The organism is Pseudomonas hunanensis (assembly GCF_013393325.1).
Classification (GTDB): domain Bacteria; phylum Pseudomonadota; class Gammaproteobacteria; order Pseudomonadales; family Pseudomonadaceae; genus Aquipseudomonas; species Aquipseudomonas putida_P.
This window is the reverse complement of record NZ_QJRC01000073.1, coordinates 56,527-113,364: the sequence shown is the minus strand read 5'-3', so window position 1 is coordinate 113,364 and position 56,838 is coordinate 56,527. Positions and strand designations below refer to the sequence as shown.

Here is a 56,838-nt window from a genome sequence, read left to right as displayed (position 1 = left end):
TCGCCGTGGACTACCTGGTGTATTCCAAGGAAGTGCTGGACAACATTCGCGAGTCGTACCCGCTGCCAACGCTACTGGGCAGCATCGCCGTGGTTGCCGTCCTGCTTGCCCTGATCCTGCGCAAACCTCTGGCCCAGGCCCTCGCAGCACCCGGCGCCAACCTGCGCCAGCGCCTGGGTGGCCTTGCGCTGCTGGCCGTGCTGGGCGGGCTCAGCGTGCTAGTTGTCGACCAGCAATTCCCGCGTGGCCAAGGCGGTAACGCCTATCAGCGCGAACTGGCCAGCAACGGCCCGTACCAGTTCTTCGCCGCGTTCCGCAACAACGAGCTCGACTACACCCAGTTCTACGCCAGCCTCGACGCCAACGAAGTCGGTGCGCAGATGCACCAGGAACTGGCCGAGCCCAACGCGCGGTTCAAGGCCAGCGAGCCCGAGGACATTCGTCGCCACATCAGCGCCAGCGGCGAGCCACGCAAGCCCAACATCATCCTGGTCACCATCGAGAGCTTCAGCGCCAAGTACATGGGCAGCAACGGCGACCCACGCAACCTCACGCCCAACCTGGACGCGCTGCGCCAACAGAGCCTGTACTTCAACAACTTCTACGCCACCGGCACGCGTACCGATCGCGGCCTGGAAGCCATCACCCTGTCGATCCCCCCCACGCCGGGCCGCTCGATCGTCAAGCGCATCGGCCGCGAAAGCGGCTATGGCAGCCTCGGTCAGCAACTGAAAGCGGTGGGTTATGACGCCGTATTCGTCTATGGCGGGCGCGGCTACTTCGACAACATGAACGCCTTCTTCAGCGGCAATGGCTACCGTATCGTCGACCAGAGCAGCGTCGACGAGAGCGAAATCAGCTTCAAGAACGCTTGGGGCATGGCTGACGAAGACCTGTATCGGCAGACGCTGAAGCTGGCCGATGCCGACCACGCCAGGCAGCAACCGTTCTTCCTGCAACTGATGACCACCTCCAACCACCGCCCTTACACCTACCCCGATGGCCGTATCGACATTCCGTCAGGTGAAGGCCGTGAGGGCGCGGTGAAGTACACCGACCATGCCATTGCGCAGTTCCTGCGGGAGGCCAAGGGCAAGCCATGGTTCGACAACACCCTGTTCGTGTTCGTCGCCGACCACACCGCCGGCAGCGCGGGCGTTGAAGACCTGCCGGTCAGCAATTACCAGATCCCGCTGTGGATCTATGCACCCAAGCTGATCGCCCCGCGCGAAGACGCACAACTGGCCAGCCAGATCGACCTGGCACCAACCCTCCTCGGCCTGCTGAACCTGAGCTACACCTCGACCTTCTTCGGCCGCGACCTGCTACGCGAAGAATCCCTGGCGCCGCGTGTGCTGATCGGCAACTACCAGCACCTGGGGCTCTTCGACGGCAAGGACCTGGCGATCCTCAGCCCACGCGGCGGCATGCGCGTGCACCAGGATGCCTTGGGCAACAGCCGGGAAACCGCTGTAGACAGCGACCACCCACTGGTACGACGGGCGATTGCCTACTACCAGAGTGCTGCCAACGATTTCAGCAAGGGCCTCCTGGCCTGGAAGCCGCAGGAGCAAGGTGCGGTGGCTGAACAGTAAAACCTGTGAGACGGCAACGCGGTGAATGACATCGACGTTGCCGGCCACACAACTCAGGTAGCCGGGCGAAACGCTCGCCACAACTTCCCGGCAGCCGCCACCACCGCCAGCACCACGGCACCGGCTACCACACCCGCCACACCGTTGAGCAGTGCCCCGGTCAGCGCGCCACCACGTCCTTCGCTGAAGGCCTCGATGGCATGGTGCAGCGGGGCAATGCCATGCACCAGAATCCCGCCACCGACCAGGAACATGGCCGCGGTGCCAATCACCGACAGGCTCTTCATCATGTATGGGGCAGCCTGCAAGATGCCATTGCCGACCACCTGGGCCAGCCGGGACGCCTTGGTGGTCATCCACAACCCCAGGTCATCCAGTTTGACAATGCCGCCCACCAAACCATAAACACCGATGGTCATGACAATGGCGATACCCGACAGCACGATGATCTGCTGTGTCAGCGGCGCATCCGCCACAGTACCCAAGGTGATGGCAATGATTTCAGCCGAAAGGATGAAATCGGTGCGCACCGCACCCTTGATCTTGGTTTTTTCGAAGGTGACCAGATCGACATTGGCATCGGCCATTGCCTCCTTGCGCGCCTCGTGCGCGGCTGCATCGTCTTCCTTGCTGTGCAAAAACTTGTGCGCCAGCTTCTCGAAGCCCTCGAAGCACAGGTAGGCGCCCCCCACCATCAACAAGGGCGTAACCGCCCACGGAATGAACGCACTGATCAGCAACGCCGCCGGCACCAGGATGGCCTTGTTGACGAACGACCCTTTGGCCACCGCCCACACAACCGGAATTTCGCGCTCGGCACGCACGCCGGTGACTTGCTGAGCATTCAGCGCCAGGTCGTCACCCAGCACACCCGCAGTCTTTTTTGCCGCGACTTTGGTCATCAGCGAGACGTCGTCCAGCAGCGTGGCGATATCGTCGATCAGTACCAGTAGACTGCTTCCTGCCATGTTTGCCTGTTTCCACTGAAATGAATGTGCCGGAGTCTAGCCGAAAGTCGCTGCCTTGAGCGCCCGTCAAGCCCGGTGCTACCATGCCCGATCCCTCTTAGAGGTGGCCAGACACGAGGAAGATCCCTGACCATGAGCACCATTCGCGAGCGCAACAAGGAACTGATCCTGCGCGCAGCCAGTGAAGAATTTGCCGACAAGGGCTTCGCCGCCACCAAGACCAGCGATATTGCGGCCAAGGCCGGCCTGCCCAAGCCGAACGTGTATTACTACTTCAAGTCCAAGGACAACCTCTACCGCGAGGTCCTGGAAAGCATCATCGCGCCGATCATGCAGGCCTCCACACCGTTCAATGCCGACGGTGACCCGAAAGAAGTGCTGAGCGCCTATATTCGTTCGAAGATCCGCATTTCGCGCGACCTGCCGTACGCCTCCAAGGTGTTCGCCAGCGAGATCATGCATGGCGCCCCACACCTGTCGCCGAACCAGGTGGAGCAGTTGAACGAGCAGGCCCGGCATAACATCGAGTGCATCCAGCGCTGGATCGACCGTGGGCAGATTGCCCATGTGGACGCGCATCACCTGATGTTCAGTATCTGGGCGGCGACCCAGACCTATGCCGACTTCGACTGGCAGATTTCTGCAGTGACCGGCAAGGCCAAGCTGGCAGACAGTGATTACGACGCGGCGGCCGAGACCATTATCCGCATGGTATTGAAAGGCTGTGAGCCGGAAGCAGCCTGACAGGGCCAGTGGGGCTGCCTTGCAGCCCTTCGCGACAGAAGGCCGCTCCCACAGGGACATTGCATAACCCCTATGGGAGCGGCCTTGCGTCGCGATTGGGCCGCAACGCGGCCCCCGGCTGTCTCGAGCCTTACGCCGCTACCCCGGCATCCGCCCGCAACCCCACCTCCTCGATCGCACTGATCGCGCACTGCTCGTCGATATCCGACGTATCGCCGCTGATCCCTACCGCACCCAGCACCTTGCCGTCCTGATCACGAATCAGCACGCCTCCCGGCGCTGGCACCACCGGCCGCTCCCCCATCCCGTTCAGCGCGGCAAAAAACGCCGGCCGTTGCTGTGCATCCAGCGCCAGCAACCGCGAGCCCTTGCCCAGGGCAATTGCGCCCCAGGCTTTGCCAGCGGCCACTTCAGGCCTAATCAGGCTGGCGCCATCTTCACGCTGCAGCGCCAGCAGGTGCCCGCCGGCATCCAGCACCGCCACGGTCAGTGGCGCGGCATTGATCTTGCGGCCCGCCGCCAACGCGGCATTCACCAGGCTGACAGCGACTTTCAGGTTCAAAGCGTTCATGGAAAGGTCCTCTTCTTGTTGTGAGAAGCCCTGAGGGCAGTTGAAAACCGATAGAACAAATAGAACACAACGAAAGGTATTTTTGTATACAATATTTTGAAACGATCGTATGCGATGGCGCAAACCCCCGTTTTCACAGGCGCTCTGACGAAACCCCGCTCAGCCGATGAAAACCCATTGACCTGAGCCGCCAGGCGTGAATACACTCTGTCGCAAAGCAAGTTGTATACAATTACAAAATCGATGAGGCACAAACCATGAGCAAAATGAGAGCAATCGATGCAGCCGTTCTGGTCATGCGCCGTGAAGGTGTAGATACCGCGTTCGGCATCCCAGGGGCTGCCATCAACCCGTTGTATTCGGCCCTGAAGAAAGTCGGTGGCATCGATCACGTCCTCGCTCGCCACGTCGAAGGTGCCTCGCACATGGCCGAGGGCTACACCCGTGCCAACCCAGGCAACATCGGTGTGTGCATCGGCACGTCCGGCCCTGCCGGCACCGACATGGTCACCGGCCTGTACAGCGCATCGGCCGACTCCATCCCGATTCTCTGCATCACCGGCCAAGCCCCGCGTGCACGCCTGCACAAGGAAGATTTCCAGGCCGTCGACATCACCAGCATCGTCAAGCCAGTGACCAAGTGGGCGACCACCGTTCTGGAGCCAGGCCAAGTGCCTTACGCCTTCCAGAAGGCCTTCTACGAAATGCGTACCGGCCGCCCAGGCCCGGTACTGATCGACCTGCCGTTCGACGTGCAGATGGCCGAAATCGAATTTGACATCGACGCCTACGAGCCACTGGCCATCAACAAGCCATCGGCGACCCGTGTCCAGGCCGAAAAAGCCCTGGCCCTGCTCAATGACGCCGAGCGCCCGCTGCTGGTAGCCGGTGGCGGCATCATCAACGCCGACGCCAGCGACAAACTGGTCGAGTTCGCCGAACTGACCGGCGTCCCGGTAATCCCGACCCTGATGGGCTGGGGCACCATCCCGGACGACCACGCACAAATGGTCGGTATGGTCGGCCTGCAGACGTCGCACCGCTACGGCAACGCCACCCTGCTGAAATCCGACCTGGTGTTCGGTATCGGTAACCGCTGGGCCAACCGCCACACCGGTTCGGTCGATGTCTACACCGAAGGCCGCAAGTTCGTGCACGTCGACATCGAACCCACCCAGATCGGCCGCGTGTTCACCCCAGACCTGGGTATCGTTTCCGATGCTGGCAAGGCACTGGACGTGTTCCTGGAAGTGGCCCGCGAGTGGAAAGCCGCTGGCAAGCTGAAGTGCCGCAAGGCCTGGCTCGAAGACTGCCAGGAGCGCAAGGCCACCCTGCAGCGCAAGACCCACTTCGACAACGTGCCCGTCAAGCCACAGCGCGTGTACGAAGAAATGAACCAGGTATTCGGCAAGGACACCACCTACGTCAGCACCATCGGCCTGTCGCAGATTGCCGGTGCGCAGTTCCTGCACGTGTACAAGCCACGCCACTGGATCAACTGCGGCCAGGCCGGCCCGCTGGGCTGGACCATCCCTGCCGCGCTGGGTGTTGTCAAAGCCGACCCTAAACGCAAGGTTGTCGCGCTGTCGGGTGACTACGACTTCCAGTTCATGATCGAAGAACTGGCAGTAGGCGCACAGTTCAACCTGCCGTACGTCCACGTGCTGGTGAACAACGCCTACCTGGGCCTGATCCGTCAAGCGCAGCGTGGCTTCGACATGGATTACTGTGTACAACTGGCGTTCGAGAACATCAACTCGACCGACGCCGCCACCTACGGTGTAGACCACGTTGCCGTAGTCGAAGGCCTGGGCTGCAAGGCCATCCGTGTATTCGAGCCAGCAGAAATCGCCCCTGCCCTGCTCAAGGCACAGAAAATGGCCGAAGAGTTCCGCGTACCGGTGGTGGTCGAAGTGATTCTCGAGCGTGTGACCAACATTTCCATGGGCACCGAGATCAACGCGGTCAACGAGTTCGAAGACCTGGCCCTGGTCGGCAACGACGCGCCAACCGCCATCTCGCTGCTGGACTGATCGCCTGACGCCCCCAGGTACGCCCTGGGGGCCTTCATCGCAAGGAGACAACTCATGCCTCGCTTCGCTGCCAACTTGTCCATGCTGTTCACCGAACAGGACTTCCTGGCCCGCTTCAAGGCTGCCGCCGATGCTGGTTTCAGCGGCGTCGAATACCTCTTCCCGTACGACTTCAGCGCGGCTGAAATCAAGCAGCAGCTGGAGGCCAACGGCCTGACCCAGGTGTTGTTCAACCTGCCCGCGGGTGACTGGGCCAAGGGTGAGCGCGGCATCACCTGCCACCCAGACCGCGTCGAAGAATTCCGTGCCGGTGTCGACAAGGCCATCGAGTACGCCAAGGTGCTGGGCAACACCCAGGTCAACGCCCTGGCCGGCATCCGCCCACAAGGCCCGGACTGCGCCACCGTGCGCAAGACCTTCGTCGAGAACCTGCGCTACGCCGCCGACAAGCTCAAGGCCGCCGGCATTCGCCTGGTCATGGAAATGATCAACACCCGCGACATCCCAGGCTTCTACCTGAACACCACCCAGCAGGCCCTGGAAATCCAGGCCGAAGTCGGCAGCGACAACCTGTTCCTGCAGTACGACATCTACCACATGCAGATCATGGAAGGTGACCTGGCGCGCACCATGCAAGCCAACCTGCCACTGATCAACCACATCCAGCTGGCCGACAACCCAGGGCGCAACGAGCCAGGCACCGGCGAAATCAACTACCGCTTCCTGTTCGAGCACCTGGACCGTATCGGCTACCAGGGCTGGGTGGGCGCAGAGTACAAGCCGCTGACCACCACCGAAGCGGGCCTGGGCTGGCTGAAAACCCATAACGCAATTTGAACAAGCCGGGCGCACAGCGCCTGATGTGAACAAATATAAAGAGGCACATTGTCATGGCTAAAATCGGTTTCATCGGCACCGGCATCATGGGCAAGCCCATGGCCCAAAACCTGCAAAAAGCAGGTCACAGCCTGTTCGTTTCCACCCACCACGACGCCGCGCCAGCCGAGCTGATCGCCGCCGGTGCAGTGGCCCTGGCCAACCCTAAAGAAGTGGCGCAGGAAGCCGAATTCATCATCGTCATGGTCCCCGACACCCCACAGGTCGAAAGCGTCCTGTTCGGCGAAAACGGCGTGGCTGAGGGCGTCGGCCCGAACAAGATCGTGATCGACATGAGCTCGATCTCGCCAACCGCTACCAAAGCCTTCGCCGAGAAAATCAAGGCAACCGGCGCTGCCTACCTGGACGCCCCGGTGTCCGGTGGTGAGGTCGGTGCCAAGGCCGCGACCCTCAGCATCATGGTCGGTGGCTGCCCGAAAGCCTTCGAGCGCACCCTGCCGCTGTTCGAAGCCATGGGCAAGAACATCACCCGCGTCGGTGGCAACGGTGACGGCCAGACCGCCAAGGTCGCCAACCAGATCATCGTCGCCCTGAACATCCAGGCAGTCAGCGAAGCGCTGCTGTTCGCTGCCAAGAACGGCGCGGACCCAGCCAAGGTGCGTGAAGCACTGATGGGCGGCTTTGCTTCGTCGAAAATCCTCGAAGTGCACGCCGAGCGCATGATCAAGGGCACCTTCGACCCAGGCTTCCGCATCAACCTGCACCAGAAGGACCTGAACCTGGCCCTGCAAGGCGCCAAGGAACTGGGCATCAACCTGCCCAACACCTCCAATGCCCAGCAAGTGTTCAACACCTGCCAGGCCCTGGGTGGCGGCAACTGGGACCACTCGGCGCTGATCAAAGGCCTGGAGCACATGGCCAACTTCTCGATCCGCGGCGACAAGTAACCTGAATTCGGGGGCTGCTGCGCAGCCCGATCGCGACACAAGGCCGCTCCTACAAGCGGTACGCAATCCCCTGTAGGAGCGGCCTTGTGTCGCGAAAGGGGCGCAAAGCGCCCCCAGGATTCCAGAGCAAACACCATTGAACCTGCGACCACAGGTTCAGCGGTAGCACCGAGCAACACCCGCCCCTGGTTCGGCCTGCACGGAGGCAGTTCCAGGGGCGTTTTTGATTCTGCAGAACAACAATAATTGGGAGCCTGCCATGTCGGTCGATCCGCAAAAACTTCTCCGCGAACTGTTCGACACAGCCATCGCCGCCGCCCACCCCCGTCAAGTTCTCGAACCCTACCTGCCCGCCGACCGTAGCGGCCGGGTCATCGTCATCGGCGCCGGCAAAGCCGCAGCTGCCATGGCCGAAGTGGTCGAGAAAAGCTGGCAGGGCGAAGTCTCTGGCCTGGTCGTTACCCGTTACGGCCACGGCGCCAACTGCCAAAAAATCGAAGTGGTCGAAGCCGCCCACCCGGTCCCGGATGCCGCCGGCCTGGCCGTGGCCAAGCGCGTGCTGGAACTGGTCAGCAACCTCAACGAAGACGACCGCGTCATCTTCCTGCTGTCTGGCGGGGGCTCGGCACTGCTGGCCCTGCCTGCCGAAGGCCTGACCCTGGCCGACAAGCAGCAGATCAACAAGGCGCTGCTCAAATCCGGCGCCACCATCGGCGAGATGAACTGCGTACGCAAACACCTCTCGGCGATCAAAGGCGGCCGCCTGGCCAAGGCCTGCTGGCCGGCCACGGTGTACACCTATGCCATTTCCGATGTGCCGGGCGACCTCGCCACGGTAATTGCCTCCGGCCCCACCGTGGCCGACCCGAGCACCTCGGCCGACGCCCTGGCCATTCTCAAACGCTACAACATCGAAGCGCCGAAAGCGGTCATCGACTGGCTGAACAACCCAGCCTCGGAAACCGTCAAGGCCGATGACCCAGCCCTGGCCCGCAGCCACTTCCAGCTGATCGCCAAGCCCCAGCAGTCGCTCGAAGCTGCCGCGGTCAAAGCCCGCCAGGCCGGCTTCAGCCCACTGATCCTCGGTGACCTGGAAGGTGAATCACGCGAAGTGGCCAAGGTACACGCCGGCATTGCCCGGCAAATCGTTCAACACGGCCAGCCGCTGAAGGCGCCCTGCGTGATCCTGTCGGGTGGCGAAACCACCGTAACCGTGCGCGGCAATGGCCGTGGCGGGCGCAACGCCGAGTTCCTGCTCAGCCTCACCGAAAGCCTGAAAGGCCTGCCGGGTGTGTACGCCCTGGCCGGCGACACCGACGGCATCGATGGCTCGGAAGAAAACGCCGGTGCCTTCATGACCCCGGCCAGCTACGCCCGCGCCGAAGCCCTGGGCCTGTCGGCCAGCGACGAGTTGGACAACAACAACGGCTATGGCTACTTCGCCGCGCTGGATGCGCTGATCGTCACCGAGCCGACCCGCACCAACGTCAACGACTTCCGCGCCATCCTGATCCTCGAGACTGCCCAATCATGACGCCTGATAAAAAAGTAAAGATCCTCGCCACCCTTGGCCCTGCGATCAACGGCATCGACGACATCCGCCAGCTTGTCGAAGCCGGGGTGAACATCTTCCGCCTCAACTTCAGCCACGGCGAGCATGCCGACCACGCCCTGCGCTACCAGTGGATCCGCGAAGTCGAGCAGCAACTCAACTACCCGCTGGGCATCCTCATGGACCTGCAAGGGCCAAAGCTGCGCGTGGGCCGCTTCGCTGAGGGCAAGGTACAGTTGCAACGCGGCCAGGCCCTGCGCCTGGACCTGGACAAAACCCCGGGCGACAACCGCCGGGTCAACCTGCCGCACCCCGAAATCATCGCTGCCCTCGAACCCGGCATGGACCTGCTGCTGGACGACGGCAAGCTGCGCCTGCGCGTCACCGCCAAGCACAGCGATGCCATCGACACCGAAGTGCTGAACGGTGGCGAGCTGTCCGACCGCAAAGGCGTCAACGTACCGCAAGCGGTGCTCGACCTCTCTCCGCTCACCGAAAAGGACCGCCGCGACCTGGCCTTCGGCCTGGAGTTGGGCGTGGACTGGGTGGCCCTGTCGTTCGTCCAGCGCCCTGAAGACATCGTCGAAGCGCGCCAGCTTATCGGCGACCGCGCCTACCTGATGGCCAAGATCGAAAAACCCTCGGCGGTCGAGCAACTGCAAGCCATCGCCGAACTGGCAGACGCGATCATGGTGGCCCGTGGTGACCTGGGCGTGGAAGTGCCGGCCGAAAGCGTGCCGCAGATCCAGAAGCGCATCATCGGCACTTGCCGCCAACTGGGCAAACCGGTGGTGGTGGCCACGCAGATGCTCGAATCCATGCGTTTCTCGCCAGCGCCTACCCGTGCCGAAGTCACCGACGTGGCCAATGCCGTGGCCGAAGGTGCCGACGCGGTGATGCTGTCGGCCGAGACCGCTTCGGGTGATTACCCGCTGGAAGCGGTGCAGATGATGAGCAAGATCATCCGCCAGGTGGAAAACGGCCCGGACTACCAGGCCCAGCTCGACGTTGGCCGGCCAAAAGCCGAAGCCACCGTGTCGGATGCCATCAGCTGCGCTATCCGCCGTATCAGCGGCATCCTGCCGGTGGCGGTGCTGGTCAACTACAGCGAGTCGGGCGCCTCGACCCTGCGCGCGGCGCGCGAGCGGCCACGGGCACCGATCCTCAACCTGACACCGAACCTGAACACCGCACGCCGCCTGAGCGTGGCGTGGGGCGTGCACTCGGTGGTCAACGACCGCCTGCGCCAGGTCGACGAGGTGGTGTCTACGGCGCTGGAAATTGCCCAGGCGCAAGGTATGGCCAGCCGTGGCGACACACTGCTGATCACCGCCGGTGTGCCTTTCGGCAAGCCGGGGTCGACTAACACGCTGCGGATCGAGACTTTGATCTGAGATTGCCGGGGGCGCTCTGCGCCCCTTTCGCGACACAAGGCCGCTCCTACAGGAGACCGCAATCCCTTGTAGGAGCGGCCTTGTGTCGCGATAGGAGGGCAAAGCCCTCCCAATACACCGAACCTGCGGAAAACAGAGGCCCAAAGAGGCCCACCGCCCTCCATCAACCTCACTGACTGCCCCATGTACACCAAAAATTTCGTCAACCCGTGCCCCGACTGGGCCACGGCGTTACTCAACGGCTTCAGCCAGGTGCTGCTGCTGCGCAACCCCCTGTGCGGCCTGTGCTGCCTGCTGGCCATCCTGCTGACCGCGCCCAGCCTGGTCGGCGGTGGTGCCCTGCTCGGCGCCCTGGCTGGGCTACTCACCGCCCAGGCCCGCGGTTACGACCGCGCCGATCGCCAGGCCGGGTTGTATTGCTACAACGGCGTGCTGATCGGCATCCTGATCAGCGTCGTGCTGCCCTGGTCGGCGATCCTGCCACCACTGATCATCGCCGCCGGCGGCCTGTCCAGCATCATCACCCACCAATGGCGCAAGCGCGGCGGCAAACTTTTGATCGCCTACACCGCCCCCTTCGTCCTGCTGGGCTGGGCCACGCTGCTGCTCGCCAGCCCCTCACCCAGCGGCTTCGTCGAAGCCGACCCGCTGTATGCCCTGGCGCGTGGTGTGGGCCAGATCTTCCTGCTCGATCAACCCCTGGCAGGCGCGCTGATCATCCTCGGCATGTTCATCGCCAACCCCTATGCCGCCATGTGGGCGGTAATTGGCTCGGCCATCGGTGGGGGCGTGGCGCTGCTCACCGACCAGGCGCAGGCTGCGTGGCTGGGCCTACATGGCTTCAACGCCGCGTTGGCGGCATTGGCCTTTAGCCGCCAAGGGGAGAAAATAGGGGTGACATTACTGGCTATTGGACTGGCATTGGTATTGCAGCCCCTGTACAAATTTCTGTCAATACCTGCGTTAACAGCACCTTTTGTCACTGCATGCTGGGTAATTCACGTCGGCGCGCACTTAGTTCGTCCTAATACATCGCCGAGGGCAGGAAAACTGCCAAACAACAATGTTCACCAATCAACTAAATAAACGGATGCCCTAGCCCCGCAAGCACCGCTTCTGATATTTCCTCGCTCAATCGCATTCGTTCATTTTCATCCCGTATCACTTGGACCCTATTAATTTCTGATAAATAGGGTTCTCTATTGACCCTCAATATAAGTTTGTCGATTTTTTGTTGTGAATAACCATAATACTCCGGAGTGATCTTCGGAATATCTACTAAACCTTTGCTGACCTTGGCTAACAACACCAATTGATCTGCATTCGTTGGCTCTTTTTTCAGCATGGCATCCAGCTGTGATGTTTTAAGAGTTTCCTCAACCACCGCGTTCATTCTCTTAGACGTAGTCGCAAAACTTCTGAGCGCTCGTGGTTCCGTTACCGCTACGATTTTACTAATCATCTCGTTCGGCAGCATATTCAGAGATGAGGACGTTGAACCCACTTGCGCAGCATTAGGCGCCGCCTTGAAAGCTGACTTGATTAACTCCCAAAAATGCCCCGATTTATCATGACGATTTATTGGGTCACCTTGACAATACGAGTACGTATTAGGTCCGCCCTTACCAAACGGGCTCATGCTGTCAGGACTTGAAAAGCGCATAAGCTGCGGGTTGTAAAATCGATATCCGTTACCCAACGCATAGCCATGGAAGATGCCATCACAGCGCTCGCCATTGAAACCTAAAGAGGGAGCGCGCAGCATCGGTGAGTAACCAAAAGCTGTGTATGATTGGCCACGCTTCGCCACAACATCTTCGACAGCGATTGACCCAGGTAATAATCCAGTTTTCTGGTTCATGCTCATCTCGCTGTGCTAGTCCCCTACCAGTATTCTGCCCCAAGCAGTCCGAACCGATAACTAGCAGTTTTAACAGTCCAGCCTTGCTGTCTTGGACTAAGACCCTCTAGGCTTACTGCTTCACCCTCGGAACACATACGATGCCTACCCCGCAATCGCTACGCGAACGCCTCTATATCATGGTCTTCCAGACTGACACCGTGGCTGGAAGACGCTTCGACAAAATCCTCCTGCTGATCATCCTGGCCAGCCTGGTCACGGTGATCCTCGACAGCATCGACAAAGTGCACCAAGGCTACGCCGGTCTGCTGGCCGCCATCGAATGGGGCTTTACCGCGATCTTCCTGGCCGAGTACATCACCCGCCTGTACTGCTCCCCCAAGCCCTTGCGCTACGCCTTCAGTTTCTATGGCCTGGTCGACTTGCTGGCGATCGTGCCGGGCATCATCGCCCTGTACTACAGCGACGCCCAGTACCTGCTGATCATCCGGGTTATTCGGATGCTGCGGATCTTCCGCGTACTGAAGCTCAGCCCGTACCTCAAGCAGGCCCATTACCTGATGGAGGCGCTGCGCGGCAGCAAGCAGAAGATCATCGTGTTCCTGGTGACGGTATCGACCCTGGTGACGGTGTTCGGCACGCTGATGTATGTGATCGAAGGGCCGGAGCATGGCTTTACCAGCATTCCCAAAGGCATCTATTGGGCCATCGTTACCCTGACCACCGTGGGCTTTGGCGACATCGTGCCGAAGACGCCGCTGGGGCAGGTGCTGTCATCATTGGTGATGATTACCGGTTATTCGATCATTGCCGTGCCGACCGGGATCTTCACCGCAGAACTGGCCAACGCCATGCGTGGGGAGCAACTGCAGCATGATTGCCCAACCTGCCAAAAGAAGACCCATGAGCATGGGGCGGCGTTCTGTTCCCGGTGTGGGAATGGGCTGTTTCCCAAGCACTGAGGCCCTGTACTTGCAGCGGAATAACCAAAGTGTTTTTTGTTCTTTAACCCACTTCGAGCCACCCGCTATAGTCGCTGGCAATCTGCCCCAATACTCTTCAAGAACAAGGAAGCAACGTGAAAAAACTCTTCACCGCCTCACTGCTCGCCGCAGGCCTGGCCCTGGGTAACCTCGCCCAGGCCGCCCCTACCCTGCTCAACGTTTCCTACGACGTGATGCGCGACTTCTACAAGGACTACAACCCAGCCTTCCAGAAACACTGGGAAGCCGAGCACAAAGAGAAGGTCAACGTGCAGATGTCCTTCGGCGGCTCCAGCAAGCAGGCGCGTGCGGTGATCGATGGCCTGCCGGCCGATGTCATCACCATGAACATGGCCACCGACATCAACGCCCTGGTCGACAACGGCAAGCTGGTGCCGGACAACTGGGTAACCCGCCTGCCGAACAACAGCGCACCGTTCACCTCGGCCACAGTGTTCATCGTGCGCAAGGGCAACCCAAAAGCCCTGAAAGACTGGCCCGACCTGCTTAAGGACGGCGTGCAGGTGATCGTGCCCAACCCGAAAACCTCGGGTAATGGCCGCTACACCTACCTGTCGGCCTGGGGCTACGTGCTCAAGCAAGGCGGTGATGAAAGCAAAGCCCGCGATTTCGTCGGCAAACTGTTCAAGCAGGCCCCCGTCCTGGACACTGGCGGCCGCGCCGCCACCACCACCTTCATGACCAACCAGATCGGCGACGTGCTGGTCACCTTCGAGAACGAAGCCGAAATGATCGCTCGCGAGTTCGGCCGCGACCAGTTCGAAGTGGTCTACCCAAGCGTGTCGGCAGAAGCCGAGCCGCCGGTGAGCGTGGTCGACAAGGTGGTGGCCAAGAAAGGCACCCAGGCCGTGGCCGAGGAATACCTGAAGTACCTGTGGTCGCCAGAAGCCCAGGAGATCGCCGCCAACAACTACCTGCGCCCGCGCGATGCGACGGTACTGGCCAAGTACACCGACCGCTTCCCGAAAGTGGACTTCCTGTCGGTGGAAAAAACCTTTGGTGACTGGCGCACCGTGCAGAAAACCCACTTCAATGATGGCGGGGTGTTTGACCAGATCTATAGCGGTCAGTAACTGATACAGGCAGTGCCGGCCCCTTCGCGGGCAAGCTCACGAAGGGACCGGCACAGGCCATACAACAATCGAACTTTCCATACCCTTTACCCATCAGTTCCTTGAGTAACCCTGCCCCGCTCACCCCGGCCCAAGGAGTACTCCAGTGCTGCGCTTTCTCTCTACCCTGTTGCTCGGCTGCCTGCTGAGCACCCACCTGCTTGCCGCCGACCCCACCCCCACCGAAGAACAAGCCGCCGAACCCGAACCAGTACTGCAAGGCGGGCTGCTTGGCGCCTTGGCCGACGGCCTGGACAGCGCCGCCCAGGAGCTGGACCTCGACGCCCACCTGGTGGATGCCTGGCGCTTGCGCACCGATCGCGCCGCCAAAGAGGTCGAACGCCTGGTCGACCGCCACTCGGCCAGCGACTCGCTGCAACTGGCCGGCAACTTCTTGTTGCTTACATTCACCTGGGCCGCCAGTTTCGCCGCGCTCACCAGCCTCGGGCGCTGGGTCGCAAGACGCACTTCTTGCACCCTGTGGTTGCGCGAGCGCAAACGTGCCAGCAGCCTGCTGGGCTACCTGCTGCTCTACACCCTGCCAGCGCTGGCCAGCCTGCCGCTGACGCTGTACGCCAGCCGCTTCCTCGACCCCTCGGTAGCCCGCGCGCTGGGCCTGAGCCTGGCATACGCCACCAGCAGTGGCTTGTTCTCGACCTCGATCATTCTGTGCCTGATCACCCTGTTCGATGCCGGCCACAAGCGCCCGGCCGTAGCAGTGATCAAGCGCCTGGCCCCACGGCTGCTTTTTCTGATCGGCTTCCTCGCGGCCTGGAGCGACGCCCTTACCAGCCCGCAGATTGCCCGCCAGTTGGGCGGCAACATCACCGCCAGCATTGCCGTGCTCACCGGTCTCACCGCCACCTTCATCTTCGCCAGCCTGGTCATTCGCCTGCGCCGCCCGGTGGCGCACCTGATCCGCAACCGCAGCTTGAAGGACCGTGTGCAGCACCGGGCCGTGCAGGAGACCCTGCGGATCTTTTCGGCGGTGTGGTACCTGCCAATCCTGTTGATGATTCTGGTGTCGGCGATTCACCTGGTAGGTGCCGGTGAAGAAAGCCAGAAGGCCCTGCAGAAGGCTTTGCTGACCACTGTGCTGCTGGTATCGACAGTGTTTCTCAGCACGTTGCTGCAACACTTGCTGGCCCCCCGGGAAAGCGACCCGGCGCAACGGGTACGCCCCTACAAAGAACTGCTGCGCAGCCTTGCCCATGCGCTATTGCGCATCGCCATGGCAGTGGCCTTCATCGAATTGCTGGGGCGCATCTGGGGTTTCTCGGTGATCGATTTCGCCCTGAGCAACAGCCTGGGCCAGGCGATCAGCAACTCGCTGTCGAGCATCGGCCTGATCCTGCTGGTTACCTGGCTGCTGTGGGTGGTGCTTGATACCGCTATTCAGGAAGCACTCAAGCCTGCCGTCGGCCGCCGCGCCGCACGCCAGCCAAGTACCCGGGTGCGCACCATCCTGCCGATGCTGCGTAACGCGATCAAAGTGGTCCTGATCGTTATCTGCACCATCACCACCATGGCCAACCTGGGCATCAACGTTGCGCCCTTGCTGGCCGGTGCCGGGGTGATCGGCCTGGCCATCGGCTTCGGTTCGCAGCAGTTGGTGCAGGATGTGATCACCGGATTGTTCATCCTGATCGAGGACACCATTTCCATCGGCGATTGGGTGGTGCTCGATTCCGGCCATGCCGGTACCGTCGAAAGCCTGACCATCCGCACCCTGCGCCTGCGCGATGGCAAAGGCTTCGTGCACTCGGTGCCGTTCGGCCAGATCAAGGCGGTTACCAACCAGTCGCGGCAGTTCGCTTATGCGTTTTTTTCGGTGCAGTTCACTTACGACAGTGATGTGGATGCGTCGCTGGCACTGATCCATGAAGTGGGCAAGTCGATCAGCGAAGATCCGCTGCTGCGCATCAACCTGCAGGGGCCATTGCAAGTGTTCGGCGTGGACCGCATGGACTTGAACGGCTTTGTGCTGACGGCGCAGTTCCGCACCATTTCCGGCGGGCAGTATGCGGTAAGCCGGGCGTTCAACGAGCGGTTGAAGAAACGCGTGGACCAAACCGACAACGTGAGTTTTGCCCAGGTATACCCGCTGCCGATGCAGGCTCTTGGCGCTTGATGCCGCCTGTACTGGGCTCTTCGCGGGTAAAACCGCGAAGAGCCCAGCAAGGGCAACATCAAACTTTACGGAACACCAAGGCCTTGAGCCCCCCGGCCGGGTCCACATCCGGGAACTCCGGCGGGTTCTCCAGCCGCTCGACAAACGCAAGCGTCGGCGCCTGCTCCGCCATCCCTTCAATGAGAAACTCCGGCCCGATGCCCGGATCATTCACACACGCCAGCACCGTGCCGCCCTCAGTCAGCAACTCCGGCAAACGCCGCAGGATCTTCGCGTAGTCCTGGGTCAACACGAAGCTGCCACGCTGAAAGGTTGGCGGGTCGATGATGATCAGGTCATACGGCCCGTACTTGCGCACCTTGCCCCACGACTTGAACAGCTCATGGCCCAGGTACGCCACCCGCGATGCCTCGTGGCCATTGAGGCGGTGGTTGTCCCGGCCACGTGACAGGGCCGATTTGGCCATGTCCAGGTTCACCACCTGCTCGGCGCCACCGGCAATCGCTGCCACCGAGAAACCGCAGGTATAGGCGAACAAGTTCAGCACGCGCTTGCCCGCCGCCTGCTCACGCACCCAGCGCCTGCCGTAGCGCATGTCGAGGAACAGGCCGTTGTTCTGCCGCACGCCCAGGTCCAGCAGGTAGCTCAGGCCGTCCTCGACCACCTCACGCTGCTGGCACGGCTCGCCCACCAGCCACTGGCCCGGGCTGTCGGGCAGGTAGCGGTGCTGGATGATGATCGCCTGGCCGGTCCATTGCGGGCGCTCAGCCAACGTGCGCAACATGGCCTCCAGCTCGGCCAGCTGGCCCTCGGACGGCTCGCGGAACAGGGCAACCGACAGCACGCCTTGCAGCCAGTCGACGGTGACCTGCTCCAGGCCCGCCCAGCAGCGCCCACGGCCGTGGAACAGGCGGCGGGTTTCCTGCGGGGCAGGGTCGAGGGCGGCGAGCAGGTGCTTTTCAAGGATGTGGATCGGCGAAGTCATGGTGGGTCGCAGGCTGACAAAAGCGGCATTCTACCTCAACTTTTGACGGCAACCCGCGCCGGTCGGAACCACCACCCCTGCTGCATTCCCGCCGCCGCCAGCAAGATCAACCCCACCCCCAGCCACTGCAACGGCGCCAGGCGGTGCCCGAACGCCACCCAGTCCACCAGAATCGCCGCAATCGGGTAAATGAACGACAGCGCACCGGTCAACGCCGTGGGCAAACGCTGTATGGCACTGTACAGCAGCACATACATCAGGCCGGTATGCACCATGCCCAGCGTCAGCAGGCTGGCCAGCGCCGGCACTTCACCCGGCAAGCCGCCAAGCTTGACCCACGGCGCCAGCAGCAGCGCACCCGTGGCTACCTGAATCAACGCGATCAGGTGCGGGGGCGTGCCACTCAGGCGCTTGATGATCAACGCAGCGATTGCATACAACAACGCTGCCCCCAGCGCCAGGGCAATCCCGAGCAAATAATCCTCGCCACTGCCCTGCCCCGCCCCATGTGCACTGACGATGGCCAGCATGCCGAGGAACGCCACGCTCAGCCAGGTCACCTTGGCCAAGGTGATTTTCTCGCCCAAAAACAGTGCCGCCAGGCCCACCAGCATGAACGGCTGCACGTTGTACACCGCCGTACCAATGGCAATCGATGCCCGCGAGTACGAGGCGAACAACAACAGCCAGTTGCCGACAATGGCCACCCCACTGGCAATCGCCAGCAAGAATGCCGTGCGGCTGATCACTCCCGGCCGTAGAAGCCCAAATGCGGCGCAAATCGCCAGCAAGGTCACGGCACCGAACACGCAGCGCCAGAACACCACATCCAGCACCGGTAGGCCAGACACCAGCACGAACCAGCCGATGGTCCCGGAAATCAGCATGGCAGCGACCATTTCCAGCGAGCCACGGCGCAATGAACTGTCCATCTCACACCTCCTGTTGACGATGGCAACAGTATGCAAAGGTTGCAGCCTGACCTTCCAGCGGTTAACCAAGGCAGATCTGCAGTCATGCCTTTACTATCAAGGCAAATATCGTGAATTACCTGATGAGGCGAGCATGACCGATGCCATCGACCAACTACTGATCAATGCACTGATGGAGGACTCACGCCGCTCGCTCAAAGCGCTGGCGCAGGTCAGCGGGCTGTCCGCGCCCAGCGTCAGCGAACGCCTGCGCCGCCTGGAGGAGCGTGGTGTGCTGCGCGGCTACACCGTGGAGGTCGACCCACGCGCCTTTGGTTACCAGTTGCAGGCCATCGTGCGCATCCGCCCGCTGCCGGGGCAGTTGCACGAGGTGGAGCGGCAGATCATTGCCATCCCTGAGTTCACCGAGTGCGACAAAGTCACGGGTGAGGACTGTTTCATTGCCCGGCTGCATGTGCGCTCGATGGAACAACTGGACACCCTGCTCGACCGTATCAATGTGCTGGCCGAAACCAATACCGCCATCATCAAGAAAAGCCCGGTGAAGCGGCGGTTGCCGCCGATGGATTGATTTTCTCTTGCACGGGCCTTTTCGCAAGCGTCCTCGTGAAGAGGCCCGCGCAGGAAAAGCTGACTATTTTTTGTACACAAAAACGTCACCATAAGTGCCATTTTTGTGTGCACTTACCCTCGGTAACGCCCCAATACGTTACACACTTCCCGCCAAAAATTTTGACCAAATGATCAACTAACTTTTGCACTAAAAAATTAAACCTGTTCATTTGGTCAACTTATAACGTCAGCATTTCATTAACTTATCTTTCAACAAGATAGTTTCAGAATGCTGGGCAGAAGAAAGTTGAATACTCCTTGGCATAGAAATGGCTTTTGTGTATTCGTGTTTTGTATACAACCTAAACAAAACATAAATACACAAGAACCCGCGACGCCGACCCAATGTCGGCCGCCGCGCCCAGAACCCTTTGATGCCAACACTGCACTGACGAGATGGCGAGCCCGTGCGCATGCCCGCTCATCGCAGTCCAAGTGCATCAGGAGCCCGCCGGAATGAGTAGCAGCCTCGACCTTGCCCCTGAACTATCCGTCGCCAGCACCCACCCCAACACCACCCTCACCGGCAACGCGCCGGAACTTGCCCTGAGCCCGCGCCTGCATAACCGCGACCTCGCGCCAACACGTATCGAAGGCCGTCGCTGGGGCGGCTACAGCATCTTCGCGCTGTGGACAAACGATGTGCACAATATCGCCAACTACTCGTTCGCCATGGGCTTGTTCGCCCTCGGCCTGGGTGGCTGGCAAATTCTCTTGTCGTTGGCCATCGGTGCGGCCCTGGTGTATTTCTTCATGAACCTGTCCGGCTACATGGGGCAGAAAACCGGGGTGCCGTTCCCGGTCATCAGCCGCATTGCCTTCGGTATCCACGGCGCGCAGATCCCGGCGCTGATCCGCGCCGTCATCGCCATTGCCTGGTTCGGCATCCAGACCTACCTGGCCTCGGTGGTGCTGCGGGTACTGCTTACCGCCGTGTGGCCACAAATGGCGGCATACGACCACGACAGCATCCTCGGCCTGTCGAGCCTGGGCTGGGTGTGCTTCGTATCGATCTGGCTGGTGCAACTGGTCATCCTGGCCTACGGCATGGAGATGGTGCGCCGCTACGAGGCCTTTGCCGGCCCGGTGATCCTGCTGACCGTCGCCGCCCTGGCGGTGTTCATGTACTTCAAGGCCGATGCCCGCATTGCCTGGTCGGTGGCTGCGCCGCTGACTGGCTACGAGATGTGGCGCAACATTTTTGCCGGCGGCGCGCTGTGGCTGGCGATCTACGGCACTTTGGTGCTGAACTTCTGTGACTTCGCCCGCTCCTCGCCGTGCCGCAAGACCATCCGCGTCGGCAACTTCTGGGGCCTGCCGGTGAACATCCTGGTGTTCGCCGTGATCACCGTGGTGCTATGCGGTGCGCAGTTCCAGATCAACGGCCAAATCATCGACAGCCCGACGCAGATCGTCGCCGCCATCCCCAGCACGCCATTTTTGGTGCTCGGCTGCCTGGCCTTCCTGATCGTCACCGTGGCGGTGAACATCATGGCCAACTTTGTCGCACCAGCCTTCGTGCTCAGCAACCTGGCGCCGCGCCACCTGAACTTCCGCCGTGCCGGGCTGATCAGCGCCACGTTGGCGGTGCTGATCCTGCCGTGGAACCTGTACAACAGCCCGTTGGTGATCGTGTACTTCCTGTCGGGCCTGGGCGCCCTGCTCGGCCCGCTGTACGGGGTGATCATGTCCGACTACTGGTTGCTGCGCAAAGGCTGCATCAACGTGCCACAGCTGTACAGCGAAGACCCGGCCGGCGCCTATCACTACAGCAAAGGCATCAACCTGCGCGCCGTGGCCGCCTTCGTGCCGGCTGCGCTGCTGGCCATCGTCCTGGCCCTGGTCCCCAACTTCCAGAGCGTGGCGCCGTTCTCCTGGTTGATCGGCGCCGGTATCGCCGCTGCCCTGTACCTGCTGATCGCACCCCGCAACCGCCAATACCACGACGTCAGCGGCGAGTGCATCGCCGTCGACCACAGCAGCCATTAATCAAGGAAGACAGCCCATGCGTATTCTGATCGCCAACGTCAACACCACCGAAGCCATCACCGACGCCATTGCCGAGCAGGCCCGTGCGGTGGCTGCGCCCGGCACCGAAATAATCGGCCTCACACCTTGGTTTGGTGCCGAGTCGGTGGAGGGCAATTTCGAAAGCTACCTGGCTGCAATCGCGGTGATGGACCGAGTATTGGCCTTCGAAGGCCCCTATGACGCCGTGATCCAGGCGGGTTATGGCGAACACGGCCGCGAAGGCCTGCAGGAGCTGCTCAACGTGCCGGTGGTGGACATTACCGATGCTGCCGCCAGCACAGCAATGTACCTGGGCCATGCTTATTCGGTTGTAACCACGCTGGACCGCACCGTACCGCTGATCGAGGACCGCCTGAAGCTGTCCGGCCTTTACGAGCGCTGCGCCTCGGTGCGTGCCAGCGGGCTGGCGGTACTGGAACTGGAGGCCGACCCACAGCGGGCCGTGGAGGCGATTGTCGAGCAGGCCGAACGGGCCGTGCGTGACGACAAGGCCGAAGTGATCTGCCTGGGTTGCGGCGGCATGGCCGGGCTGGACGAGCAGATTCGCCAGCGCACCGGTGTGCCCGTGGTGGATGGTGTGAGCGCAGCGGTAACCATTGCCGAATCGCTGGTGCGCATGGGGTTGAGTACTTCCAAGGTACGCACCTATGCCACGCCGCGCGCGAAAAAGGTGCTGGGTTGGCCGATGCGCTTCGGCCGCTGATCCAGTATTTCCCTGTGCCGGCCGCTTCGCGGGCAAGCCCGCGAGGGGGCCGGTACTATCGCCCCATCATTTCGACCAGGCGCTGCGCACTGCCACAGGCCAAGGTAAACCCCAACGCACCATGCCCCAGGTTCAGCCACAAGTTGCGATACACCGTCCCGCCAATGATCGGCACCCCGGTCGGTGTCGCCGGCCGCATCCCGGCCCACTCCACCGCCTGGTTATAATCCGCAGCCTTGGGTAACGTCTCAAGTGCCAGCCGCCGCATGCTCTGCAACCTGCGCTTTTCCACCGACTCGTCAAAACCGACAATGTCCACCATCGCCGCTACCCGTAGCTGCTGCCCCAGGCGGGCGTAGACGATCTTGCGCTCATAATCGGTAAGGCTCACTTCCGGGGCTTGGTGCCCGGCACCGATCGGTGCCGTCAGGCTGTAGCCCTTCAGCGGGTAGACCGGTATATGCACCCCCGGTAGTGCCAAGCCTGGGCCGCGATGCCCGGCGCATAGCACCAACTGCTCCACCTCCATCTGCTCGTCGCCCAGTTGTAGCGCTACAACCTGGTCCTGGCACCGCACCAGTTGCGTCACTGGCCGACCAAGCAGAACACGGCATTGCCCCGAAGCGCGTAACAGGGCCTCCAGGCGCTGGCAGAACAAGTGGCAATCACCCACCTCTTCATCCGCTGTGAACACGCCACCGACAAACGGTGCCCCCGCCAATGCAGGCTCCAGCGCGCGCAGCTCGACTGCCGCCAAAACCCGCTGGCTGGCAGGGTCCGTCAACTGCGCTCGGCCATGGGCAAAGGCCCGCTCGCTGCGAAAAGCCACCAGCTTGCCGTTGCGCCGCCAGGCAAAGTCGCCCAGGTTCTGCGCCTCGCGCCATTGCCCCAGAACGGCCTGGCTGTGCAACGCCAGCTCCAGCAGTTGCCCGGCATTACGGCGATTGACGCTGCGCCGGCAAGCCAGGGTAAAGGCCAGCAGCCAGCGCCACTGCGCCGGGTCAAGGCGCAAGCGCAGGCGCAGCGGCGACTCGCCCTGCAGCAGCCAGCCCAGTGCCTGCCAGGGCACTCCGGCATCGGCCAGTGGCGCCACATACCGATAGGACAATTGCCCGCCATTGGCAAAACTGGTGGCCGACGCCAGGCTGTCGCGCGCCTCGATCAACGCTACCGAATACCCGTCACGAACAAGGGCGTAGGCCGTTGCCAGGCCAACCACCCCGCCACCGATTACCGTTACCCGCTGCTTCATCCTTCATCCCTGTTCCGGCTTCCTGGCCAAACAGTACCAGCGGATCAGGTCGGGCAGCTATGCGCACCGTCATTCAGGCCCTGGCGCACGTTACGGCTGAGCAGGCTGGCCTTGCCGTCGTGCCAGGTCAGGGTCAGTACATAGAGGGTGTCGAAGTCATCCCCGCTCCAATCCTCGGTGATCACCCGCTCTTCACCCAGGGCCTTGCCCGCCACGGTGTTGATCAGCTCTGGCAGGTAGCCGTGGGACCAAGCGGTGTAGACGGTTGCATTGCGGTATTTGTCGCTCAGCAACTCTTCGGCCAGTTCATCGGTGTCGTTGGCGCCGTAGTCGATGTTCACCGGCAAGCCGAGGCGAATGGCGCTGGGGGTGATGGTCATCAGCGGGCGGATATAGCTGTAGCTTTCGTCCCTGCTGCCTTCTTCGACATGCCGTGAGGGGTTGGCGGCAAACACGTAGTCAGCCTTGCCGAAGCGTTCGGGCAGCACGGTTGCCAGGTCCAGCGCACGGTTGAGGCCTTGGCAGTTCAATTGGCCCAACCCTTCACCTGGCTTCTCGCCATGACGCAGGAACACCAAGGTTTGAGTGCCATCCACCGGTTGCGCCCGGCTTTCGACAGCCTCCAGCGCCAACGGTACAGCGACGGCTGTGAGCACCAGGCTCAGCAGCAAGTGACGGCGACGGTGGAAGAATGTTGGCAACTTCATCAAGGCAGGCTCGTGTGGCATAAAAATCGGAGTTACCCGCCACATCGCCCGGCCAGTCGCAGGGCGCCCTTGTAGTAAATGCCATCCTTGGCAACGAGTGAGGGTCAGAGTGCCCTGAACCCGTTTGGTTCCTCCCTGGAGGTGGATGCCGTTCCCTAGGCAAGGCCCAGGCTAGGGGAAAAGTGTTGCGCAATTGTGTAAGGTGCAAGAACCTCGGGTTGCAATACGATCACTCAATCATCCCGCGTCAGCACTTCCACCAGCTCGATCTCGAAGGTCAGGTCCGAATTCGGTGGGATCGAGCCCACGCTGCGCTCGCCATAACCCAGGTGCGCCGGCACTAGCAGTTTGCGCTTGCCGCCAACCCGCATACCCATCAAGCCTTGATCCCAGCCCTTGATCACCCGACCAGTGCCGATCACGCACTGGAACGGCTTGCCGCGCGACCAGGACGAATCGAACTCACTGCCGTCGGCCAGCCAGCCGGTGTACTGGGTGGTGATCAGGGCGCCTTTGACGGCGGCTTTGCCATCACCCTCGACCAGGTCGATGATCTGCAGTTCTTGGCTCACGGGCACACTCCAACGCTGAAAACAAAGCCGCCCTTTTCTCAGGAATGCAGCGGTTTGGCAAGTTCGCGCGGGGTTTCATGCTGGCGCATCGACCACAGCACGCCGCCAATCACCAGCACGATCGCTGCCGCTTCCAGCAAGCTTGGGCCGGCCTGCCGCCAGAAAAAGGCATACAGCAGCGCAAACAGGGTTTCAAACACGATCAGTTGCCCACTCAAGGTCAGCGGCAGGCGCTTGGAGGCGGCGTTCCACAACGCCATGGCAAGCCACGAACCGAGCACTGCGCAGGCCAGGCTGGCCGCCCAGAACAACCACCAGCGTGACATCGGCGTTTCGGCCTGCAGCTGTTGCGGCTGCCACAGTGCCAGGCCAGCGACCATCAACAGGCTGGCAAGGCCAGTCATTACCCCGCACAACACCGACCATTGGTGGCTGTCGAAGTGGCCGCACTGCTTCAGGTAACGGCTGTTCTGCACGGCGTACCAGGTCCAGCACGCCAGGGCGGCCAGCGCGTAGAACAGGCCCATCAGCTTGTCGCCAATATCGCCGGGGGCGAAGGCAAAGGTTTGCAGATTGATGCACAGCATACCGGCAAGGATCAGCGCCAGCGGGCCGACCAGCCGCGCCAGGGGCACCGCGCCGCTGTCATTGCGGCCGTACAGGGTGATGGTCAGCGGCAACACGCCGACGATCAACGAGGCTGGGGCTACACCCAGGCGCTGGATCGCCGCCACCAGGCACACGAAGTACACCAGGTTGCCGATCACCGCCAGGCGCAACAGCATCCACGCATCACCTGCGGTCAGTTGGCGCAACTGGCGCGCCATGGGCAGGGCCAGCAGCAGCGAGATCACGCCCACCATCAGGTAGCGCACGCTGCTCAGCAGCATCGGATTGAACTCGGGCAGCAGCTCGGGAACCATCAGCACCATGCCCCATAACGCACCGGCCATGCCGGCGTACATCACCCCGCGTTTCACGTGTCAGCTCCTGGTTTGAAGATGAACGCAGGCTACCTGTGCGCAGGGTATCGGGCAAAAGATGAATTCGCATCGCTGCATTCCCTGGAGGAATGCCAGCGTGCTCATTAAGATGTTGCCAGGTGGCGCCGCCACGACATTGCACGGAGCCAACCATGAGCCGCTACAGCCGCCACCTACCCCCGCTCGATACCCTGATCGCCTTCGAGGCTGTGGCCCGTACTGGCAGTTTCACCCGTGCCGCCGGCGAGCTTTACCTGACTCAGAGCGCGGTATCCAAGCAGATTCGCTTGCTCGAAGACCAGCTCGGCACCCAGCTGTTCGAACGCCGCGCCCGCGGCATTACGCTGACCACCGCTGGCGAGCACTTCCATGATGTGGTCGAGCCGATGCTGGACAAGCTGCTGGCCAACGTCCAGCGCTTGAAAAGCGGCCATGGCAACCGCCATGTCAGCGTCATCTGCACCCATGCCGTGGCGCAATATTGGTTGTTCCCGCGCCTGCTGCGCTTCAACGAACAGCACCCTGGGCTTACGGTGAACATCCATGCCAGCAACGACATCAACGAGAGCCTGGTTGCCGATTACGACTTCGGTATTCTCTACGGGCATGGCCGCTGGCGTTCGCTGCAAGCCAGCAAGCTGTTCGATGAAGTGATCTACCCGATTGCCAGCAGCCGCTGGGACATCAGCCAGGTCGACAGCCTGGCGGCGCTGCAGGCCATGCCACTGATCCAGCTCGATGCCTCGGCCTGGAACTGCCTGGACTGGCACGACTGGTTCGCCCATTTTGGCCAGCGCTATCAGGCACCCGCCGATGCGCTCACCTTCAACCAGGTGAACTTGGTGTTCGACGCGGTCATGCAAGGAATGGGCGTGGGCCTGGGTTGGGAGTCCATGGCCCGTGAACGCATCAACAGCGGCCTGATCCGCCAGGTGTGCGATTTTGAAGTACGCACCGGTCAGGCCGACTACCTGGTGCACGACCGCCAGGCTTTGCCCTCACCCGCCGCACAGGTGTTTGCCGAGTGGCTGCTGGCACAGGCCTGAATCAGCTGTACTGCTCAAGTACCTCCTGGCCGGTGAGTTCCTTGGTCTGGTTGGCGAAGCAATACCAGGACGGTTTTTCCTCGACGAAGATCTGCAGGTCGAAATCCCACTCTTGGTCGCCATCGAGCAGGCCGACCGGCACGGCGTGGAAGTCGTTGGCCTTGAGCCGGTAGTAAAGGTGCGTGCCGCACCGGCCACAGAAACCACGCTGGGCCCAATCGGACGAATCGTAGACGCTGGGCGCACGCCCTTCGATCAGCGGAGGTTGGCTGCAGTGCACCACCAGTAATGGCCCCCCGGTCCACTTACGGCACATGCTGCAATGGCAGGCGCTGATATGGGTGTTGTCGACGGTGACCGTGAGCCGGGTAGCGCCGCACAGGCAGGTGCCTTGTTTTTCCTTGGCCATGGGTAGTTCCTTGAGCGGAAGATGGGCCCTGTAGGCGCGGCCTTGTGCCGCGCCTACAAGGGACGGTGACAGCGTGTTAAATATAGACAGTACCACGCAGGTACAACGCCGCCCGCCCACTGATGATCACTCGATCATTGCCCGGCACTTCGCACTGCAGCTGCCCTTTGCGTGCCCCGCCTTGCTCGCAGCCCAGCACGCTCTTGCCCAATCTTTCGGCCCAAACCGGCGCCAGCGAGGTGTGCGCAGACCCGGTTACCGGGTCTTCATTCACGCCAACCCGTGGGCCAAACCAGCGGGTGACGAAATCAAAGCCACGCCCTGGCGCAGTCACGGCAATACCGCGCACGTCGAATGCCGACAACGCAACGAAGTCTGGTTTCAGTGTATCGAGCAGCAAAGCGTCATCGATCACCACCACATAATCGTCGCTGCGATACAGCGCCTGTGCCGCGTTCAGACCCAATGCCTGCAACAGGCCCGCCGGGATGTCCACGGCTTCCGGTTGCTTAGCCGGGAAGTCCATGGCCAGCAGCCCGTCAGCGCCACGGCTGACGCGCAGTTCGCCACTGCGGGTATTGAAGCGCAGCACCTGCGTCTGCTCACCCAGTTGCTCGAACAGCACATAGGCCGAGGCCAGGGTGGCATGGCCGCACAGGTCGACTTCCACGGTCGGGGTAAACCAGCGCAGGTCGAACGTTTCGCCATTGCGCACGAAGTAGGCGGTTTCCGACAGGTTGTTTTCTTCGGCAATGCGCTGCAGTACATCGTCCGGCAGCCAGCCTTGCAGCGGGATCACTGCGGCCGGGTTGCCACCGAACGGTTCAGCGGAAAAGGCATCGACCTGGAAGATTTCGAGTTGCATGCACACACTCCTGGTTGCCTGGGCGCTGCCAGGCAGTTAACTGGAAAAGGTTACGAGCGTACCGGGGTCAATACCGGCTCACCGGCAAAGAACGCCTGCAGGTTGCGCAGCACCAGTGCCACCGTGTCGCGTGCGGCTTCCGGCGACTGGCCGGCCACATGGGGTGTGAGCACGGTGTTGGCCAAGGCCTTGAGGGCATCGGGCACTGCCGGTTCGTCGTCGAATACGTCCAGCGCGGCGCCAGCCAGCTGGCCATGCTGCAATGCGGTAATCAGGGCCTGCGTGTCGACCACGCTGGCACGGGCGATGTTCACCAGATAGCCCTCAGCCCCCAAAGCCTCCAGCACCTGCGCATGGACCAGATGCCGAGTGTTGGCACCACCCGGGGTGGCAACGACCAGAATGTCGACGGCCTCGGCCAGGTGTCGCGGGCTGTCGTACCAGGTGTAAGGCACATCCTGGCGTGGCGTGCGGCTGTGGTAGCTGATGGGCATGTCGAAGCCCAGGTGAGCACGCTTGGCGATTGCCAGCCCCACTGCGCCAAGGCCCAGAATGCCCAGGCGTTTGCCACTCACCGAAGGGCTGATCACTCGGTTCCATTCCCCGCGCCGGGTACTGGCATCGCCACGGGGAATGTTGCGCAGCAGCGCCAGCAGCAAAGCCAGGGTGTGGTCGGCGACGGCAGCGGCATTGGCCCCGGCACCGTTGGTAACGGTGATGCCGCGGGCTGCGGCGGCAGCCAGGTCGACCTGCTCGTAGCCGGCACCGATCACGCAGATGATCTGCAACTTGGGCAATGCGTCGATTTCGGCGGTAGTCAGCCCCAGTGGCCCACGGGTGAGCACGGCATCGATGTCATCGGCGTGACGCTCAATGGCCTCGGCCCGCAGTTGCGGCGAGGGGGCACGGATCAGGCGGTAACCTGCCTGCTCCAGCATGGGTAGGTAATCATCGACGGTTTCTACCAGTACCAGGACTGTCTTGCGCATGCCACCTCCAAGTCAATTCATGGGGGCATTATGCGGAGTCACCGGCCAGTACAGTCAATCGAAATATCAAGCCGGAACTGTACTGTATTGCACTCTTAGGATAATACACTTGCAATACCAGTAAACCGAAAACAAGCCCTCCGCGAGCCAGACCTGAATGAGTCGACTGGTTTCCGACTCGGCCCAAACCCAATCATTACTCGCGCACTACCGATTAGTTTAATACCTTAGCGCCGCAGCATACCTATCAATTCTGCCAGGTGCCCTTTTCGTGCGCTTGTGCAAGTCTAATACGACTCCAAACTTACTGGACCGTAAACATGAGTCTGCGATCAACCTTAATACTGGCTCTTTTAATGAGCGGCTGCGCCACCACGCCACCGGTGGTAACCCATAATGCGCCGCTGGCCGCTCGCGCCTACCAGGAAGGTAACTTGGTTGCCGCACGTTTAAGCGAACGCTACCACTATGCACCACCTGATTGCGGCGAGGACTCAAAACCTGCATTTCTGTGCAGCGGTGTAATTTTCAGGGCTACCCATTACTCCCCCGCGTATGACGCGTGGAATCCCAGCCCACCCTCAGTCGTAAGTGGTGGCGTATCGTTCTCCTATCTGCGCAAGGACGCCAAATTCAACACCATGCTGCCGGGTCAGCACAATGGCTACATATTGCACCCCGTCCTCAACAGGCCATTCGGCAAACGAAACTTGGAGGTTCTGTGCTACTTCCCGATTGATGCAGATACAGACCAAAGAGAAAAGCCAGGCTGTGGAGAGCATAAAAACTTTCCCACCGTAAGCCGTTCCTGTGAGCTGCAGAGTATCCAGACCGCGGAGCAGTGGCAGCAACATTACTCCCAGACACAACTCAAGCGTGAAAGCCAATGTGGGTTCAACGTCAGTGACGAGCGCAACACCGAGGCGGGTCCGGCTTTCAACGAGGCAATGCGCACGCACAATCTTGGTAGCACAATCCCAGAACACTTGTTCATGATGCCAAATGAGTTTCGCATTGCTACCTGGCCGCAAAACATCCCCTTAGAACTGCCGATCGAAGCGTTCTTCTACGTAGACGCGACTGGGCTGATCGATGCCAAGAAAGATCGTGACAGTTTCCAAGCAAAAACCAGCATACGCTTACCGTTGATAAAGATCACATTACCTGCCAACCGGCAACAGGACGCATTGTTCGATTACAGGCCCGAAGACAATAACTGATACAACTGGAGGCAGTCATAAAGCGAACAAAGCGCAGAACGTCATGAACGATTGATTTTTAATCAGCTCGCTTGTCAGCAACTATCGAAAACCTCCGCAACACCCAGACCAATGAGCCCTTCAATCGACAGGCATTAACTTCGACAAGTGAGTCTTCATAAATGAAAACACTGACACTCCTCCTTGTAGCATTGACCTTGACGGCATGCACTCAAACCCAAATCAAACCCTATCAACACACGCCAGTGGATGGGGCGGCAACGGCTCAGGCCTTGAACGCCAGGTATATCGATGATCGGCAGAATTGTGGGAATACCAGTATCCCTTCATTTCTCTGTAGTGGCGTAATACTTCGGGCAACTACGTATTCAACCAGCTACGATCCTTGGGATGCCAGCCCAGCCGCACAACAAAAAGACGGCGTGTCATTTTCCTACTTACGCAAAGATGCCAAATTCGCTCGATTGGCCTACGCGCTGACAAATGGCTTCATTTTTTACCCCATTTTTGACATGCCCCCCGACAAGATAAAACTGGAGGTATTCTGTGCATTCGTTATCGACGGCTGGACGAACGACAGGCCCGATCACGGATGTGGCGCAACCCCGGGATACGCTGTCAGCAAGCCATGCCACGAGAGCGGTATTCTCACCGCCAGCGACTGGCAGAATCACTATCGGGACGTTGGGGGCGTGAGCCAGCGCTTATGTGGCTTCAATGTGCGTGACAGCGCCAATGATCATGCCGGCCCGTCGTTTTACCAAGCGCTGCAGGCAAAGAGCACCGGCAGCTTGGCCGAAACGCTGTTCACCCAGCAGAACGAAATTGTCATCAAGTCATGGACGGACGATGTGGATGGCGGCTTACCCATACAAGCATTCTTCTATTTGAAAGACAGTGCCAGTGGTTTGGCCGAAGCCCAAGACATCAAGCGACGTTTTCTCGCCAAGACAGGAATCGATGTTCCACTGATCCGGCTCACCCTGCCAAGTCTCAGCAGCCAGGACGCCCATTTCGATTACATATCAGACGACAACAGAAAAGCTTCACCTGTGCCAGCATGCCCATCCGGTCTGGCACCTTGCAGCTGAATGCACGCAGCCAACGGAGTCATGCACCATGACTAGGCCAGCCTATCAGGAAAAAAAATCACGCTGATGGTGCCGGCCATACCCATTCACTGGCCGAACGCGCGCCCTAATCCGCCTGGCACACCACTGCTGTCAGTTTCCTGCCAAGGCCCATTCGGGCTCAGCGACCAGCTCCAGCCATTGTCAAACCGGTAGTAGGTGCGCTGCCGGTAAAAGGTATTGGGCTGTTTCTCCAATACATATACCCCAAGCTTGGGGTCCCAGTGGCTGGCCCCACCAGGCGGTGGCGCAAAACTGGCCGAGGTGCGCGGCATTGGCTTGGGTATCGCCGCCGGCTTGCTCGGCTGAGTAGAGGGCTGCCCGCCCGGCAATGGCTTGACCACCGGCCCCTGCGGCGGCACACGCTCGATCGGTGGCGCGGGCTGCTCATACGGCTGATGCACCGTACACGCAGACAAACCCAGGGCCAGGGTAATCAGGGTCAGGCGGACGGTGCTGTGCATGGGATTGCTCTCTTACTGGTCGGGGCTGTCGATGGTCAGGCGCTGGGTGGCCTGAGTAGCGCTTGGCAGCGGTACGCCCTGGCCAATCCACTCGCCGTGAGTAGGCTGGCCAGCGCGCGAAACACGTGCAACCAGTTGGACTTCGGCAAATTGCGACAGTTTCATCTGCGGCATCATTGCGTCAGCATCCGACAATTCCACTTCGATCGGCAACTGCGCCACGGTCACCCGCTTGGCTGCCAGCGGCATCGGTGGGCCATTGCTGGCGCGCGCGAAAATGAACACCGTGTCGTCCGGCTTGACCTTGTCCTTAAGCGCCGCCGCCAGTTCCACACGTACTTTCAGGCGAGCCGCCACAGGCGCAGGCTCGGCAGCCTGTGCTGGCGCTGCGCCCAGCCGCTCGGCGGCGCGGTCGATACCGCCCTGCAGGGCCGCGCGCGATGTATCCCCCTCCGGCAACTGCGCCAGCAAGCGCTTCCAGTAGTCTATGGCTTCCTGATAGCGCTCACCTTCGAAGGCAGCGATACCGCGCAGGCCCAGGCTGGTGACCTCATTGGGGTCGGCCTTCAGCGCTTCGTCCGTCAGCGCCTGTACCTGCGGGCTCCACTGCTTGTCGGCGGCGAAGTACAAGGCCTGGGCCCACTGCCCGAGCAGTTCGGGCTGGCGACCCGCCAGCGCCACTGCTCGCTCGAAGGTACGCGCGGCATCGGCCGGGCGCTGCTCGGCCATGTAGGCCCGACCGAGGAAATACAGGGCCTCGGCCGAATCCGGCTGAGCCTGCACCACACGCTCCAGGCGTGTGGTCATTTCTTCCATCGACTTCGGCGCCTCGGCGAATTCCTGGGTCAGCGCCACCTTGTCGGCTGCACCGAAGTGCAGGTACAACCCCAGCGCCATCAGCGGTACCAGCACGGCAGCCAGCAGCGGCAGGGCCTTGCCAAGATGGCCCTGGCGTGGGGCCTCGGCGCCCTCGGTGTCGGCCAGCAGCTCGCGGGCTGCCTCGTCACGGCCCTTGGTCAACTGCGCCTCGTCGAGCACACCGGCAGCCTGCTGGGCAGCCAGTTCGGCAATACGCTCCTGGTACAGGGCCACGTTCAGGGCCGTGCGGTCTTCTTCCTGCTGGCGACGACGGCCACGCAGGATCGGGATCAGCAAAAAGCTGAGGGCAGCGAGCAGCAGCAGGCCCGCGCTAAGCCAGAATTCAATCATGGGTCTGTTCTTTTTCCAGCAGTTTGGCGAGACGCTCGCGTTCTTCGGCAGACAACTCATTGGCGCCCTGCACAGCCGCACCACGGCGCCGGCGAACGATCACCGCCAACACCACGAAGCCACCGGCCAGCAAAATCCCCGGGCCGAACCACAGCAGCCAGGTACGCCCGCTCAGCGCAGGCTTGTAGCGCACGAAGTCGCCATAGCGGTCGACCATGAAGTCGACGATCTGCTGGTTGCTCTGGCCTTCACCAAGCATGCGGAAGATTTCCCGGCGCAGGTCAGCGGCAATCGGTGCGTTGGAGTCGGCAATGTCCTGGTTCTGGCACTTGGGGCAGCGCAGTTCCTTGGTCAATTGCTGGTAGCGCTCGCGCTCGGCCTCGTCGCGAAACTGGTAGGTGTCGATGGCCGCCTTGGCCACGCCGGCCAGGCTCATGCCCAGTACGGCAGCTGCCAGCCAACGCTTCATGGCTTGGCCTCGTCGACCAGGCCTTGGTACAGCGGCGCCAGCTGCTCACGCCATACGGTGGCATCGACAATGCCCACGTGCTTGTAACGGATGATGCCCTTGGCATCGATCAGGAAGGTTTCAGGCGCGCCGTACACCCCCAGGTCCAGGCCCAGGCTGCCTTGCTCGTCACGGATATCCAGCTGGTAGGGGTTGTGGAACTCGGCCAGCCATTTCTGCGCGGCGGCATTGTCGTCCTTGTAGTTGACCCCGTGGATCACCACACCCTGCTGGGCCAGCTGGTTCAGGTACGGGTGCTCGACCTTGCACGACGGGCACCAGGTGGCCCACACGTTGACCAACGCCGGGCGCCCCTGCAAGTCAGCCTGGGTCAGCGTACGGTCGCCCTGAGTCGAGGCCAGGGAAAACACCGGGAACGGTTTGCCGATCATTGCCGAGGGCAACTCGTCGGGCTTGAGGAACAACCCCTTGTAGAGGAACACCGCCACCAGCAGAAACACCGCCAGGGGGACTACCATGATCCAACGCTTCATGCAGCTGCTCCAGACACGCCCAGGGCATCGCGTACCCGGGTCTTGACCTTGACGCGGTAGCGCCGGTCGAGGGCCGCCAGCAACCCGCCCAGGCCGGTCAACAGACCGCCCAGCCAGATCCAGCGGACATAAGGCTTGATATGCACACGCACGGCCCAGGCGCCGTTCTCCAGCGGCTCGCCAAGGGCGACGTACAGGTCGCGGGTAAAGCCAGCGTCGATGCCTGCTTCGGTCATCATCGACTGCTGCACGGTGTACAGGCGCTTCTCTGGGTGCAAGGTGGTCACTTCACGGCCATTGCGGCTGACCACGATGGTGCCCTTGTCAGAGATGAAGTTCGGCCCTTCGAAGTGCTTGGCGCCCTGGAACAGGAAGTGGTAACCACCCAGCTCCACGCTTTCGCCCGGCGCCATGCGCAGGTCGCGTTCGGCGCTGTTGTTGCTCGACAGCACCACGCCCAGCGCGCACACCGCCAGGCCCAGGTGCGCCAGTTGCATGCCCCAGTAGCTGCGGCCCAGGCCGGGCAGCCCCTTGACCAGGCCCTTGTGGCGGGTCTTGTCGAGAATGTCACGCAGCCCGCCGAGCACCACCCAGGCAGCCAGGGCGAAGGCCGTCAGGGTCGGCCAGTCGAAGTCGTCGACGATGAAGCCGGCAACCGGGGCAAGGATGGCGCTGCCGATCAGCACCGGGGTCATCATGCTGACCAGCCATTTGCCCGGGGTGTCCTTCCAGCGCACGACCACGCCAATGCTCAGCACTACCATCAGCAGCGCCATCAGCGGCAGGAACAAGGCATCGAAGTACGGCGGGCCGACCGACAGCTTGGCCCCCGTCAACGCATCGAGCACCAGCGGGTACAGGGTGCCGAGCAGAATCATCGAAGCCGCCACCACCAGTACCAGGTTGTTGGCCAACAGCAGCGTTTCCCGCGACCACAGGGCGAACCCGACCTGGCTCTTGACCACCGGTGCGCGCAGGGCGAACAGGGTGAGCGAACCACCGACCACGAACAGCAGGAAAATCAGGATGAAAATGCCCCGCGACGGGTCGGCGGCAAATGCGTGCACCGAGGTCAGCACGCCCGAGCGCACCAGGAAGGTACCCAACAGGCTCAGCGAGAATGCGGCAATTGCCAGCAGCACGGTCCAGCTCTTGAACACCCCGCGCTTTTCGGTCACTGCAAGCGAGTGGATCAGCGCCGTACCCACCAGCCAAGGCATGAACGAGGCGTTTTCCACCGGGTCCCAGAACCACCAGCCGCCCCAGCCCAGCTCGTAGTAGGCCCACCACGAGCCCAGGGTGATACCCACGCCAAGGAAGGCCCAGGCGACGATGGTCCACGGCCGCGACCAGCGCGCCCAGGCGGCGTCGAGGCGGCCGCCGAGCAAGGCGGCAATGGCGAAGGCGAAGGCCACCGAAAAGCCCACGTAGCCCATGTACAGCATCGGCGGGTGAACGATCAGGCCAAAGTCCTGCAACAGCGGGTTGAGGTCACGGCCATCGGTCGGCACCTGCGGCAGCAGGCGCTGGAACGGGTTGGAGGTAATGATCAGGAAGCTCAGGAAGCCCACGCTGATCATGCCCATGACCGCCAGCACGCGGGCCAGCATCACCTGCGGCAACTGCCGCGAAAACACCGACACGGCAAAGGTCCAGCCGCCGAGGATCAATGCCCACAACAGCAACGAGCCTTCGTGGGCACCCCACACCGCGCTGAACTTGTAGTACCAGGGCAAGGCGCTGTTGGAGTTGCTGGCTACATAGGCGACCGAGAAGTTATCGGTCATGAAGGCATGGGTCAGGCAGGCGAAGGCGAACGCCAGGAAGGCAAACTGCCCCCACGCCGCCGGCCGTGCCAGGCTCATCCATAGGCTGTCGCCACGCCAGGCACCGAGCAGCGGCACACTGGCCTGCACAGCGGCAAAGCAAATGGCCAGGATCATCGCCAACTGGCCCAGTTCGGGGATCACCAACGCGGCGTTCATGGCTTGGCCTCCCCGCCCGTGGCGGCCTGGCCGCTTTCTTTCAGGGCTTTGCTCACCTCGGGCGGCATGTACTTCTCGTCGTGCTTGGCCAGCACTTCATCGGCCACCACCACGCCGTCGGCGTTGACCTTGCCAAGGGCGACAATGCCCTGCCCTTCACGGAACAGGTCGGGCAGGATGCCACGGTAGGTGATCGGCACCGACTTGTTGAAGTCGGTGACCACGAAGCGCACGTCCAGTGAGTCGGACGAACGTTGCACCGAGCCTTTCTCGACCATGCCGCCAGCGCGGATGCGCGTGTCCAGCGGTGCTTCGCCGTTGGCGATCTGGGTCGGTGTGTAGAACAGGTTGATGTTCTGCTGCAATGCGCTCAAGGCAAAGCCGACGGCAACCCCGACGCCGACCAGCAGGCCGACGATGAGCAACAGGCGTTTCTTGCGCTGCGGATTCACTGGTTGTTCTCCCGGCGCAAACGGCGCGCCTCTTCTTGCAGGTAGCGACGGCGGGCCAGCAGTGGCGCGGCGACATTCAGCGCCAGCACCGCCAGGCAGATGCCATAGGCCGACCACACGTACAGGCCATGGTGGCCCATGGCGAGAAAGTCACCGAAGGTGGCAAAGCTCATTGTGCGGCCCTCCGCCCCAGGCTGTTCAACACTTCATCCTTGACCCAACTGGCGCGTGCCTCGCGCTTGAGCACTTCAAGGCGCATGCGCAGCAACAGCACGGCGCCGAAGAAGCAATAGAAGCCCAGCGCCGTGCACAGCAGCGGCAGCCACATTTCTGCAGGCATCGCCGGTTTTTCGGTGAGGGTGAAGGTGGCGCCCTGGTGCAGGGTGTTCCACCACTCCACCGAATACTTGATGATCGGGATGTTCACCACGCCGACGATCGCCAGCACCGCGCAGGCCTTGGCCGCACTGTCACGATTACTGATCGCCTGGCCCAGCGCAATAATGCCGAAGTACAGGAACAGCAGGATGAGCATGGACGTAAGGCGGGCATCCCACACCCACCAGCTGCCCCAGGTCGGCTTGCCCCAGATGGCGCCGGTCACCAGCGCCACGGCGGTCATCCAGGCGCCGATAGGCGCGGCGCATTGCAGGGCGACGTCGGCCAGTTTCATCTTCCACACCAGCCCCACCACCCCGGCCACTGCCAGCAGCACGTAGCAGGACTGCGCCAGCATCGCCGCCGGCACGTGGATATAGATGATGCGGAAGCTGTTACCTTGCTGGTAGTCCTGGGGAGCGAAGGCCAGGCCCCAGGTGATACCGACCAGCAGCAGGAGCACGGCAGCGCCGGCCAGCCATGGCAGCATGCGGCCGCTGATGGCATAGAACCATTTCGGGGAGCCCAGCTTGTGGAACCACGTCCAGCTTATTTTCATCAGGGTACATCCAGGGTATTTGCCGGGCTTGAGAGCCCGGGACTCGTTATTCACCGACGCTGATCTTCAGGCCGGCCGCTATCGCAAAGGGTGCCAGGGTCACGGCCAGTGCCGTGAGGCTGGCGAGCCAGAGCAGGTGGCCGGTTGCCGGCATATTTTGCAACGCCGCTTGCAACGCACCACTGCCCAGGATCAATACAGGGATATACAACGGCAGAATCAGCAACGCCAGTAACAAACCACCGCGCTTAAGGCCGACTGTCAGCGCCGCGCCTACCGCACCCAGCAGGCTCAATACCGGCGTGCCCAACAGCAGAGACCCAAGTAGCACCGGCAGGCAATGGCTCGGCAGCCCCAGCATCAGCGCCAGCAACGGCGCCAACAATACCAGCGCCAGCCCGGAAAAGATCCAGTGCGCCAGCACCTTGGCCAGCACCAGCAATGCCAGCGGGTGTGGCGACAGCACCCATTGCTCCAGCGAGCCATCTTCGAAATCGCTGCGAAACAGGCCGTCCAGTGACAGTAGCACCGCCAGCAATGCTGCCACCCAGACCAAGCCCGGCGACAAAGTTTGCAACAATTGGCTTTCCGGGCCGACCGCCAGCGGGAACAAGGCTACGACGATGGCGAAAAACACCAGCGGGTTGGCCAGCTCGGCCGGGCGACGGAACAGCAGGCGCGCTTCGCGGCGCAGCAACAAAAGGAACACACTCATGCCGCCCATTGCCCCAGGTTCAGTTCACGGTAACCGGAGGGCTTGCGTTCCAGCGTGTGGTGGGTGGTCAGTACCACCGTGCCGCCCTGCTCGCAGTGGGCCGCCAGGTGAGCTTCCAGCTGCGCCACACCTTGCTTGTCGAGCGCAGTGAAGGGTTCGTCGAGAATCCACAGCGGCGGGCAAGCCAGGTGCAACCGGGCCAGGGCCACGCGGCGCTGCTGGCCGGCCGACAGGGTATGGCAGGGTACATCTTCGAAACCGCGCAAGCCGACAGCCTCCAGCGCCGCCCAGATCGCTTCGCGGCTGGCCGGCTGATGCAGGGCGCACAGCCAGGTAAGGTTTTCCTCGGCGGTGAGCAGGTCCTTGATGCCGGCGGCATGGCCAATCCACAGCAGAATGCTGGCCAGGGCATGGCGCTGTTCGGCCAGTGGCTTGCCGCCCAGCAGGATCTGCCCGGCGGTCGGCTGCATCAGCCCGGCCAGCAGCCGCAGCAGGCTGGTCTTGCCGCTGCCGTTGGGGCCGCTGATCTGCAGCATGTCGCCGGCGCCCAGCTCGAAATCGAGCTGTTCGAACAGCAGGCGCCAGTCGCGCTCGCAGGCCAGGCCCGCGGCTTGGAGGTGAAGGGTCACGGTTTCGCCTTATCTTTGTAGGGCTTCGCGCCGGCGACGCCGGCCCGAAGCCCTTGTGTCTCAAGTCACCCGGCGCGCTGCCGTTATACTGGCAACCACGGGCGCTCGGCATTATTACACGCGACGCCGCGCTGCCAAGAGGCCGGGCTCGACAGGTTGTATACAATCATGACTGAAATCAATAGTCTCGGCGCACAAACCGCGCTCAACAGCCAAGCCATGAAGGCCGGCATGACCGGCGAACTGCTGCGCCTGATCCAGGCTCAGCCCGGCCTGTTGGCCCCCGGCGAGACCGCGCAGGCCGAAGTCGTGTCGTTGCGCCAAACCGGCCAGGAGTTTCAGCTGGTGCTGCGCCTGATCCAGGCCAACGGTGTGCAGACCCAACTGCAGGCCAACGCCAGCCAACCTCTGCCCCAAGGCAGCCAGGTCACGGTCAGCCAAACCGAAAGCAACCGCCTGGCGATCATGCTGCAACAGGCGAGCGCCAGCCAGGTCGCCACCCTTACCCAACTCGATACCAGCAAAGTGCCGGTCGGCACCCTGCTGCAAGGCAAGGTGCTGACCAACCAGGCACTGGCTCAGGCACCCGGCCAACCGGCAGTCTACCGGGCGCTGGTCAGCCTGCTCAACAGCGCCCAGGCCGGCGCCACCCTGAGCATCGACAGCCCGCGTCCGCTGGCCATTGGCAGCCTGCTCAGCGCGCTGGTGCAGGGTGACCAGTCGCTGCGTTTCGTGCCGCTTAGCGGCAGGCAGGACCAACTCAGCATTGCCCAGCAGTTGCTTACCCAGCAAAACCGCCAGGCCTCGCTGCCCGGCCTGCTCAACGCGCTGCAACAGCTTACCCGCGACCCTGGCGCCGATGGCGACCTGCGCGCCAGCGCCGAACGCCTGCTGGCCGGCCTGCCGGATGCCCGGCAACTGGGCGATGCCAAGGGCGTGGCCCAGGCCCTTAACAACAGCGGTGCTTTCTTCGAAGCAAAACTGCTGGGCGGTTTCCCCGCCAGCGTCGCCACCGACCTCAAGGCACACTTGCTGCGGCTGGTCGGCCAGGCCCCGGCCCTCCCGACGGGCACCATCAACCTGGCCCCCGCCAGCCTTGCCGTGACCATGCCGGCGCTGGCACGCAGCGCCCTGGGCATGCTCGAACGGGTCAGCCCGAAACCGCAGCCGGGGGCATTTCCGCTGCCCACGCGCCTGCTCAAGGCCCTGGAAGACGAAGGCGACCTGCAACAGCTGCTGCGCCTGGCTGCAGCTGCCGTTTCACGCCTGCAGAACCACGCCATGAGCAGCCTGCAACAAACCGGCACGCTGGAAAACGGCAACCTGCAGACCACCTGGCAAACGGAAGTGCCGATCCGCCACGGCCAGGAATTCATCCCGCTGCAGGTCAAACTGCAACGCGAAGAAACCCCGCAACAGCAGGCCGACCGCCAACATGAAGCGCAAGACCCGCTGCAAGCCCTGTGGCGTATCGAGCTGGCTTTCGACCTTTCACCACTGGGGCCCATGCAGGTGCAGGCACAATTGAGCCAGGGCCGCCTGAGTGGGCAACTGTGGGCAGAGCGCGAGCCAACCGCGCGGCTGATCGATACCCAGCTCGGTGCCCTGCGCGAGCGCCTGCTGGCACGAGGCCTGGATGTTGGCGACCTGGAATGCCACCCCGGCACGCCGCCACAAGGCCCGCGTACGCGGGTAGAACAACGCTGGGTGGATGAAAACGCATGAGTCAGAAGCACACACGCCAAGCCATTGCCCTGAACTACGATGGCCAGCAGGCCCCTACCCTCAGCGCCAAGGGTGATGATGCGCTGGCCGAAGCCATCCTGGCCCTGGCCCGCGAGCACGAGGTGCCGATCTATGAAAACGCCGAACTGGTGAGGCTGCTTGCACGCCTGGAACTGGGCGAGCAAATACCAGAGGCGTTGTACCTGACCATTGCCGAGATCATTGCATTTGCCTGGCAGTTACGCGGCAAAGTCCCCTACGGCTTCGACACTTCATCAAAAGGTGAGCGTGACGTGACCGAGGTGCTCCCGCTTCTGCCTGGCCCGCCGGCTTGAGTCTCTGGCTCAGCACTATCTACCGCTCCCCTGCCGATCAGTCGATCAATGCTGTGGTTTTCCCAAACCACGGAGACCGACATGACCACCCCGCACATCAATGCTGCCGGCGTACAAAGGGTTCGCGATCATCTGGCTATCCTTCCCCGTCCTGACCACGAGGCCAAACGGGCAATTGCCGATTGGCTAACCAGGCAGGGTGTGAACCTTGACCCTGACCTGATCGATGTTGTCACGCTGCATGTTCACCCCCATGGCTTCGCCAGCTACCAAGCTGTGGTCGTCCAACGTATCAGCCTTACCCAGGCGGTACTGACGAATTGGCAAGGCGAATCCAACAACAATTTCTTCGGCGGGTTATTCAGAGAACCGTGGGCCGGCAAGCTGCCGGAAGATGGCCCGATCACGCTGGTCGATCACTTACCCCCACAACCCATTTACGATAATGGCGCCTGGTATCAAGTGTTCAATGGCCTGTTCAGGCGCACCACGCCCGCCCGTTACGATCACTCGACACTGCTCGACATCCACGCCGAAGCACTGCAAGCACATATAGAAGCACTGGACTTCCACACCCGTTACAGGGCGTCGCTCGATACCTACTGGCACAAACACCTGGCGGACTATCGACTGTGCTGCAAGCTCAACTTCATCGCTGCCTGCAACAAACAGGTCGCAGAAGGCAGCCTGAGCGATGCCGCACGCAAACTGGCCTGGCGCGCCGCCGAGCTGATTCCGCGCGGCAAACGTTTACGCTTGAGCACCCTGAGCATCTACGGCTATGCCGCTACCGATTTGCTCTACATCAACGATGGCAAGACCGACCTGAGCCTGCTCTACGCACCAGGTAACAGTTCGCCAATACTTGAGTTCGCCAGCGAAAATCTATTGAAAGACTGGATGGGTGAACGGTGTAGAGACGCAGCCGGGCGCCAGGCGCTCAAACAACATTTCCGCTTGGCCGACGGCCCGCAGGGCATCGATTTCAGTGGCCTGGACACTGCGCTGGAAGGCCTGGGTGTCTACCCGCTCTACCACCGTCTTCCAGCGGAACATGGCTTTTTCAACGATGACGGCAAATGGCCGCCGCGTACCTATGTCAATTACCGTCCGGACAAGTACAACCCCGACATTACCGGCGACCTGTTTCAGGCCATGGCTGAGCGGCAGCGCCAACGTTGCTACGACGATGCCGACTTCATCATCACCAGCAATGCGCAGGTAAACAAATCCAGATGGGCCAGCTACCTGAATAGCACCCTGAATCTTGTGGCGCCGTTGACATTCGTGGTGCCTGGGCTTGCTCCCCTGCTTGCACTGGGCGGAATAACACAGCTTGCCCTTGGCCTGGACCAGGCTATCAATGGGAAAACCTTGCGCGACAAGCAGCAAGGGGTGGGCAATATCGCTTATGGGCTCTTGAATGCGACCCCCTTGGCCGCTGAAGTCATGGTCAAAGGCACTGCACTGTTCCGCTTTCAGGAGGACGGCTTCGTTCTCCCGCGCAAAATCAATGAGCAATGGGGATACCCTCTGAGCCCCGTAAGCCCGCCCCATTTACCGGAAGTGGAGGTAGCGCCCTATTTCCACCACCCCGCGCACATAGCGCCGCTGGAAGGTGCTGATGCCGAAGTGGCCAATTCGGTACGGCGCTATCCCAAGTACAACGGTGATACGGATCAGCTTGTCGGTTACTTGGAAGAGGTACCCGGCTACGTGGAGGAACTCGACCTTGTGTATGACATGGAAACCGATTTGTTCATCACCATTGAAGGCACCAACGAGGTAGCACCGGTTTACTACGAGGCCGAGCCCGGGACCGGCAACGTACGCATCGCCAACCCCGAAGGCCGTAACGTCACCGACCAGATGCGCATGGCATCCCTGCGTGCACTGGGTATCGATGTGCAATTTCCCATACAGCTACCGGCCCCGATCGTCCAAGGCGCTCACCCCATCCCCAAGCTCATTTCGTCACTGTGGGTTGGCGATAAACCCCTTGGCGACACGTTGCTGGATACACTGGCGAACAATGCAGGATTGCTGCGCGATAGCGCTTACCGTTATCGGTTATTCCTGTCTAAAGCAAACCCCGAGGCCTATGCGCAGAACCTGCGCAACCTGGATGCAAAAGTACCTGGGTTGCAAGTGTTGCCCCTGGAAGACCAGGCATTCTTCAAAGCCTTCGAACAAAGCCCGTACTTTGCCCAGTATCAAGCGGCAATCGATGGCAATGGCGGCGTAGCCACCAACTTTTCCTCAGCGTCGGATGTGTTGCGCTACCCGATGCTGCACGCCGAAGGCGGGTTGTACATGGACGTCGATGACCAGCTGCTAGGCACTGCTGCCGGCACCTCCCAGAACACAGCGGCCATCGATACCGTTGCCCTGGTCACCACCGATGACGGGTTGTTGTTGTACCCGCCCATGCAGAACGAGAAGCTGGGCATGAACACGCTGTTCAATACCAGCATGATTGGCAGCCACGCCGGTAACCCAATACTGTTGACGATTTGCGAAGAGATGCGTGCCCGCTACCTGGTCAACGCGGACTTTTATCAGCTGCGCCCCACGTTGGCAGATGACCCAGCGGGCTTCTACCGCTATGCCAACCGGCTAAGCGAGCTGTGCGGCCCCGGCATGCTCAATGCCGTGATAGACCGGGCTCTTCCAGATCTCTATTGCATGCGTCAGATTCACAACCTGTACATGATGCCGCGCATCAACAGCTTCCTGTACGTAGACCTGGAAGCTTTCAAGGCTTTACAGCTCCAGCGCACGCCACTTTCCCGCGTGGCCAAAGTGGGCGGCATGCATTCCTGGGCCACTACCTGAATGCCAAGGCGGCAACACCCCTGAACGAAACGGGCGGCCTGGGCCGCCCGTTTGATCAGCCGCTGCGATGCAGCTTGCTCATCAATTCCGCCTCGGCCTGGGTCAGGCCGCAGCTTTCGGTCAGCTCGGCCACGCTGGCGCCCATCCCCACCAGCTTGGCCGCCTGAGAAAACGTGACGTTGTTGGGGTCGCGCTGCTCCAGTTGCTGGATCTTGTCGGGCAGCGGGGCCATCGTCACGCTCAGCTCGTGCAGCGCTTCGCCCATGCGCACGGTGCCGTTCTGGTAGTCGTCCAGGCGCTTGGCCAAGTCCTTGATGCGCTGGTCACGCAGCGCGTCGCCCTCGGCCTGCTGCGCAGCCAGCTCGCGCTGGCGCTTGCTGTAGTTGAGGAAGAACCACAGGCTCAGCGCCCAGACCAGCGCCAGGAAGATGACAGCAACCTGTAGAATCAACTCAGATGTTCTCCAGCTCGGACCATTCTTCCTCGGTCATCATCTTGTCCAGCTCGACCAGAATCAGCAGTTCGCCATTCTTGTTGCACACACCCTGGATGAACTTGGCCGACTCTTCGTTACCCACGTTCGGCGCGGTCTCGATTTCGGACTGGCGCAGGTAAACCACTTCGGCCACGCTGTCCACCAGAATGCCGACCACCTGCTTGTCAGCCTCGATGATGACGATACGGGTATTGTCGGTGACTTCAGTCGGCATCAGGCCAAAACGCTGACGGGTGTCGATCACCGTCACCACGTTGCCGCGCAGGTTGATGATACCCAGCACATAGCTTGGCGCGCCCGGCACCGGGGCAATCTCGGTGTAGCGCAGCACTTCCTGCACCTGCATCACGTTGATGCCGTAGGACTCGTTGTCCAGACGGAAGGTAACCCACTGCAGGATCGGATCTTCAGAACCTTGTGCAGACGACTTTTTCATTCCCCTACCCTCAAAATCCGCCGTTGGCGGTGTGTTCGGTGTCATTTCTGTTTGGCATGCATCTGCTTGACCGCGCCACTGGCGATCAACTCGGCCAGTGCGGCGACGTCGAGCAGTGCACACATGTGTTCGATCACGGTACCGGCCAGCCACGGGCGCTGACCACGCTGGCTGCGCCACTTGATCTCGGACGGGTCCAGGCGCAGCGAGCGGCTGACCTGGTGCACCGCCAGCCCCCATTCGTAACCTTGTACGGAAATCACGTATTGCAGGCCCTGGCGAAAGTCATCGCGGTAGCGGTCGGGCATTACCCAGCGCGCGGTGTCCAATACCTTCAGGTTGCCTGCCTGGCAAGTCAGGATGCCGAGGAACCAGTCGGGTTGACCGAACAGGGGCGTCAGCTCCTGGCCCGCCAAGGTGTAGATCGAGCCCAGGCACACCAACGGCACCGCCAAAGTCAGGCCGGCAACATCGAACAGCAGGCATTCGAACGGCTCGGCCGCCCACACCGGGCGACCGTCGACGGTGGCCGGGGGCAGAGGCAGGTTGGGTGCTGGCAGGTGCACATCGACCAGCGGTACAGCCGGTTCCACGGCTTGCTCTTCGACCAGCACCGGGATAGCGGCTTCGGCCACCACCGCCTGCTCGACCACCGCCACCACCGGCGCTTCCACCGGCATTACGCTGGGCAAAACCGCCAATCTGGGTTCAGCGAACGGCCGCGAAGCAACGCTGACGGTGGCTTCAGCAGGTTCAGGCTGGGCCAGCGGCCGGGCATCGCGTACCTGCTCCTCACGCACCGCCTCGGCGAACTCATCCGCCGCCGGCGGCTCGCTCAGGTCTTCGGCCTCGGTGGCCTCCTGCAGCAGGCCGTCGAGGTATGACTGCAGGGCCATCTGTGGCCGGGTGCTGGTGTGCCGAATCTGGGTCATCAGGCCACCTGCACTGAAGGCTTGTAGGTCAGCAGGTGCTTGAGCAGCGCCCGGTAGGCAATCAGCCCACGGCTCTTGCTGTCGAACTGCGACGGAGTGACGCCTTTGCGGCTGGCATCGCGCAGGCGCGTATCGACAGGAATGTAGCCCTGCCACACCTGCTGGCCATAGCTATCGCGCAACTGCTTGAGCGTGCCCAGCGAAGCCTGGGTACGGCGGTCGAACAAAGTCGGCACGATCTGGTACGGCAGCGCCTGCTTGCGCGAACGGTTGACCATGGCCAAGGTCCCGACCATTCGCTCCAGGCCCTTCACCGCCAGGAATTCGGTTTGCACCGGAATCACCAGTTGCTGGCTGGCGGCCAAGGCATTGACCATCAGCACGCCCAGCAAAGGGGGGCTGTCGATCAGGGCAAAGTCGAAATCCTGCCACAGCTGCGCCAGACTCTTGGCGATGACCAGGCCCAAGCCATTCTGCCCCGGCGACTGGCGCTCCAGCACCGCCAGCGCGGTACTCGACGGCAACAGCGAAATGCGCTCGTCGCTGGTGGGCAGCAGCAGTTGCCCAGGCAAGCCCTCGGGCACCGCGCCCTTGTTCAGGAACAGGTCGTAGCAGCTGTGCTCCAAGGCATCCGGGTTGTGCCCGAAATAGCTGGTCATCGAGCCATGCGGGTCGAGGTCGACGACGACCACGCGCTTGCCGGCCTCGGCCAGCAGGCCGGCCAGGGCGATGGTAGTGGTGGTCTTGCCCACGCCACCTTTTTGATTGGCTACTGCCCAGACTCTCATAGGACGACTCTTGACTCATTCATTACACCGGAGACCCGTGGAAGCTGGCTTGCCGGCAAGCCAGCTTCCACAAGTCAAGCGGTGACAGAGAATTGACGAGTTACTGCCCCGCCACCGTTGCTGGCGTTGCCGGTGCACTTTGTGTGCCAGCCCGGCGCAATGCGGCATCCGGCGTGGCATTGGCACTGCCCGAACCAGTCAGGCTGCGGCGCACTTCGAGGTTGCGGGAAATCACCAGCACCACCCGACGGTTGCGTGCGCGGCCGTCAGCGGTGTCGTTGCTGGCCACCGGCTGGTACTCGCCATAGCCAACCGAGGCCATGCGCGCCGGGTTGACCCCTTCCATGGCCAGCAGACGCACGATGCTTGCCGCCCGCGCCGACGACAGCTCCCAGTTGGTCGGGTACTGCGCGGTGCGGATCGGCAGGTTGTCGGTGAAGCCTTCGACGTGCACCGGGTTGGCGAACGGCTTGAGAATGTTGGCCACCTTGTCGATGATCGCAAACGCCTTGTCACTGGGCATGGCATCGCCACTGCCGAACAACAGCGACGAATTCAACTCGATCTCGATCCACAGCTCGTTGCCACGCACGGTCATCTGGTTACTGTTGATCAGGTCGCCAAAAGCGTCGCGCACATCATCGCTGATGGTTTTCAACGGGTCGACATTGGTCGCGGCCAGGCCCGCCTCGGTCTGCTCGCTGTCTTTCACCAGTGGCTCTGCCGGGCGCACGCTCAATGGCTGTTCATCGCCAATGGGGATCGGCTTCATGCTGCGCTCGGGGTCATTGAAGACACCAAGCAAGGCCTGGGAAATGACCTTGTACTTGCCCTCGTTGATCGAGGAAATCGAGTACATCACCACGAAAAAGGCGAACAACAAAGTAATGAAGTCGGCGTAAGACACCAACCAGCGCTCGTGGTTTTCGTGTTCCTCGGTATGACGACGGCGACGCATGGTTACTCCATGAAGCCTTGCAGCTTCAGCTCGATCGAGCGCGGGTTTTCACCCTCGGCAATCGACAACAAGCCTTCGAGCAGCATCTCGCGGTAGCGCGACTGGCGCATCACGTTGGCCTTGAGCTTGTTGGCAATCGGCAGCAGGATCAGGTTGGCGCTGGCCACGCCGTAGATAGTGGCGACGAAGGCCACGGCAATACCGTTGCCCAGCTGGGACGGGTCAGCCAGGTTGCCCATCACGTGGATAAGGCCCATCACCGCACCGATGATGCCGATGGTTGGCGCGTAGCCGCCCATGCTCTCGAACACCTTGGCAGCCTGGATGTCACGGGCTTCCTGGGTCAGAAAGTCGACTTCAAGAATGCTGCGGATGGCTTCTGGCTCGGCGCCATCCACCAGCAGCTGCAGGCCCTTGCGCGCATACGGGTCGGGCTCGCTGTCGGCCACGCTTTCCAGGCCGAGCAGGCCTTCCTTGCGCGCGGTCAAGCTCCAGTTCACCACGCGATCGATACCGCCCGCCAGGTCAACCCGTGGCGGAAAGAGAATCCAGCGCAAAATCTGCAAGGCGCGCTTGAACGACGACAGTGGCGACTGCAGCAACGCCGCCGCCAGGGTGCCGCCCAGCACGATCAGTGCCGCCGGGCCATTGATCAGGGCACCGACATGGCCGCCTTCGAGGAAGTTGCCCCCGACGATGGCAACAAACGCGAGGATCAGGCCGATCAGGCTGAGGACATCCATCAGACGCACGCCTCCACCAGGTGCTTGCCGATTTCGTCCAGGCTGTACACCGCATCGGCCAGGTTGGCCTTGACGATGGCCATGGGCATGCCATAAATCACGCAGCTGGCTTCATCCTGGGCCCACACCGTGCTGCCCCCCTGCTTGAGCAGGCGCGCGCCTTCGCGGCCATCGGCGCCCATGCCGGTGAGCACCACCGACAACACCTTGTCACCATACGACTTGGCCGCCGAACCGAACGTGATGTCCACGCAGGGTTTGTAGTTCAGGCGCTCGTCACCGGGCAGGATCTTCACCGTGCCACGGCCATCGATCATCATCTGCTTGCCACCAGGGGCCAGCAGGGCCAGGCCAGGGCGCAGCATGTCGCCGTCCTCGGCCTCCTTGACGCTGATGCGGCACAGCTTGTCCAGGCGCTCGGCAAAGGCCTTGGTGAAGGCCGCCGGCATGTGCTGGATCAGCACGATCGGCGCCGGGAAATTGGCCGGCAATTGGGTCAATACCCGCTGCAGGGCCACCGGGCCACCCGTGGAGGTGCCGATAGCCACCAGTTTGTAGGGCTTGCGCTTGGGCGCTGGCGAGTGCGTGGCCGCCGGGGCCGGGGCCGCTGCACGGGCAGGCACAGCCGGGCGCGCCTGCGCCGGGCTGGTGAAGGTGCTGGCGGGCGCGTGGCTACTGGCAGGCGCAGGCGCGGCGACCGGGGCCGTTCTGGCATAGCTGCCAATACGGCGGTTGCTGCGGGAAATGGTATGCACCTTTTCGCACAGCAGTTGCTTGACCTTGTCGGGGTTGCGCGAGATGTCTTCGAAGTTTTTCGGCAGATAATCCACCGCGCCGGCGTCCAGTGCGTCAAGGGTCACGCGGGCGCCCTCATGGGTCAACGACGAGAACATCAATACGGGCGTCGGGCAGCGCTGCATGATGTGCCGCACAGCAGTGATGCCATCCATCATGGGCATTTCGTAGTCCATGGTGATGACATCGGGCTTGAGCGCCAGCGCCTGGTCGATTGCTTCCTTGCCGTTGGTCGCGGTACCCACTACCTGGATCGTCGGATCCGCCGAGAGGATTTCCGAGACGCGGCGGCGGAAGAAACCGGAATCATCCACCACCAGGACCTTGACTGCCATAAACACTCCATTAGGCGGCGCAACCCGCCAGGGTGCGCCACCGAAATCAAATACGCCGCGCGGCGTAACGCTTGAGCATGCTCGGGACGTCGAGAATCAACGCAATGCGACCGTCGCCAGTGATGGTGGCCCCGGACATGCCCGGGGTGCCCTGCAGCATCTTGCCCAGTGGCTTGATTACCACTTCTTCCTGGCCCACCAGTTGATCGACGACAAAGCCGATGCGTTGGGTGCCGACCGACAGGATCACCACATGGCCCTCGTGCTGCTCTTCGTGCACCTGGCCCTGGACCAGCCAGCGCTTGAGGTAGAACAGCGGCAGCGCCTTGTCGCGCACGATCACCACTTCCTGACCGTCGACCACGTTGGTGCGCGACAGGTCGAGGTGGAAGATCTCATTGACGTTGACCAGCGGGAAGGCAAACGCCTGGTTGCCCAGCATCACCATCAGGGTGGGCATGATCGCCAGGGTCAACGGCACCTTGATGACGATCTTCGAGCCCTGGCCCTTGGCCGAGAAGATGTTGATCGAACCGTTGAGCTGGGAAATCTTGGTCTTCACCACGTCCATGCCCACGCCACGGCCGGACACGTCGGAAATCTCAGTCTTGGTCGAGAAGCCTGGGGCGAAGATCAGGTTGTAGCAGTCCGACTCGCTCAACCGCTCGGCGGCGTCCTTGTCCATCAGGCCCTTTTCCACGGCCTTGGCACGCAGGATGTTGGGGTCCATGCCCTTGCCGTCGTCCGAGATCGACAACAGGATGTGGTCGCCTTCCTGTTCGGCCGACAGCACTACGCGGCCAGTGCGCGCCTTGCCGGAAGCTTCACGCTCATCGGGCATCTCGATACCGTGGTCGACAGCGTTGCGCACCAAGTGCACCAGCGGGTCGGCCAGGGCCTCGACCAGGTTCTTGTCCAGGTCGGTCTCTTCGCCGACCAGCTCCAGGTTGATCTCTTTCTTCAGTTGGCGAGCCAGGTCGCGAACCAGCCGTGGGAAGCGGCCGAAGACTTTCTTGATCGGCTGCATGCGGGTTTTCATCACCGCGGTCTGCAGGTCGGCGGTGACCACATCGAGGTTGGACACGGCCTTGGACATGGCCTCGTCACCGCTGTTCAGGCCCAGGCGCACCAGGCGGTTACGCACCAGCACCAGTTCGCCGACCATGTTCATGATCTCGTCCAGGCGTGCGGTATCGACGCGCACGGTGGTTTCCGCTTCGCTGACGGCATGCTTGTCGGCGGTCGGCGCCGGTGCGCGCGGTGCTGCGGCAGGTTTGCTGGCCGGCGCTGGCGCGGCGGCGGGCTTGGCCACCGGCTGGCTGGTGGCCTTGGCGGCAGCCGGCGCTTGCACCTTGGCCGCAGCCGGCGTCTCGACAGCGGCAACGTCACCACCGAACTTGCCCTTGCCATGCAACTGGTCCAGCAGGGCCTCGAACTCGTGCTCGCTGATTTCATCGCTGGTGGCGCTGTTGTCGGCCACGGCAGGCGCCGGCGCCTTGACGGCAGGCAAGGCGTCAGCCTGGAAAGTACCCTTGCCATGCAGCTGGTCGAGCAGCGATTCGAATTCGGCGTCGGTGATTTCGTCACTGAGCGCTTCGGCGCTGACGGCAGCCGGCGGCACAGCAACCTCGGCACTGAACTGGCCTTTGCCGTGCAACTGGTCGAGCAGCGATTCGAACTCGGCGTCGGTGATTTCGTCACCGGCACCACTGACGGCCTCGCCCTGCATCTGTTCATCGGCCGCCGCTTGCGCCTTGACCGCATCGAGCGAATCGAGCAGCTGCTCGAACTCGCTGTCGGTGATGTCCTGCTGTTGCTCCTCGGCCTCTGCCGGCTCCGCAACCGCCACCTCGGCAACGGGCGCCGGCGCTGCAACAGCTTCGGCCCCACCAGGTTCGGCCAGGCGCGACAACGCGGCCAGCAACTCAGGGGTGGCGGGCGTGACTTCGGCACGCTCGCGCACCTGGCCAAACATGCTGTTGACCGTATCCAGTGCCTCGAGCACCACATCCATCAGTTCCGCATCGACCCGGCGCTCACCTTTGCGCAGGACGTCGAACACGTTCTCGGCGATATGGCAGCACTCCACCAGCTCGTTCAGCTGGAGGAAGCCGGCGCCCCCTTTTACAGTGTGGAAACCGCGAAAGATCGCATTGAGCAGGTCGGCATCGTCGGGCCGGCTTTCCAGCTCGACCAGTTGCTCGGACAGTTGCTCAAGAATTTCGCCGGCTTCTACCAGGAAATCCTGGAGGATTTCTTCATCGGCGCCGAAGCTCATCAAACGTGCTCCTTAAAAACCCAGGCTGGACAGCAGATCATCGACATCGTCCTGACCGGACACGACGTCTTCACGCTTATCGGCATGAATCTGCGGACCTTCACCCCGAGTCGGATGTTTTTCTCGATCTTTTTCTGCGCGCAATTGATCGTGGTCATGCTGAATGCCTGCAAAACGATCAACTTGGCTGGCCATCAGCACCAGTTTCAGCAGGTTGCTTTCCACTTCGGTTACCAGGCTGGTAACGCGTTTGATCACCTGGCCGGTCAGGTCCTGATAGTCCTGAGCCAGCAAAATGTCGTTGAGGTGGCCGGCGACCTTGCGGTTACCTTCGGCGCTGTGCGTCAGGAAACTGTCGACACGCTTGACCAGATCACGGAATTCCGGCGCAGCCACTTCGCGGCGCATGAAGCGTTGCCAGTCGGTACTCAAGGCCTTGGCCTCGCTTGCCAGGTCGTTGAGCACCGGGGTGCTTTCCTCGACCAAGTCCATGGTGCGGTTGGCCGCGCCTTCGGTCAGCTTGACCACGTACGACAAGCGCTCGGTGGCGTCGGTAATCTGCGACACCTCCTCAGCCTGCGGCATGGTCGGGTCGATCTGGAAACTGACGATGGCGCTGTGCAGCTCGCGGGTCAGCTTTCCCACTTCCTGGTACAGGCCGCGATCGCGGGTTTGGTTCAGCTCGTGAATCAGCTGCACCGCCTCGCCGAAACGGCCCCGCTCCAGGCTTTCGACCAACTCCTGGGCATGCTTCTTCAGGGTCGATTCGAACTCGCCCAAAGAGGTTTGTGATGAATCCATGGCGCGCCCCCTGACGTGACTCAGCCGTTGACGCGTTCGAAGATCTTCTCGATCTTTTCTTTGAGCACCTGAGCGGTGAACGGCTTGACCACGTAACCATTGACGCCGGCCTGGGCCGCTTCGATGATCTGGTCGCGCTTGGCTTCGGCGGTCACCATCAGTACCGGCATGCTTTTCAGCTTTTCGCTGGCACGCACTTTACGCAGCAGGTCGATGCCGGACATGCCCGGCATGTTCCAGTCGGTCACCAGGAAGTCGTAGTGGCCGTTCTCCAGCATCGGCAGCGCCGTGGTGCCGTCATCGGCCTCTTCGGTGTTGGTGAAGCCCAGGTCACGCAACAGGTTCTTGATGATCCGCCGCATCGTCGAAAAGTCGTCAACGATGAGGATTTTCATGTTCTTGTCCAATTAGACCTCCAAGCAGTCTCAAACGCGCTCGGCCTACCGAGCACGCACTCATTCAATTCGGTACAACGTGGAAAACGACTGCAACGAAAGCGGGCTCAACGTGCCCGCCATTCCCCCAGGCGGCTGCGCAGGCGCGCGGCACACTGGCTGTGCAACTGGCTGACCCGCGACTCGCTGACACCCAGTACCTCGCCGATTTCCTTGAGGTTCAGCTCTTCGTCGTAGTACAGCGCCAGCACCAGGCGCTCACGCTCCGGCAGGTTGGCGATCGCCTCGGTCAGGGCAACCTGGAAGCGCTCGTCTTCCAGGCCACGCGCAGGTTCGACCTGGCCACTGGCGCCATCCTCATGCAGCCCTTCGTGCTCGCCGTCCTGCAACAGGTCGTCGAAGCTGAACAGGCGGCTGCCCAGGGTATCGTTCAAGATCCCGTAGTAATCATCGAGACTCAATTGGAGTTCGGCAGCAACTTCATGATCTTTAGCGTCACGGCCAGTTCTAGCCTCAACCGCACGCATCGCGTCACTGACCATACGGGTGTTGCGGTGTACCGAACGCGGCGCCCAATCGCCTTTGCGCACTTCGTCCAGCATGGCCCCGCGGATGCGGATGCCGGCGTAGGTTTCAAAGCTGGCGCCCTTGCTGGCGTCGTACTTGTTGGCCACTTCCAGCAGGCCGATCATGCCGGCCTGGATCAGGTCCTCGACCTGGACGTTGGCCGGCAAGCGCGCCAACAAGTGGTAAGCGATGCGCTTGACCAGCGGGGCGTAGCGTTCGATCAGCTCGTACTGGGCGTCTTTCGCCGCCCGGCTGTACATCTTGAAGCCGCTGGCGTTCATAGCACGGGTCCCGCGCTGGTGGGTTGCACCAGACGCTCGACAAAGAACTCCAGGTGGCCGCGCGGGTTGGCAGGCAGCGGCCAGCTGTCGACCTTTTGCGCAATCGCCTTGAAGGCCAGCGCACACTTGGAGCGAGGGAAGGCTTCGTAGACGGCGCGCTGCTTCTGCACCGCCTTGCGCACGCACTCGTCGTACGGCACGGCGCCCACGTACTGCAGGGCAACGTCAAGGAAGCGGTCGGTGACTTTGGTCAGCTTGGCGAACAGGTTGCGCCCTTCTTGCGGGCTCTGCGCCATGTTGGCCAACACACGGAAACGGTTCATGCCGTAGTCGCGGTTGAGCAGCTTGATCAGGGCGTAAGCGTCGGTGATCGAGGTAGGCTCATCGCACACCACCAGCAGGACTTCCTGGGCGGCGCGAACGAAACTGACCACCGACTCGCCGATACCCGCAGCGGTATCGATCACCAGCACATCGAGGTTGTCGCCGATTTCACTGAACGCCTGGATCAGCCCGGCATGCTGGGCCGGGGCCAGGTGCACCATGCTCTGGGTACCCGACGCTGCCGGCACGATGCGCACACCGCCAGGGCCCTGCAGCATCACATCACGCAGCTCGCAGCGCCCTTCGATGACATCGGCCAGGGTACGTTTGGGGGTAAGGCCCAGCAACACGTCGACATTGGCCAGGCCCAGGTCGGCGTCCAGCAGCATGACCCTGCGGCCAAGCTCGGCCAGCGCCAGGGACAAGTTCACTGAAACGTTAGTCTTGCCGACGCCACCTTTGCCGCCGGTCACGGCGATCACCTGTACGGGATGCATGCTACCCATGTCTGTTCTTTACCTTGTCTCGCTGGGACTCAGGCCACACGTAGGGCAATTCTGCGTGCCCCTTGGCATAGCTACTTTGCACACGCTTCATGCTCAACCCGCTCGCCGTGGGTTGTGATAGAGATCAGCGAACATGTCGGCCATGGCCTCTTCGCTGGGCTCGTCCTGCTGCTGCACATTTACCGCGCGGGTGACCAGTTGGTGGCCCCGCGGCAGGTGCAGGTCGTCAGGAATGCGCGGGCCATCGGTAAGGTAGGCCACGGGCAGTTCATGACTGATGGCAAGGCTCAGCACGTCGCCAAGGCTTGCCGTTTCATCGAGTTTGGTCAGGATGCAGCCGGCCAGGCCACAACGCTTGTAGCTGTGGTAGGCAGCGGTCAGCACCTGCTTCTGGCTAGTGGTAGCCAGCACCAGGTAATTCTTAGCGGCGATGCCACGCCCGGCCAGGGTTTCCAGCTGCATGCGCAGCGCCGGGTCGCTGGCCTGCAGGCCGGCGGTATCGATCAGCACCACGCGCTTGCGCAGCAACGGCTCCAGCGCGGCTGCCAGCGACTGGCCTGGGTCGACGTAGGTCACCGGTACATTGAGAATGCGACCGAGGGTCTTGAGCTGCTCCTGAGCGCCGATACGGAAGCTGTCCATGCTCACCAGCGCCAGGTTCTGCGCGCCGTACTTGAGCACGTAGCGCGCAGCCAGCTTGGCCAGGGTGGTGGTCTTGCCCATGCCGGCCGGGCCGACCATGGCGATGACCCCGCCCTCTTCGATCGGCTCGATTTCAGGAATCTCGATCATCCGTGCCAGGTGCGCCAGCAGCATGCGCCAAGCCTGGCGCGGCTCTTCGATCTCGGCGGTGAGGTCCAGCAGCTCGCGGGCGATAGGCCCGGACAAGCCGATGCGCTGCAGGCGGCGCCAAAGGTTGGCCTGCTGCGGCTTGCTGCCCTGCAACTGGGTCCAGGCCAGCGAGCCGAGCTGCACTTCCAGCAGCTCGCGCAGGCCCGACAGCTCGGAGCGCATGGCATCGAACAGGCGCGGGTCGACCGGCGCGGCAGCCGGCGCAGCGGCAACCTCAGGGGTATCGACGTGCGGCTCGATCAACGGTTCGGCAGCGGTCAACGACTGCCCGGCGAACAATTGGCGGTTGTTGTCGCTGCTGTCCTGACGGTGGTCCAGCTCGGCCTGGGCAGTGGCGATGCGCGTATGGGTCTTGCGCAGCTCTTCTTCCAGCTCGGCGTTGGGCACGCGCGGGGCCAGGGCGGACAGCTTGTAGTCCAGCGCGGCCGTCAGTTCGACACCACCGGCAATGCGGCGGTTGCCTATGATCGCGGCATCGGCGCCCAGCTCGTCACGGACCAGCTTCATGGCCTGACGCATATCGGCGGCGAAAAATCGCTTAACTTGCATTATCCACTACCTCAGCCGTTAGGGCCCACGGTGGCAACGATGGTGACTTGCTTGTTGTCCGGTATTTCCTGATACGCCAGAACATGCAAATTCGGTACAGCCAGGCGACCGAAACGCGACAGCATGGCGCGGATCGGGCCGGCGACCAGCAGGATGGCCGGCTGGCCCTGCATTTCCTGGCGCTGGGCCGCTTCGATCAGCGAACGTTGCAGCTTCTCGGCCATGCTCGGTTCCAGAAGAACACCCTCTTCCTGACCCTGCCCGGCCCTTTGCAGACTATTGAGCAAAATCTGTTCCAACCTTGGCTCCAAGGTAATCACTGGCAGCTCCGACTCAACGCCGACAATGCTTTGCACGATGGCGCGACACAATCCGACGCGCACCACCGCCACCAGCGCGGCGGTATCTTGACTCTTGCCGGCGTTGTTCGCGATGGCCTCGGCAATACTGCGAATATCGCGCACTGGCACCTGTTCCGACAACAGCGCTTGCAGCACCTTGAGCAGCCCCGACAAGGAAATGACACCCGGCACCAGCTCTTCTGCCAGTTTAGGCGATGCCTTGGCCAGCACCTGCAGCAACTGCTGAACCTCTTCGTGGCCGATCAGCTCGTGGCAATGCTTCTGCAAGATCTGGTTGAGGTGAGTGGCCACCACGGTGCTTGCGTCGACCACGGTGTAGCCCAGCGACTGCGCCTGCGAGCGCTGCCCAACGTCAATCCACACGGCTTCCAGGCCAAACGCCGGGTCGCGCGCAGCAATACCGTTGAGGGTGCCGAACACTTGCCCTGGGTTGATCGCCAGTTCGCGGTCCGGGTAGATCTCGGCCTCGGCCAGGATCACCCCCATCAGGGTCAGGCGATAGGCACTGGGTTGCAGGTCGAGGTTGTCACGAATGTGCACGGTAGGCATGAGAAAGCCCAGGTCCTGCGACAGCTTCTTGCGCACGCCCTTGATTCGCGCCAGCAACTGGCCGCCCTGGTTGCGATCGACCAGCGGAATCAGCCGGTAGCCGACTTCCAGGCCGATCATGTCGATCGGCGTGACGTCGTCCCAGCCCAGCTCCTTGGTTTCCAGCGCACGCTGCGGCGACGGCAGCAGGTCCTGCTGGCGCTGCGCCTCTTCCTGGGCCTTGGCCTTGACCTGCTGCTGCTTCTTCCACACCAGGTAGGCGCCGCCACCGGCCAGCAGGCCGAGGCTCAGGAACGCCACATGCGGCATGCCTGGCACCAGCCCCATGACGATCATCAGTGCGCCAGACACCGCCAGCGCCTTGGGCGAATCGAACATCTGCCGGTTGATCAGCTTGCCCATGTCCTCGGAGCCCGAG

Annotated in this window: 56 protein-coding genes (2 of these 56 cut by a window edge); 20 read left to right on the top strand and 36 right to left on the bottom strand. The window is 62.0% G+C overall.

Annotated elements, in window-relative coordinates:
* Positions 1-1,595: the 3' portion of an LTA synthase family protein gene (locus DM807_RS06810; RefSeq protein ID WP_179027190.1), read on the top strand. It extends 349 nt beyond the left edge of the window; 1,595 of the gene's 1,944 nt are visible here — the last part of the coding sequence; its start codon lies beyond the left edge, outside the window; the stop codon is at positions 1,593-1,595.
* A 53-nt stretch (positions 1,596-1,648) separates the two neighbouring features.
* Here the strand turns inward: DM807_RS06810 and DM807_RS06805 are convergent, their stop codons facing one another.
* A complete protein-coding gene (locus DM807_RS06805; RefSeq protein ID WP_179027189.1) occupies positions 1,649-2,563 on the bottom strand; it encodes a DUF808 domain-containing protein in 915 nt (304 codons plus the stop codon).
* A gap of 132 nt (positions 2,564-2,695) precedes the next feature.
* On the opposite strand from DM807_RS06805, the gene DM807_RS06800 reads away from it, so the two are divergent.
* Positions 2,696-3,307, top strand: coding sequence for a TetR/AcrR family transcriptional regulator (locus DM807_RS06800; protein ID WP_012273442.1), 612 nt, complete (start codon positions 2,696-2,698; stop codon positions 3,305-3,307).
* Between the two features lie 130 nt (positions 3,308-3,437).
* Here the strand turns inward: DM807_RS06800 and DM807_RS06795 are convergent, their stop codons facing one another.
* The gene (locus DM807_RS06795; protein ID WP_012273443.1) at positions 3,438-3,878 is read right to left on the bottom strand and encodes a GlcG/HbpS family heme-binding protein; all 441 of its coding nucleotides are present in this window, start codon (positions 3,876-3,878) and stop codon (positions 3,438-3,440) included.
* A 257-nt stretch (positions 3,879-4,135) separates the two neighbouring features.
* On the opposite strand from DM807_RS06795, the gene gcl reads away from it, so the two are divergent.
* The 6 genes from gcl to DM807_RS06765 all read left to right on the top strand — a co-directional run bounded on the left by gcl (position 4,136) and on the right by DM807_RS06765 (position 11,727).
* Positions 4,136-5,911: a glyoxylate carboligase gene (gene gcl / locus DM807_RS06790; protein ID WP_012273444.1), complete on the top strand. Its 1,776-nt coding sequence runs from the start codon at positions 4,136-4,138 to the stop codon at positions 5,909-5,911.
* Positions 5,912-5,965: 54 nt separating this feature from the next.
* A complete protein-coding gene (gene hyi / locus DM807_RS06785) occupies positions 5,966-6,748 on the top strand; it encodes a hydroxypyruvate isomerase (protein WP_060493791.1) in 783 nt (260 codons plus the stop codon).
* Positions 6,749-6,801: 53 nt separating this feature from the next.
* Positions 6,802-7,695, top strand: a complete 894-nt coding sequence (locus DM807_RS06780) for a 2-hydroxy-3-oxopropionate reductase (RefSeq protein WP_012273446.1) — start codon at positions 6,802-6,804, stop codon at positions 7,693-7,695.
* A gap of 259 nt (positions 7,696-7,954) precedes the next feature.
* Positions 7,955-9,229: a glycerate kinase type-2 family protein gene (locus DM807_RS06775; RefSeq protein ID WP_060493792.1), complete on the top strand. Its 1,275-nt coding sequence runs from the start codon at positions 7,955-7,957 to the stop codon at positions 9,227-9,229.
* A complete protein-coding gene (gene pyk, locus DM807_RS06770; protein WP_012273448.1) occupies positions 9,226-10,641 on the top strand; it encodes a pyruvate kinase in 1,416 nt (471 codons plus the stop codon). The genes DM807_RS06775 and pyk overlap by 4 nt, the downstream gene beginning before the upstream one ends.
* Positions 10,642-10,824: 183 nt before the next feature.
* Positions 10,825-11,727, top strand: a complete 903-nt coding sequence (locus DM807_RS06765) for an urea transporter (RefSeq protein WP_179027188.1) — start codon at positions 10,825-10,827, stop codon at positions 11,725-11,727.
* Here the strand turns inward: DM807_RS06765 and DM807_RS06760 are convergent.
* Positions 11,720-12,502, bottom strand: a complete 783-nt coding sequence (locus DM807_RS06760; protein WP_244965012.1) for an RHS repeat-associated core domain-containing protein — start codon at positions 12,500-12,502, stop codon at positions 11,720-11,722. The genes DM807_RS06765 and DM807_RS06760 overlap by 8 nt on opposite strands.
* Positions 12,503-12,642: 140 nt before the next feature.
* On the opposite strand from DM807_RS06760, the gene DM807_RS06755 reads away from it, so the two are divergent.
* The 3 genes from DM807_RS06755 (at position 12,643) to DM807_RS06745 (ending at position 16,749) form a co-directional block, all read left to right on the top strand.
* The gene (locus tag DM807_RS06755; protein ID WP_179027186.1) at positions 12,643-13,464 is read left to right on the top strand and encodes an ion transporter; all 822 of its coding nucleotides are present in this window, start codon (positions 12,643-12,645) and stop codon (positions 13,462-13,464) included.
* Positions 13,465-13,580: 116 nt separating this feature from the next.
* The gene (locus DM807_RS06750) at positions 13,581-14,579 is read left to right on the top strand and encodes a sulfate ABC transporter substrate-binding protein (RefSeq protein ID WP_012273452.1); all 999 of its coding nucleotides are present in this window, start codon (positions 13,581-13,583) and stop codon (positions 14,577-14,579) included.
* Positions 14,580-14,724: 145 nt separating this feature from the next.
* Complete coding sequence (locus DM807_RS06745) at positions 14,725-16,749, top strand: mechanosensitive ion channel domain-containing protein (RefSeq protein ID WP_179027185.1); 2,025 nt, start codon at positions 14,725-14,727, stop codon at positions 16,747-16,749.
* Positions 16,750-16,807: 58 nt separating this feature from the next.
* Here DM807_RS06745 and DM807_RS06740 read toward each other — a convergent pair whose 3' ends face one another.
* Positions 16,808-17,734 carry a class I SAM-dependent methyltransferase gene (locus DM807_RS06740; RefSeq protein ID WP_179027184.1) on the bottom strand — a complete coding sequence of 309 codons (927 nt, stop codon included), beginning with the start codon at positions 17,732-17,734 and terminating at the stop codon, positions 16,808-16,810.
* A gap of 35 nt (positions 17,735-17,769) precedes the next feature.
* Positions 17,770-18,666: a DMT family transporter gene (locus tag DM807_RS06735; protein WP_071984611.1), complete on the bottom strand. Its 897-nt coding sequence runs from the start codon at positions 18,664-18,666 to the stop codon at positions 17,770-17,772.
* A 133-nt stretch (positions 18,667-18,799) separates the two neighbouring features.
* On the opposite strand from DM807_RS06735, the gene DM807_RS06730 reads away from it, so the two are divergent.
* From DM807_RS06730 to DM807_RS06720, 3 genes are all read left to right on the top strand, one after another.
* Entirely contained in the window at positions 18,800-19,237 is a 438-nt protein-coding gene (locus tag DM807_RS06730) for an Lrp/AsnC family transcriptional regulator (protein ID WP_012273456.1), read from the top strand.
* 497 nt (positions 19,238-19,734) lie between these two features.
* Positions 19,735-21,267 (top strand): NCS1 family nucleobase:cation symporter-1, encoded by a 1,533-nt coding sequence (locus tag DM807_RS06725; protein WP_012273457.1) that lies wholly within the window; start codon positions 19,735-19,737, stop codon positions 21,265-21,267.
* A 16-nt stretch (positions 21,268-21,283) separates the two neighbouring features.
* A complete protein-coding gene (locus DM807_RS06720) occupies positions 21,284-22,012 on the top strand; it encodes an aspartate/glutamate racemase family protein (RefSeq protein WP_012273458.1) in 729 nt (242 codons plus the stop codon).
* Between the two features lie 55 nt (positions 22,013-22,067).
* Here DM807_RS06720 and DM807_RS06715 read toward each other — a convergent pair whose 3' ends face one another.
* The 4 genes from DM807_RS06715 to DM807_RS06700 form a co-directional block, all read right to left on the bottom strand.
* Positions 22,068-23,264: a D-amino acid dehydrogenase gene (locus tag DM807_RS06715; RefSeq protein ID WP_012273459.1), complete on the bottom strand. Its 1,197-nt coding sequence runs from the start codon at positions 23,262-23,264 to the stop codon at positions 22,068-22,070.
* 44 nt (positions 23,265-23,308) lie between these two features.
* The gene (locus tag DM807_RS06710; protein WP_179027183.1) at positions 23,309-23,971 is read right to left on the bottom strand and encodes a histidine phosphatase family protein; all 663 of its coding nucleotides are present in this window, start codon (positions 23,969-23,971) and stop codon (positions 23,309-23,311) included.
* A gap of 233 nt (positions 23,972-24,204) precedes the next feature.
* On the bottom strand, positions 24,205-24,543 hold the full coding sequence (locus DM807_RS06705) for an FKBP-type peptidyl-prolyl cis-trans isomerase (protein ID WP_012273461.1): 339 nt from the start codon (positions 24,541-24,543) through the stop codon (positions 24,205-24,207).
* A 38-nt stretch (positions 24,544-24,581) separates the two neighbouring features.
* Positions 24,582-25,523, bottom strand: a complete 942-nt coding sequence (locus DM807_RS06700; RefSeq protein ID WP_012273462.1) for a DMT family transporter — start codon at positions 25,521-25,523, stop codon at positions 24,582-24,584.
* Between the two features lie 155 nt (positions 25,524-25,678).
* On the opposite strand from DM807_RS06700, the gene DM807_RS06695 reads away from it, so the two are divergent.
* Positions 25,679-26,572 (top strand): LysR substrate-binding domain-containing protein, encoded by an 894-nt coding sequence (locus DM807_RS06695; protein WP_060493018.1) that lies wholly within the window; start codon positions 25,679-25,681, stop codon positions 26,570-26,572.
* Position 26,573: 1 nt separating this feature from the next.
* On the opposite strand, the gene DM807_RS06690 is transcribed toward DM807_RS06695, so the two are convergent.
* The 3 genes from DM807_RS06690 to DM807_RS06680 all read right to left on the bottom strand — a co-directional run bounded on the left by DM807_RS06690 (position 26,574) and on the right by DM807_RS06680 (position 28,835).
* Entirely contained in the window at positions 26,574-26,981 is a 408-nt protein-coding gene (locus DM807_RS06690) for a GFA family protein (protein WP_012273464.1), read from the bottom strand.
* A gap of 76 nt (positions 26,982-27,057) precedes the next feature.
* The gene (locus DM807_RS06685; protein WP_179027182.1) at positions 27,058-27,846 is read right to left on the bottom strand and encodes a PhzF family phenazine biosynthesis protein; all 789 of its coding nucleotides are present in this window, start codon (positions 27,844-27,846) and stop codon (positions 27,058-27,060) included.
* Between the two features lie 50 nt (positions 27,847-27,896).
* The gene (locus tag DM807_RS06680) at positions 27,897-28,835 is read right to left on the bottom strand and encodes a 2-hydroxyacid dehydrogenase (RefSeq protein ID WP_179027181.1); all 939 of its coding nucleotides are present in this window, start codon (positions 28,833-28,835) and stop codon (positions 27,897-27,899) included.
* 320 nt (positions 28,836-29,155) lie between these two features.
* On the opposite strand from DM807_RS06680, the gene DM807_RS06675 reads away from it, so the two are divergent.
* A complete protein-coding gene (locus DM807_RS06675; RefSeq protein WP_012273467.1) occupies positions 29,156-30,055 on the top strand; it encodes a hypothetical protein in 900 nt (299 codons plus the stop codon).
* 161 nt (positions 30,056-30,216) lie between these two features.
* Positions 30,217-31,146, top strand: coding sequence for a hypothetical protein (locus tag DM807_RS06670; protein ID WP_141729038.1), 930 nt, complete (start codon positions 30,217-30,219; stop codon positions 31,144-31,146).
* An 86-nt stretch (positions 31,147-31,232) separates the two neighbouring features.
* Here the strand turns inward: DM807_RS06670 and DM807_RS06665 are convergent, their stop codons facing one another.
* From DM807_RS06665 to ccmA, 10 genes are read right to left on the bottom strand one after another with little or no spacing between them, the layout of a single operon-like run.
* A complete protein-coding gene (locus DM807_RS06665) occupies positions 31,233-31,649 on the bottom strand; it encodes a hypothetical protein (protein WP_069942268.1) in 417 nt (138 codons plus the stop codon).
* Between the two features lie 12 nt (positions 31,650-31,661).
* Complete coding sequence (ccmI, locus tag DM807_RS06660; RefSeq protein ID WP_012273470.1) at positions 31,662-32,858, bottom strand: c-type cytochrome biogenesis protein CcmI; 1,197 nt, start codon at positions 32,856-32,858, stop codon at positions 31,662-31,664.
* Complete coding sequence (locus DM807_RS06655) at positions 32,851-33,327, bottom strand: cytochrome c-type biogenesis protein (protein WP_012273471.1); 477 nt, start codon at positions 33,325-33,327, stop codon at positions 32,851-32,853. Before DM807_RS06655 ends, ccmI begins: the two co-directional genes overlap by 8 nt.
* Positions 33,324-33,860, bottom strand: a complete 537-nt coding sequence (locus DM807_RS06650; protein ID WP_012273472.1) for a DsbE family thiol:disulfide interchange protein — start codon at positions 33,858-33,860, stop codon at positions 33,324-33,326. Before DM807_RS06650 ends, DM807_RS06655 begins: the two co-directional genes overlap by 4 nt.
* Positions 33,857-35,830, bottom strand: a complete 1,974-nt coding sequence (locus DM807_RS06645) for a heme lyase CcmF/NrfE family subunit (protein WP_171577282.1) — start codon at positions 35,828-35,830, stop codon at positions 33,857-33,859. The genes DM807_RS06650 and DM807_RS06645 overlap by 4 nt, the downstream gene beginning before the upstream one ends.
* Positions 35,831-35,841: 11 nt before the next feature.
* The gene (ccmE, locus tag DM807_RS06640; RefSeq protein WP_012273474.1) at positions 35,842-36,297 is read right to left on the bottom strand and encodes a cytochrome c maturation protein CcmE; all 456 of its coding nucleotides are present in this window, start codon (positions 36,295-36,297) and stop codon (positions 35,842-35,844) included.
* Positions 36,294-36,470, bottom strand: coding sequence for a heme exporter protein CcmD (ccmD, locus tag DM807_RS06635; RefSeq protein ID WP_012273475.1), 177 nt, complete (start codon positions 36,468-36,470; stop codon positions 36,294-36,296). The genes ccmE and ccmD overlap by 4 nt, the downstream gene beginning before the upstream one ends.
* Entirely contained in the window at positions 36,467-37,234 is a 768-nt protein-coding gene (locus tag DM807_RS06630; RefSeq protein ID WP_012273476.1) for a heme ABC transporter permease, read from the bottom strand. Before DM807_RS06630 ends, ccmD begins: the two co-directional genes overlap by 4 nt.
* 46 nt (positions 37,235-37,280) lie before the next feature.
* Positions 37,281-37,958 (bottom strand): heme exporter protein CcmB, encoded by a 678-nt coding sequence (gene ccmB, locus DM807_RS06625; RefSeq protein WP_374701045.1) that lies wholly within the window; start codon positions 37,956-37,958, stop codon positions 37,281-37,283.
* Positions 37,946-38,578 (bottom strand): cytochrome c biogenesis heme-transporting ATPase CcmA, encoded by a 633-nt coding sequence (gene ccmA, locus DM807_RS06620; protein ID WP_012273478.1) that lies wholly within the window; start codon positions 38,576-38,578, stop codon positions 37,946-37,948. Before ccmA ends, ccmB begins: the two co-directional genes overlap by 13 nt.
* Before the next feature lie 168 nt (positions 38,579-38,746).
* On the opposite strand from ccmA, the gene fliK reads away from it, so the two are divergent.
* The 3 genes from fliK to DM807_RS06605 all read left to right on the top strand — a co-directional run bounded on the left by fliK (position 38,747) and on the right by DM807_RS06605 (position 43,473).
* Complete coding sequence (gene fliK, locus DM807_RS06615; protein WP_179027180.1) at positions 38,747-40,303, top strand: flagellar hook-length control protein FliK; 1,557 nt, start codon at positions 38,747-38,749, stop codon at positions 40,301-40,303.
* A complete protein-coding gene (locus DM807_RS06610) occupies positions 40,300-40,638 on the top strand; it encodes an EscU/YscU/HrcU family type III secretion system export apparatus switch protein (RefSeq protein ID WP_012273480.1) in 339 nt (112 codons plus the stop codon). Before fliK ends, DM807_RS06610 begins: the two co-directional genes overlap by 4 nt.
* 81 nt (positions 40,639-40,719) lie before the next feature.
* Positions 40,720-43,473, top strand: a complete 2,754-nt coding sequence (locus DM807_RS06605) for a dermonecrotic toxin domain-containing protein (RefSeq protein WP_179027179.1) — start codon at positions 40,720-40,722, stop codon at positions 43,471-43,473.
* Positions 43,474-43,528: 55 nt separating this feature from the next.
* On the opposite strand, the gene DM807_RS06600 is transcribed toward DM807_RS06605, so the two are convergent.
* The 14 genes from DM807_RS06600 to flhA form a co-directional block, all read right to left on the bottom strand.
* Positions 43,529-43,924, bottom strand: a complete 396-nt coding sequence (locus tag DM807_RS06600; protein ID WP_012273482.1) for a DUF2802 domain-containing protein — start codon at positions 43,922-43,924, stop codon at positions 43,529-43,531.
* A gap of 1 nt (position 43,925) precedes the next feature.
* Complete coding sequence (locus tag DM807_RS06595) at positions 43,926-44,405, bottom strand: chemotaxis protein CheW (protein WP_003254393.1); 480 nt, start codon at positions 44,403-44,405, stop codon at positions 43,926-43,928.
* A 41-nt stretch (positions 44,406-44,446) separates the two neighbouring features.
* A complete protein-coding gene (locus tag DM807_RS06590; protein ID WP_060493024.1) occupies positions 44,447-45,337 on the bottom strand; it encodes a CheW domain-containing protein in 891 nt (296 codons plus the stop codon).
* On the bottom strand, positions 45,337-46,125 hold the full coding sequence (locus tag DM807_RS06585; RefSeq protein ID WP_012273484.1) for a ParA family protein: 789 nt from the start codon (positions 46,123-46,125) through the stop codon (positions 45,337-45,339). Before DM807_RS06585 ends, DM807_RS06590 begins: the two co-directional genes overlap by 1 nt.
* 100 nt (positions 46,126-46,225) lie before the next feature.
* A complete protein-coding gene (gene motD, locus DM807_RS06580; protein WP_012273485.1) occupies positions 46,226-47,083 on the bottom strand; it encodes a flagellar motor protein MotD in 858 nt (285 codons plus the stop codon).
* Between the two features lie 2 nt (positions 47,084-47,085).
* Positions 47,086-47,826, bottom strand: coding sequence for a flagellar motor protein (locus DM807_RS06575; protein ID WP_012273486.1), 741 nt, complete (start codon positions 47,824-47,826; stop codon positions 47,086-47,088).
* Positions 47,826-48,956 carry a protein-glutamate methylesterase/protein-glutamine glutaminase gene (locus DM807_RS06570; RefSeq protein ID WP_012273487.1) on the bottom strand — a complete coding sequence of 377 codons (1,131 nt, stop codon included), beginning with the start codon at positions 48,954-48,956 and terminating at the stop codon, positions 47,826-47,828. The genes DM807_RS06575 and DM807_RS06570 overlap by 1 nt, the downstream gene beginning before the upstream one ends.
* Positions 48,957-49,002: 46 nt before the next feature.
* Positions 49,003-51,234 carry a chemotaxis protein CheA gene (locus DM807_RS06565; RefSeq protein WP_012273488.1) on the bottom strand — a complete coding sequence of 744 codons (2,232 nt, stop codon included), beginning with the start codon at positions 51,232-51,234 and terminating at the stop codon, positions 49,003-49,005.
* Between the two features lie 12 nt (positions 51,235-51,246).
* On the bottom strand, positions 51,247-52,035 hold the full coding sequence (locus DM807_RS06560) for a protein phosphatase CheZ (RefSeq protein ID WP_012273489.1): 789 nt from the start codon (positions 52,033-52,035) through the stop codon (positions 51,247-51,249).
* A gap of 20 nt (positions 52,036-52,055) precedes the next feature.
* Positions 52,056-52,430, bottom strand: coding sequence for a chemotaxis response regulator CheY (locus DM807_RS06555; protein ID WP_171577279.1), 375 nt, complete (start codon positions 52,428-52,430; stop codon positions 52,056-52,058).
* Between the two features lie 107 nt (positions 52,431-52,537).
* On the bottom strand, positions 52,538-53,278 hold the full coding sequence (fliA, locus tag DM807_RS06550; protein ID WP_012273491.1) for an RNA polymerase sigma factor FliA: 741 nt from the start codon (positions 53,276-53,278) through the stop codon (positions 52,538-52,540).
* Positions 53,275-54,108 carry a flagellar synthesis regulator FleN gene (gene fleN, locus DM807_RS06545; RefSeq protein ID WP_012273492.1) on the bottom strand — a complete coding sequence of 278 codons (834 nt, stop codon included), beginning with the start codon at positions 54,106-54,108 and terminating at the stop codon, positions 53,275-53,277. The genes fliA and fleN overlap by 4 nt, the downstream gene beginning before the upstream one ends.
* Before the next feature lie 93 nt (positions 54,109-54,201).
* On the bottom strand, positions 54,202-55,509 hold the full coding sequence (gene flhF / locus DM807_RS06540) for a flagellar biosynthesis GTPase FlhF (protein WP_012273493.1): 1,308 nt from the start codon (positions 55,507-55,509) through the stop codon (positions 54,202-54,204).
* Positions 55,510-55,520: 11 nt separating this feature from the next.
* Positions 55,521-56,838, bottom strand: the 3' portion of a protein-coding gene (flhA, locus tag DM807_RS06535; protein WP_012273494.1) for a flagellar biosynthesis protein FlhA. It continues 812 nt past the right edge of the window; only the last 1,318 of its 2,130 coding nucleotides appear in the window; its start codon lies off the right edge, out of view; the stop codon is at positions 55,521-55,523.

Bases quoted from the DNA above. Each gene is read 5' to 3' on its own strand.
- DM807_RS06710 (WP_179027183.1), bottom strand. From the start codon at position 23,971: ATGAAGTTGCCAACATTCTTCCACCGTCGCCGTCACTTGCTGCTGAGC.
- DM807_RS06670 (WP_141729038.1), top strand. From the start codon at position 30,217: ATGAAAACACTGACACTCCTCCTTGTAGCATTGACCTTGACGGCATGC.
- DM807_RS06675 (WP_012273467.1), top strand. From the start codon at position 29,156: ATGAGTCTGCGATCAACCTTAATACTGGCTCTTTTAATGAGCGGCTGC.
- fleN (WP_012273492.1), bottom strand. From the start codon at position 54,108: ATGGGTAGCATGCATCCCGTACAGGTGATCGCCGTGACCGGCGGCAAA.
- DM807_RS06720 (WP_012273458.1), top strand. From the start codon at position 21,284: ATGCGTATTCTGATCGCCAACGTCAACACCACCGAAGCCATCACCGAC.
- pyk (WP_012273448.1), top strand. From the start codon at position 9,226: ATGACGCCTGATAAAAAAGTAAAGATCCTCGCCACCCTTGGCCCTGCG.
- DM807_RS06565 (WP_012273488.1), bottom strand. From the start codon at position 51,234: ATGAGCTTCGGCGCCGATGAAGAAATCCTCCAGGATTTCCTGGTAGAA.
- DM807_RS06590 (WP_060493024.1), bottom strand. From the start codon at position 45,337: ATGACCCAGATTCGGCACACCAGCACCCGGCCACAGATGGCCCTGCAG.
- hyi (WP_060493791.1), top strand. From the start codon at position 5,966: ATGCCTCGCTTCGCTGCCAACTTGTCCATGCTGTTCACCGAACAGGAC.
- gcl (WP_012273444.1), top strand. From the start codon at position 4,136: ATGAGCAAAATGAGAGCAATCGATGCAGCCGTTCTGGTCATGCGCCGT.
- DM807_RS06760 (WP_244965012.1), bottom strand. From the start codon at position 12,502: ATGAACCAGAAAACTGGATTATTACCTGGGTCAATCGCTGTCGAAGAT.
- DM807_RS06730 (WP_012273456.1), top strand. From the start codon at position 18,800: ATGACCGATGCCATCGACCAACTACTGATCAATGCACTGATGGAGGAC.
- DM807_RS06755 (WP_179027186.1), top strand. From the start codon at position 12,643: ATGCCTACCCCGCAATCGCTACGCGAACGCCTCTATATCATGGTCTTC.
- DM807_RS06795 (WP_012273443.1), bottom strand. From the start codon at position 3,878: ATGAACGCTTTGAACCTGAAAGTCGCTGTCAGCCTGGTGAATGCCGCG.
- DM807_RS06575 (WP_012273486.1), bottom strand. From the start codon at position 47,826: ATGGATGTCCTCAGCCTGATCGGCCTGATCCTCGCGTTTGTTGCCATC.
- ccmD (WP_012273475.1), bottom strand. From the start codon at position 36,470: ATGAGCTTTGCCACCTTCGGTGACTTTCTCGCCATGGGCCACCATGGC.
- DM807_RS06800 (WP_012273442.1), top strand. From the start codon at position 2,696: ATGAGCACCATTCGCGAGCGCAACAAGGAACTGATCCTGCGCGCAGCC.
- DM807_RS06765 (WP_179027188.1), top strand. From the start codon at position 10,825: ATGTACACCAAAAATTTCGTCAACCCGTGCCCCGACTGGGCCACGGCG.
- DM807_RS06735 (WP_071984611.1), bottom strand. From the start codon at position 18,666: ATGGACAGTTCATTGCGCCGTGGCTCGCTGGAAATGGTCGCTGCCATG.
- DM807_RS06665 (WP_069942268.1), bottom strand. From the start codon at position 31,649: ATGCACAGCACCGTCCGCCTGACCCTGATTACCCTGGCCCTGGGTTTG.
- DM807_RS06685 (WP_179027182.1), bottom strand. From the start codon at position 27,846: ATGCAACTCGAAATCTTCCAGGTCGATGCCTTTTCCGCTGAACCGTTC.
- DM807_RS06555 (WP_171577279.1), bottom strand. From the start codon at position 52,430: ATGAAAATCCTCATCGTTGACGACTTTTCGACGATGCGGCGGATCATC.
- DM807_RS06595 (WP_003254393.1), bottom strand. From the start codon at position 44,405: ATGAAAAAGTCGTCTGCACAAGGTTCTGAAGATCCGATCCTGCAGTGG.
- DM807_RS06585 (WP_012273484.1), bottom strand. From the start codon at position 46,125: ATGAGAGTCTGGGCAGTAGCCAATCAAAAAGGTGGCGTGGGCAAGACC.
- DM807_RS06560 (WP_012273489.1), bottom strand. From the start codon at position 52,035: ATGGATTCATCACAAACCTCTTTGGGCGAGTTCGAATCGACCCTGAAG.
- DM807_RS06725 (WP_012273457.1), top strand. From the start codon at position 19,735: ATGAGTAGCAGCCTCGACCTTGCCCCTGAACTATCCGTCGCCAGCACC.
- ccmI (WP_012273470.1), bottom strand. From the start codon at position 32,858: ATGATTGAATTCTGGCTTAGCGCGGGCCTGCTGCTGCTCGCTGCCCTC.
- DM807_RS06780 (WP_012273446.1), top strand. From the start codon at position 6,802: ATGGCTAAAATCGGTTTCATCGGCACCGGCATCATGGGCAAGCCCATG.
- DM807_RS06630 (WP_012273476.1), bottom strand. From the start codon at position 37,234: ATGAAAATAAGCTGGACGTGGTTCCACAAGCTGGGCTCCCCGAAATGG.
- DM807_RS06570 (WP_012273487.1), bottom strand. From the start codon at position 48,956: ATGGCAGTCAAGGTCCTGGTGGTGGATGATTCCGGTTTCTTCCGCCGC.
- DM807_RS06805 (WP_179027189.1), bottom strand. From the start codon at position 2,563: ATGGCAGGAAGCAGTCTACTGGTACTGATCGACGATATCGCCACGCTG.
- ccmB (WP_374701045.1), bottom strand. From the start codon at position 37,958: ATGGGCGGCATGAGTGTGTTCCTTTTGTTGCTGCGCCGCGAAGCGCGC.
- DM807_RS06695 (WP_060493018.1), top strand. From the start codon at position 25,679: ATGAGCCGCTACAGCCGCCACCTACCCCCGCTCGATACCCTGATCGCC.
- DM807_RS06680 (WP_179027181.1), bottom strand. From the start codon at position 28,835: ATGCGCAAGACAGTCCTGGTACTGGTAGAAACCGTCGATGATTACCTA.
- DM807_RS06715 (WP_012273459.1), bottom strand. From the start codon at position 23,264: ATGAAGCAGCGGGTAACGGTAATCGGTGGCGGGGTGGTTGGCCTGGCA.
- motD (WP_012273485.1), bottom strand. From the start codon at position 47,083: ATGCGTCGCCGTCGTCATACCGAGGAACACGAAAACCACGAGCGCTGG.
- DM807_RS06740 (WP_179027184.1), bottom strand. From the start codon at position 17,734: ATGACTTCGCCGATCCACATCCTTGAAAAGCACCTGCTCGCCGCCCTC.
- DM807_RS06775 (WP_060493792.1), top strand. From the start codon at position 7,955: ATGTCGGTCGATCCGCAAAAACTTCTCCGCGAACTGTTCGACACAGCC.
- fliK (WP_179027180.1), top strand. From the start codon at position 38,747: ATGACTGAAATCAATAGTCTCGGCGCACAAACCGCGCTCAACAGCCAA.
- DM807_RS06605 (WP_179027179.1), top strand. From the start codon at position 40,720: ATGACCACCCCGCACATCAATGCTGCCGGCGTACAAAGGGTTCGCGAT.
- DM807_RS06690 (WP_012273464.1), bottom strand. From the start codon at position 26,981: ATGGCCAAGGAAAAACAAGGCACCTGCCTGTGCGGCGCTACCCGGCTC.
- DM807_RS06655 (WP_012273471.1), bottom strand. From the start codon at position 33,327: ATGAAGCGTTGGCTGGCAGCTGCCGTACTGGGCATGAGCCTGGCCGGC.
- DM807_RS06610 (WP_012273480.1), top strand. From the start codon at position 40,300: ATGAGTCAGAAGCACACACGCCAAGCCATTGCCCTGAACTACGATGGC.
- flhF (WP_012273493.1), bottom strand. From the start codon at position 55,509: ATGCAAGTTAAGCGATTTTTCGCCGCCGATATGCGTCAGGCCATGAAG.
- fliA (WP_012273491.1), bottom strand. From the start codon at position 53,278: ATGAACGCCAGCGGCTTCAAGATGTACAGCCGGGCGGCGAAAGACGCC.
- DM807_RS06650 (WP_012273472.1), bottom strand. From the start codon at position 33,860: ATGAAGCGTTGGATCATGGTAGTCCCCCTGGCGGTGTTTCTGCTGGTG.